This window comes from Streptomyces sp. NPDC026522 (assembly GCF_055567555.1).
On sequence record NZ_JBVHQF010000001.1, the window covers coordinates 435,501 to 491,864 of the forward strand.

Here is a 56,364-nt window from a genome sequence, read left to right on the forward strand (position 1 = left end):
ACCGTCCAGGACCTGGCGGCGGCCCTGGGCTGCACCGCCGAGATCACCGTCGATGCCGAGGAACTGCGGGAAGGGGCGTGCGGGGCGGGCGCCGCCGGGTTCCGGATCGCGACCTTCACCGCCGACGAGGGGCAGCGCGCGTGGCTGGCGCAGTCCCGCGAGTACGGCGGTACCTACCTCGTCGGGGACCGGTGGGTGGTCACCGCCGCCTCCGCCGAAGCCCTGGCGCCGCTGCGGGAGCGCCTCGGCGGGCAGGTGGAGACCGGCGACTCCCACGGCCCCGGCCACGGCGCCCCCGGCGCCATGGACCCGGGCCACATGGACCCCGGCGCCATGCAGTCCGGCCCCACGGACCCAAGCCAGGGGGAGGCCACGCCCTAGAGCCCGGCGGAGCACCGAGAGGGACACTGGAGGTGAGGCCCCGGCCGTCCGGTCCGCGGGGTACGGGTCGCGTGGTGCGGCCCGGGTGGACCGGCCGCCGGGCCGCCGGGAGAGGCCATGAACGGCTCGGTCCCCGTGGGACGCGTGGTGGGCGTACCGCTGCGCATGCACTGGAGCGTGCCGCTGCTGGCCGTCTTCCTCGCGTACGGCCTCGGCCGCCAGACCCTCCCGCTGTGGACCCCGGGCCGTTCGAACGCGGTGTACACCCTCGCCAGCGCCGTCGGTGCCCTGCTCCTGATGGCCAGCCTGCTGCTGCACGAGGCGGCGCACGCCGCGATGGCCCGCCGCAAGAAGATCTCCGTACAGGACGTGACGCTGTGGGCCCTCGGCGGAATGACCCGCATGGGCCGCCCGCAGAGCGCCTCGGCGGCCTTCGCGGTCGCCGTCAGCGGGCCTGTCACCAGCCTGGTCATCGGCGGGGCCGCCCTCGGGGCCGGCATCGGCCTCGACCGGCTCCCGGGCTGGGCCGTGCCCGGCGCGGTCCTCGGGTGGCTCGGCTGGGTGAACCTCGCCCTCGGGGTGTTCAACCTGCTGCCCGCCGCTCCGCTGGACGGCGGCCGGGTGGTGCAGGCGCTGCTGTGGTGGCGCACCGGGGACCGCGATCGCGCCGAGCGGGCGGCGTCCCGCAGCGGCCAGGTACTGGGCGTCCTGCTCATGGGTGTCGGCTGGGTCTCGTTGCTGCGTGGCTCCTCCGGTGGACTGTGGCTCGTGTTCACCGGGCTGTTCGTCATGGTCGTCGCGGGTGCGGAACGGCAGCGCGCCGTCATGGGCACGGCCCTGCAAGGCGTCCGCGTCACCGATGCGATGACCAGCCCGGTCACCACCGGCGCCGACTGGCTGACCGTGCGCCGCTTCATCGACGAGGTGGCCCTCCCGTCCCGCCACTCGGTCATACCGCTGCTCGACTTCGACGGCCGGCCCAGCGGCGTCGTCGAACTGCGCAGGCTCGCCGCGGTCCAGGCCCCGCTGCGCGACACCGTGCAGGTGCGCGACCTGGCCACCCCGCTGTCGCGGTGCGCGGTCGCCGCTCCCGACGACCTGCTGACCGAGGCCCTGGACCGGCTCGGCACGGCGACCGGCCCCCGCCTCCTCGTGGTGGACGAGGGCCGTCTGATCGGCATCGTCACGGCGAAGGACATCACCCGGCTGATGCGCCGCCACGTGCTGGGCGGCGAGAAGCCGGGCTGAGAAGGCCGGCGGACAGGCCGGCGGACGGGCGGCGGCCCCACCTTCACCCGTACGCGCGTGCCCGTCGTACGGCCTCGCGCGGACGGTGGCAGTAGACAGGAAGGGCGTGCGGCGGCCGGGCCCGGTCGCCCGCGCGCGAGCGAACCCGCCGCCGTCCGACGCCCAGGGGACCAGATGACCGCTGTCACCGAGCCGATCGCGACCGCTCCCGGGCCGCGCAGATCCGCGGGACGGGTGGTGGTGGCCTGGCTGTCGACGACGGACCACAAGACGATCGGGCACCTCTACCTGATCGCCTCGTTCGTCTTCTTCGTGTTCGGCGGGATCCTGGCTCTGGTGCTGAGGGCGGAGCTGGCCCGGCCCGGGATGCAGATCGTCACCAACGAGCAGTACAACCAGATCTTCACCCTGCACGGCACGATCATGCTGCTGTTCTTCGCGACGCCGACCTTCGCCGGGTTCGCCAACGCGGTCATGCCGCTCCAGATCGGCGCGCCGGACGTGGCGTTCCCCCGGCTGAACATGCTCTCGTTCTGGCTGTTCTTCTTCGGCGGCCTCATCGTCGTGGCCGGCCTGCTCACCCCCCAGGGCAGCGCCGACTTCGGCTGGACCGCCTACACGCCGCTCAGCGGCGTGGACCGGACCCCGTACATCGGCGGCGACATGTGGATCATGGGGCTGGCGATGTCGGGCTTCGGAACGATCCTCGGTGCCGTCAACTTCATCACCACGATCATCTGCATGCGTTCGCCCGGGATGACGATGTTCCGGATGCCGATCTTCACCTGGAACATCCTGCTGACCTCGGTCCTCGTCCTGTTCGCGTTCCCGGTGCTGGCGGCGGCGCTGCTGGTACTGGAGGCGGACCGGAAGTTCGGCGCGCACGTCTTCGACCCGGCCAACGGCGGACCCATCCTGTGGCAGCACCTGTTCTGGTTCTTCGGGCACCCGGAGGTCTACATCATCGCGCTGCCGTTCTTCGGGATCATCACCGAGATCCTCCCCGTCTTCTCGCGCAAGCCGGTGTTCGGCTACCTCGGCCTGATCGGGGCGACCATCGCGATCGCCGGGCTCTCGGTGACGGTGTGGGCGCACCACATGTTCGCCACGCAGGCCGTACTGCTGCCGTTCTTCTCCTTCATGACGTTCCTGATCGCGGTGCCGACCGGGGTGAAGTTCTTCAACTGGATCGGCACGATGTGGAAGGGCTCGATCTCCTTCGAGACACCCATGCTGTGGTCGGTCGGCTTCCTGGTGACGTTCCTGTTCGGCGGCCTGACCGGCATCATCCTCGCCTCCCCGCCGATGGACTTCCAGGTCACCGACTCGTACTTCGTCGTCGCCCACTTCCACTACGTGGTCTTCGGCACGGTGGTGTTCGCGACCTTCGCCGGCTTCTACTTCTGGTGGCCGAAGATGACCGGCACCATGCTCGACGAACGCCTCGGGAAGATCCACTTCTGGACCCTCTTCACCGGCTTCCACCTCACCTTCCTCGTCCAGCACTGGCTGGGCGCCGAAGGCATGCCGCGCCGCTACGCCGACTACCTCACCGCCGACGGCTTCACCACCCTCAACACCGTCTCGTCCATCGGGGCGTTCCTGCTCGGCGGCTCGACCCTGCCCTTCCTCTACAACGTGTGGAGGACCGCGAAGTACGCGCCGCGCGTCACCGTCGACGACCCGTGGGGCTACGGCCGCTCCCTGGAGTGGGCCACCTCCTGCCCGCCGCCGCGGCACAACTTCGTCACCCTGCCCCGCGTACGCTCCGAATCCCCGGCCTTCGACCTGCACCACTTCGAGGTGTCGGAACTGGAGCGCAGGGAGAACGAGGGCCAGCGCGACGTGGTCGACCAGGACCAGGCCCTCTCCCCGCCCCGCGACGACTCCGCCGGACCCACGGGCGCCGGATAGCGGGACGGCGGCGGCGGACGATGGACGAGACGGGTGAGGCGGAGGCCGCGGCCGGCCTGGCGCGCCTGGAGGGCTACCTGATCAGCCAGGCGGCGCTCCGCGAGGCCCACACCGAGGCGCAGGCCTTCGCCGGGCGCCTGACCTGGCTCGGCCCGGGCGAACGGCAGGAGATCGCGGGCCTCTTCGCGGAGCACCACCTGCGCCTCAAGCGGCAGATGCTGGCCGCCGTCGTGGCCCGCGGGGAGGAACTCGGGGCCGCGTACGAGCACCGCTACCGACTGCTGCGCCGCCGCCTCACGGCCGGCGTGCTGGTGGCGGTCCCGGTGGTACCGGCCCTGCTCCTCGGCCTGCTGCTGCTCCGCTAGGCGGTGCCATCTCCAGGGCGGATCACGGTGTCGTGATCCGGGGCAGGCGGTCCCAGAACGCGCAGTGGTGGGCGGAACCCGCGTCGACGGGGTGGATTCCGTCCGGTCCCGGAGCCAGTGACTGCACCGACGGTGCGAGGGGTGCCGTAGAGCCGAGCGCGGGCCAGAGCGGGGCGCCGGGGGTGTTCGGGTCGCCGGTGTGCGCGAAGCGCGTCCAGTAGCCCACCATCCGGTCGGACAGGGCGCGTTGGGCGTCGCTCAGCGGTCGCTCCGTAGGCAAGGAGGAGAACAGGAACGGCAGCTCGAAGCCGTGCGCCGCACCGTAGGGGAAGCCCGGGTTGGCGGGCAGGCCGGTGGGGACGGGGGCGTCCGGGTCGCTGAACTCGTAGCCGTAGAGCGGGAGGCCGGGGGCGTGGGCGGCGATGGCCCGGCCGGCCGCCAGCGTGGTGCACGCGAGCGACCGGTCGGTCAGCACCGCGGCCCAGGCCAGTGCCGGCGTGGGGTGGCCCGCCGTCGGGTACTGCGCCTCGACGGCCGGGGCCGCGGGCCCGAAGGCGTCCACCAGCCGAGCGCGGTAGTCGGCCTCGGTACGGATCGGGAACGCGGCGAGCGACAGACCTACGAACATCCGCATCTCATCCCGGTTGGTGCCCTGGAGGACCGGAACCCGCTGGAAGCGTCCCGACGCCAACGCCTGGTCCGGTGCCTCGGGCAGCAGCGCGTTCCCGAAGGCGGGCCGGTTGAAGGACTGCATCAACTGCGCGGTGGCCAGGCGATCCGTGCTCTGCCCGCGCAGGCACGCCAGCACCTCGTCGGCCCCGCCCGCCGTGCAGCCGAGCTGTCCGGCGACTGCCGAACCGGCCGTCCGGACCTCGTGCTGCGCGGCGAACGGCTCGTACGCCGGTGTTCCCGGTCCGAGTGCGCCGCGCGGGAAGGACATGAGGCAGGAGCCGCTCTGGAGCACGGCCCGCTGGAAGAGTCCGACGGCCGTCGGGGAGGTGAGGTGTGCGCAGACGCTGAGTGCGCCCGCGGATTCGCCGAACAGCGTGACCTTGCCCGGATCACCGCCGAAGCGCTCCGCGTTGGCCCGTACCCAGCGCAGGGCGGCCTGTTGGTCCGCGAGGCCGAACGGCACGGCGGAGCCCAGAGCGGGATGGCCGAAGTAGCCGAAGATCCCCAGCCGGTAGTTGACCGTGACGACGACCGTGTCACCCCGGACCGCCAGTTGTCCGGTGCTGTAGTCACTGCCGGCACCACCCAGGAACGCGCCGCCGTGCAGCCACACCAGTACGGGCCGCTTCCGGCCCGCCGGGTTCGCAGCCGGTGCCGGTGCCGGTGCCGGCGTCGTGACGTTGAGGTAGAGGCAGTCCTCCGACCCGACGACCGCGCCCGCGCCCGGTGCCGGCATCTGCACGCAGCGCTGAGCCGTCGTCGTCGCGTCCCGGACCCCGTGCCACGGGGCGGCCGGCGCCGGCGCGCGCCAGCGCAGCGGTCCCGTCGGCGGCGCGGCGTAGGGGATGCCGTCGAAGGTGGCGTACGAGCCGTGCGACACGCCGCGTACCAGGCCGTGGTCGGTCGGCACCACGGGACCGGCCGCGGCCGCACCGGCCGCCGGTGCGGCGGTGGCCGTGAGGAGCGCGACGGCGCTGAGCAAGGGCAGGAGCGCCGCACGGAGTCTGTCCCTTCCGCGGGGACGCGGTGCTGTCGTGGTCGGAGGCATACGTATCACCGTTCTCGGCCGGACGGGCCGGAGGGGGTCGCACGCGGCCGTCCGGGCCGGAACGAGGGCCCGAGCGGCGGCGACGGTGCGACCGGCGCGGTCAGTGATCCTTACGCTAGAACCTCCCGCGCGCTGGAGGTTCAAGGCATTGTGACGCACGACACGTGGAGCATCGGTGAGCTCGCGGCAGCGACGGGGGTCCCGGTGAAGACCCTCCGCTACTACTCCGACAGCGGTCTGCTGCCGGTGACCGGCCGCAGTACTGGTGGTCACCGGCGCTACGGTCCCGAGGCGTGGGAGCGGATCCGTCTCATCCGACGCCTACGGGCGCTGGACACTCCGATCGCGACCATCACGCGGGTGGTCACCGGCGAGTGCTCGCTGGGCGAACTGGTTTCGACCGAGCTGGAGTCGGTGCAGGAACGACTGACCGAACTGCGGTGGCGCGAAGCCACGCTCAAAGCCCTGGACGACTGCCCGAGCGAAGAACGGCTCCGGCGTCTGGAGATCCTCTCGCGCGTCCAGCGGCTCCCGCAGGCGCATCGCACCCTCACCGATCACTGGTACGGCGAGCTGTCCGCGGCCATGCCCAAGCGCCGGCTCGACATCATGGTCGCCATGCTGTCCCCCGGACCGCCGCAGGACCCCGGTCCGGATACGGCCCTGGCCTACGCCGGGCTTCATCTGCTGGTCGCCACGCCCGGCTTCACCCGCTGGACCCAGGACCACGACGAGGAGATGAGGGACGCCCCGGCCTTCTACGGGGAGATCGACGAGGCGGCCGCCCTGACGGCCGCCGCCGTGACGCGGGGGCTGCCGCCCAGTGCCGGGGACGCGGTGAACGCGTTCGTCTCCGCCCACGCACGGGCCCGGCGGGAGTCGGACACCCCCGCCTTCCGCGCGTACCTGCACGGGCTGGTGTCGAGGTCATCCGGCTACGACCCACGCCTGGAACGCTATTGGGCCCTGGTCGGCACCGCCACGGGCGGCCGGGTGCTGAACATGACGGTGGCCCACAAGTGGCTGACCGACGGACTGGCGCTCTCGATAGCCGGCGCCGAACCGCCCCCGGCCCAGGGCGAGGGGCTTTGACGACAGACCCGAGCGAGCACACCCGAGCGGCGGCGCGTCCGAGCGGCGGCGCCTCCGAGCCCTGTGCCGTGGGCCCGCCGGGTACGGCACTCGCGCCACTTGCCCTCCAGAGCCGCCACCAGCTGGGGCAGGCCACCGCCGGCCACGATGAGGGCGAGGTGGTCGTGGTAGTCCCGGCTGCTGACGACCAGGCCGTCGCGGACCCGCAGCACCTGGATGTCGGCGGCCCGGAAGGTCCGCCCGGTCACCCGGTGGTGCACGTGATAGTCCAACTCGGCGATGACCACCTCCGCGTCGTCGGTCTCCCGGACGACCACGTTCACCGGGGTCAGGGTCACGGGCGAACCCGCGGCGACCCTGGCGAACCGCTCCCCGAGCGCGGCCCGCCCTTCGATCCGCCCCGGCCCGACCGGCTCGAAGACGGTCTCCGCGACGGCGCGTCCTGGAGACTCCGGTTGTCCAGGGTGGTTCCGTCGCGATGTCGAAAGGTGGGAGAGGGATGGGTGGCGCTCAGGAGCGCCCGCTGCGGGCGGGCGCGGCCCGAAACCGGGCCAGGCTGCTGGAGACCGCCACGGAGGTGTTCACCACCCGCGGCGTAGCCGTGCCGACCGAGGAGATCGCCCGGGCCGCCGGGGTCGGCGTGGGCACCCTCTTCAGGCACTTCCCGACCAAGGAGGCGCCGCTGGCGGCCGTGATGGTCCGCAGGCTGGAGACGGCCCGGACCGCGCAGCTGGCCGCCGCGGCCGGGCCCGCCGAGGCCCTCTTCGCCTGTTTCCGCCCGGTGGTGGAACAGTCCGAGGGCGGGGACGAGTCCGCCCGGTTCCTCGCCGCGGCCGGGGTGGACGGGTACGCCTCCCCGTACGGGCCGAGTACGGAGATCAGGGACCGGTTCGCCGGGCTGCTGGCCGGTGCGCAGCGGGCGGGAGCGGTCCGCCCGGAGCTGGGCCTGCCCGAGTTCCTCGCCCTCGTGGTCGGCACCGGCAGGGCGCTGGAGCAGCTCGGAGCGGATCCGGCGCCCCGGGAGCGCGTCTTCGAGGTCGTCTTGGACGGCTTGCGGACGCGCTGAGCCGGCGGTGGTCACAATGGAGGTCTGCCCGGCCCGCGGAAGGCGGCCGGGGCCGAACCGGGGGAGCACGCATGTCACGTACGCGGTCCAAGTCGGAACTCGACGCACTGACAGCCGAGTTCTTCGGCGCCTTCGACAACCGCGACGGCCGGACCGCCGACGTCGGCCGGCTCCGCAGGCTGTTCCTCCCCGGCGGGGTGATCGTCAAGACCGGCCCGGACTTCACGGTCTACACCGTCGAGGGGTTCATCGAGCCCCGCCGGCGGCTGCTGGCCGACGGGCGCCTGGTCGGGTTCGCGGAGTGGGAGACCTCCGAACGCACCGAGATCCAGGGCGACATCGCGTCGCGCTTCGGCGGATACCGCAAGTCCGGCACCCTGGACGGCGTCCCCTTCGAGGGCTCCGGCACCAAGACCCTCCAGTTCGTCCGCACCCCCGAGGGCTGGCGCATAGCGGCCCTCTCCTGGCACGACCGCCCCTGAACCGCAGGTCAGGGCGGCCCGGCCGGGGCGTCGGCGGCAGCGGCCGGGTTCCGGGGCAGGAACACGGCGGCGGCGAGTCCGAGGAGTCCTGCGCCGGCGAGGGTGATCATCGCGGCGGCGTAGGCGCCGGTACTGAGCCCGGCGACGAGGATCGTGCCGGCGACGGCGGTGCCCAGCGAGGAGCCGAGGTTCGACACGCTGCGGGACAGCCCGGAGATCTCGCCCTGCTGCGCCTCGGGGAAGCTCGACTGGACGACGTTGACCGAGGGGGTCAGCATCACGCCCAGGCCCAGTCCGAGCAGGAGGAGCCCGGGGGCGAAGGCCCAGGCGCTCGTGAAACTGTTGACCATGGCGATGAGGACGACGACGCCGACGATCGAGACGACGAACCCCGTCGTGATGAGCGTGCGCTGGGCCCGTCGTTTCGCCAGGCGTTCGGCGGCGAGGGACGAGGCGAGCAGGCCGAGCGTGGCCGCGGTGAAGACGACGCCGGTCTCGATCGCGTTGTAGCCGCGTACGACCTGGAGGTAGGCCGCCACCGTGAACGAGGAGCCCATGAGCAGCAGCCACTGGACGTTCTGGGTGACGAGACCGAGGTTGGAGGTGCGGTTGCGGAACAGGCTGGTGGACAGCAGCGGTTCCCGGCCGGCGGCCTCGCGGGAGCGTACGTGGTGGAAGAACCACAGCAGCGTGAGCGCGCCCAGCACGAGCAGGGCGATCATCAGCCGGACGTCGTTGTCGGCGGCCAGGATGCCCATGACGACGAGGACGAGACCGACGGCCGAGAGGGCGGCTCCGACGGTGTCGAAGGAGCGCGTCGGATCCGGTGGCAGGGGGTCTTCGAGATGACGGCTCAGTACGATGATCAACACGATCACCAGGGCCTGGAACACGAAGGCGGCCCGCCAGCTGATCCACGAGGTGATGAGCCCGCCGATCAGCGGCCCCGCCGCGGCGCCGATGCCGCCGAGCGCCATGACGGCCCCGAACGCGCGGGCCCGGGAGGTGAGGTCCGTGAAGAGGAGCGTGGTGAGGATGTACACGGGCGGGATGAGCAGGGCCGTGCCGACCCCCTCCAGGATCGAGTTGCCGAGGATCAGGACGCCCAGGCCCGGGGCGACGGCGCTCAGCACGGCGCCGACACCGTAGACGGCGAGGCCGGCCAGGAAGCACCGCTTGCGGCCGTAGCGGTCGGTCAGCTTGCCGCCGGGGATCATCAACGCGGCCATGACCAGCAGGAAGACGGTGATCGCGACCTGCACGCCCTGCACGGTGGTGTCGAGGTCCTCGCTCATGTCGTTGATCATCACGTTCATGTTCGAGCCGGCGAAGCTGCAGATGAACTGGGCGAGCGCGAGCGGCGCGAGGACCCGCCGCTGAGCCGTGGACGGCCGTCCCCGGGTACCTGGGTCAGCCACCGGCCCCACCTCCGCGCGTGAGTAGATCGACCACGCTCACAGCGTGCGCCGAGCGCCGCCGCCGCGCATGTGGAGCGGGCGGACGGCCCGCAGTGGCGACGGCCCGCAGTACCGCCGGCGCACCCGTGCGCGCGGGCCCGTCCCGGGCCTCAGCCCGCGAGTGCCTTGGCCCAGCCGCGGTTGACGGTCTCTCTCGCCTTCTGCGTCTGTGCCTCCGTCGGAAACGTAGGCGTGCCCTCGACCGTCGGCAGTTTGTCCGCGGCGGCCTTGTCGAGAGTGCCGTCCTTCCTCATCGCGTCCATCAGGACCGGGCGGGCATAGGCTCCGAGCCGGATGTTCTGGCCTTCCGGGCTGAAGAGGTACTCCTCCCACAGCCGTGCCGCCGCCGGGTGCGGGGCGTCCTTGTTCACCCCGCCCGCGTAGTACTCGGCGAAGCTGCCGTCGAAGGGGATGGCGGTCCGCCAGTCGACATCCGCCCCCTCGGCCCGGAACTCGTCGGCGTATCCGAGGTTGAGGAAGTCCCAGTCGATGCTGATCGGGGTCTGTCCTTTGGTGATCGTGGCCGGTGAGGATTCGACCGGGGTGAAGTTGCCGTTCCTGCGGAGCTCGGCGAAGAAGTCGATACCGGGCTGGATGTCGTCGAAGGAACCCCCGTTCGCCAGGGCCGCCGCGTACACCCCCGCGAAGGCGGAGTTGGATCTGGTGGGGTCGCCGTCGAGCGCGACCTGGCCCTTGTACTCGGGCTTGCGCAGATCGGCGAAGGTCGAGGGGCAGGTCTTGACGCGCCTGGCGTCGCAGCCGATCGAGACGTAGCCGCCGTAGTTGTCGTACCAGCGGGCCCGCGGGTCCTTCTGGTTTCCGGGGATCTGGTCGTACGCGGCGACCTGGTACGGCGCGAGCAGGCCCTGCCGGGCCGCGGCCTGCGCGAACGAGCCCCCCACGTCGACCGCGTCGGGGGCCCGGCCTGCGCCCCTGTGCTCCTTCAGGGCGTTGATCTCGCCCTGGCTGGTGCCTTCCGGGTCCTCCACCGTGACCTTGATCCCGTACTTCTTCTCGAAGCCGTCGATCAGCTCGCCGTAGTTGGCCCAGTCGCGCGGGAGCGCGATCGCGTGGAGCGAGCCCTCCTTCTTCGCTGCCGCGGTCAGTGCCGCCATGCCGCCGGCGTCCGCGGCGGAGGTGGCCACCGCGGGTGCTCGGGGCGCGGCGGCGGGTTTGCCTCCACAGGCACCGAGGGGAGCCGCGGCGAGGGCCAGGCAGGTGGCGAGCAAGGCTGTCCGGAGACGGGGTGCGGGCACAAAGGCTCCATAACGGGCGATCGTGTACTGATCGAGGCCAGCGTACGTTCGGCGGCCTGGCCAGCACAGCCCCGAACGGTGGTGTCCGCCGTCTTCCCCGCGCCGCCGTACCGGCGGGTGCTCAGAAGCCCTCGTCGTCCCACCCGGCCAGGAGCGCCTCCGCGAGATCCATCGCGGGCGGTGCGGTCCCGTCGTGCAGGGACTGCTCGCTCCAGATGATCTTGCCGCGGGCGGTGTAGCGGGTGCCCCAGCGCTCGGCGAACTGCGCGACGAGGAACAGGCCGCGGCCGCCCTCGTCGGTAGCCTCGGCCCGGCGCAGGTGCGGAGAGGTGCTGGACCCGTCGGAGACTTCGCAGACCAGGCTGCGGTCGTACAGCAGCCTCACCCGGATGGGCGCGGAACCGTAGCGGATGGCGTTGGTCAGCAGCTCGCTGAGGATGAGTTCCGTGGTGAAGGCGATGTCCTCCAGACCCCAGTCCGCCAGTCGGCGGGCGCAGGCCTTGCGCACCGGGGACACCGCCGCAGGATCGGGGGACACGTCCCACTCGGCGATCCGGGCCGGGTCCAGCCGGCGGGTGCGGGCCACCAGCAGCGCGACGTCGTCGGCGGGTCTGGCGGGCAGCATCGCCTCGATCACCGCGGTGCAGGTCTCCTCCGGGGTGCGGGCAGGGCCGGCCAGGGCGGCGCGCAGCGCGGCCAGGGCAGAGTCCGGATCGCGGTCGCGGCCCTCGATCAGCCCGTCGGTGAAGAGTGCCAGCCGGGAGCCTTCCGGCAGGGTGACCGTCATGCTCTCCATGGGCATGCCCGCGCCCAGCCCCAGCGGCGGGGCTACGGGCACCTCGGGGAAGGACACGGTTCCGTCGGGGCGGACCAGCGCGGGGCCCGGATGCCCGGCGGTGGCGGCCGTCACCTGCCCCGAGGCGGGGTCGTAGATGGCACACAGGCAGGTGGCCCCGGTGATCCCCTGCCACTCCTGCTGGTCGGTGTCGATGTGCGCGACCAGCTCGTCCAGGTGGCTCAGGAGCTCGTCCGGCGGCAGGTCGAGGGTGGAGAAGTTGTACACGGCGGTGCGCAGGCGGCCCATGGTGGCGGCGGCGTGCAGACCGTGGCCGACGACGTCGCCGACCACCAGGGCCACCCGGGCGCCGGGCAGCGGGATGACATCGAACCAGTCACCGCCCACCCCGGCCTGGGCGGGCAGATAGCGGTGGGCGACCTCGACGGCGGACTGCTCCGGTACGCCCCGGGGCAGCAGACTGCGCTGCAGGGTGACGGCCAGGGTGTGCTCGCGGGTGTAGCGGCGGGCATTGTCGACGGACAGCGCCGCCCGGGCGGTCAGCTCCTCGGCGAAGGACACGTCCTCCTCGTCGAACGGCGGGGAACTCTGGGCCCGCCAGTAACTGGCCATGCCCAGCACCACGCCCCGCGCTTGCAGCGGCACGGAGATCAGGGAGTGGATGCCGCGCTCCAGGATCCGTACGGCGTTGGCCGGGTCCTGGGCCCGCCAGCCGTGGGTGGCGCGCAGGTCCGCCACCAGGACCGCATGGCCCCCGGCCAGTCCGGCGGCCATGGGGCTGCTGGGAACGAACCGGATCAGCCTGCCGACGGGATACAGCGGATGGTCGCCCTGCAGGCCGACAGCGGCGGTGCGGCGCATCTCGGTGCTCTCCTCGGGCGGCTCCTCGCCGTGCAGCACGCGGTCCAGCAGGTCGACCGTCACCACCTCGGCGAACCGCGGGACCGCCACCTCCGCCAGCTCCTGCGCGGTGCGCTCCACGTTCAGCGTCGTTCCGACCCGCACGCCCGCGTCGTAGAGCAGCCTCAGCCGTTCACGGGCCACTTCGGCCCGGCCGGTGAGTGCCCGCAGCTCGGTGGTGTCCCGCAGCGTGACGACGGTCCCGGCCTGCCCGTAGGGCGCGGTGGGCCGGATGTTCACCGCCAGTAGCCGATCGGCCGCCATGTGCACCTCGTCGGTCACGGGCCGGCCCGAGGCGATCAGCTCGGCGGTCGCCGCCTCCAGACCCAGGTCCGTGACGGGGCGCCCCTCCGCGTCCGCCGGCAGCTCCAGCAGCCGCCGCGCCTCGTCATTGGCCAGCAGCAGCCGGCCGCCGCTGCCGACGATCAGTACGCCCTCCCGCACCGCGTGCAGCACCGCGTCGTGGTGCTCGTACATCCTCGTCATCTCGGCCGGTCCCAGGCCGTGGGTGCGGCGCAGCAGCCGACGGCTCACCAGAGCCGTCCCGCCCGCGGACAGGGCCAGCACCACGGCCGCGCTGCCGAGGACGACCGGCAGCTGCCGGTTCACCATGTTCTGCACGTTCTGGACCGTGACCGGGGAGGAGACGACGGCGATGACGTGGCCGTCGGGGTCCTTGACGGGGACCACCGAGACCACCGACTGACCGAGGGACCCCTGGAACGTCTCGGTGAAGGACTTGCCGGCCGCCGCCTTGGAGAAGGGGCCGATCACGTGCTTCCCGACCTGCCGGGGGTCGCTGTGGGTGATGGTGAGGCCGTCGAGCGTGTACACGTTGATGCCGTCGACCTCGGAGATCTTGCGGGCCGCCTCCGCGCGCGGCTGGAGCACCGCGCTCGGATGGGCGCTGCGCAGGGCCGGGACGATTCCCGGGGATTCCGCGAAGGTGCCGGCGGCGGCGAGCGTACGGTGCCGGGCGTCCAGCATGGCGGCGCTCCGCGCCTGCACCACGAGGGCGCCCACCGCGGCGGCGACCAGGAGCACCACCACGGCCAGCTGCAACAGGAACACCTCGCCGGCCACGCTGCGCACGCTCAGCAGGGCGGACAGCCCCTGCCGGCGCGCCCTTCCGCCGGGGGGCGAGGGGTTCTCCTGAGGCGCCCGGCGGTGTGCTGAGCGGTGCCGCCGAGGGGGAGCGGAGGGGCTGGAGGTCAAGCCGAGCAGCCGGCGCCGGAAATCACCCAGGAAGTCGCCCATACTCCATTTTCTAACCTCTTCGGCGGTCGGCGCGCGGACGGGTTCTCCGTAAGGGCAGTGGCGCGGAACGGAAATCGGCGGACGTTCGTGCTGGGCGCGGTGATCGCGGCGACGGCCCTGGTGGGAGTCGGCCTGCACTGGTGCCAGCCGTGGAAGCTGTGGCAGGACCGGACGGTGATCGAGACGCTCCCGAGCGCGTCGGCGCTGCCTCCCGCGGCCACGTCGTCCCCGTCGGCCACGAGCACCACACCCCCGAGCACGCCGCCCGGCCCCGTACCCTCGGCCGGGGCAGCTTGATCAGCCACGAGCACGCCACCGCCGGCACGGTGAAGTCCTCCAGCCCCCGGACGGCTGCTCGTCGTCGCCGGGCTGCCCTGGTTCGGGCACGGCGCGCGGCTGCTGTTCGCCGTCATGACCGTGCTCTTCGTGCTCGTCTGCATCGCCGTGCTCGTACGCGGCTTCGTCTCGCCCCACACCATCGGCGAGGCCCCGGCCTCGACCGACCCGGGCCGCTCCGCCGCCCTCGCGGTCGCGATGGCCCCGGCCACCGGCGTCGCGGCCCCGTCCCCGGCCATCGCCCAGCTCGGGCAGTTGGACGACACCCACCGCCGCCGCTCCGGGCGAGGCTCCCTCGCCCTGCTCCTGGCCGCGGCCAGCTTCTCCTTCCAGGCCAACCCCGGACTCCTCAACACCCTCGCCGGATCCCCGGACCACCCGGGCGTCCTGCCGGCAGCGCTGGGCCGGACGAACCGCCACCACACCCCGTACTGGTCCGTCCTCGTCTACCTGGCCGCGGCAGCCGTGATCATCGTGGCTGCGGCAGGGGAGGAGCAGGAACTCGTCCTCTGGGGGTGTGACGAGCCGCCTGCACGCCGGGGCAATGGATCTGTATCTGGGACCCGTCGATCTCGACGGGCTGCTGAGCCACTGACCGGGCACGCAGCAGCCACTGACCGTCGATCACTGCAGGCCCGAGACCTTGAAGACCGTGAGGGCCGTCTCGCGGTCGATACGGACCGCCAGCCGGCGCAGGGCGGTCTCGCCGCACAGCAGAGTGCCGCGCTGGACCGATGTGCGGGTGTCCGTGTCGAGGCGGCGCCACATCTCGGGATTGCGGACCAGGACGGCCGGATCGATCTCGACCTGGTTTCCCTCCGTGTCGCGGAGGAACATCCGCTGGGCCACCTGGTCGGACCACCTGACCGAGACGAGGGAGTCGGTGCGGGCAGTGTGTTCCATCAGCAGTCCCCGGGCGATCAGCAGCCCGGGACCCACGGAGACCCTGGGCGGCAGCAGGATCACGAAGAGGAGGGCGGCCAGGCCGGTCCAGAGGGCGGCGCGGGTCGCGTCGAGCTTGCCGAACCCCGCGTCCATGGCGAGCAGGGTCGCGTACAGGAGGGACGCGACACCGATGGCCGAGCGCATCTCGCCGGCCCAGTGGATGTCGCGTGCGATAGGTCCCGGAGGCTCCGCGCCGGCGTGAGCACCGGTCGCGGACTGCGTGAAACGTCGTCCCATGGGGGTGACGTTAGGGCCGGTGCGGGCCTCGGCACCGGACCCTGACGCACCGCTGATGTGGTGGCTACGGCATTTTGACGGGCGCCGGTTCGAGGCCCGTACGGGTCGGTCCACGGGTGCGCGGCGGACCGCGTCGCCGGCGCCGGGTGCCGCGCCCAGGAAGACCTTGGGCCTCCCCGGCCGTACGGTCGGCTGTTCCGCGGCGGCCACCGGGCCCGCCTCGTGCGGGGTCGTCAGCTCAGAACTTCTCGGGGAAGAACAACGCCAGGACCAGGTACCCGACCAGGCTGACCGCGACGATGATGCCCACGACAGTTTCCGCACTCACCCGTACCCGACTCCTCAGCACGTCCCCGACACCACCAGCGAACATCAGCCAAGACGTGAGGGAAACGGCCCTGACGCGCTCCTGATGCGAGTCGTCCGGGACTTTGACGGTGTATTGACTGCCGTTGCGTCGATAGGGTGACGTCCCGGCCCGCGTGGTGCCGCCCACGCCCACCTCCACGGCCGCGGCCACGGTCGTGGCCGCGGTGCTGGGACGGCTCCGCCGGCCAGCTGAATCCCCGAGTGCGCACCGCACCCACTGAGCCGTCAGTGACGCCTGGCTCGCCCGGGGACCGGGGGCGTCCGGACTCCGGGCGCCAAGGCCCTGCCGGTGACGTGGTGGACGTATTCACGGGTCAGCCGGAAGCCGGCCGTCCAGGCGAGCAGTCGGCCGGGCCGGTTGTCGCGCGAGCAGCACCAGCTCGCGGTGTGTCCCCGCGCCCGGATGTCCGCCGTCAAACCGGCGACGCAGGCCAGTGTGGTGGGAGCCCCTCCCAGCGGTAGCCGGGAGGGTTCGCGGCGGCGATCGGGCACGGTGACGACCGCGATGTCCTCGTAGGTGCTGCCGAGGAAGTAGGTGCAGGCTACGGAGAGGACCCGGCCCCCGGAGAACGCGGCCCAGCCGTGGCCGGAGGCGGCGAGGCCGCCGGGTCCGCCCCAACTGGAGTGAACCCAGGCGCTCTCGGAATCCATCGCGGCCAGCGCCGGAACGTCTTGGGGAGTCAGCCGCCGCACTGTCACGCCACGCGGGGTGCGGGGGAGGGACACTGGTGCCTGAGGCTGGTGGACGTACAGCATCCGTTCCCAGGGGACGACGCGTTCGAATGCGGAGCCGAGCGACGGCCAGAACCGGGCGGGCGTCTCTACGCACCGGCCGGCGAACCGGGCCAGGGCGTCCTGGGTGAGCACGCCCGGATCGCCGCGCATCAGCACGTGGTCCGCGCAGCTGACGGCGAGGACGCGAGGGCGCTCGGGGCGGTCGGCCCACCAGCGGCCGACGCCCGTGGTCAGTACGTGCTCGGCCAGCGTCCCGGGACCTGGCGAGCCGGTGGGGAACCAACGGCTCAGGGCGGGGAGTTGTTGCGTGGGGATCTCGATCACGAACGTCTCCAGGTGGTGGGCGGGTTTCCCGGGCAGGGGGAGCGGGCGGTACAGGGCTGGCAGGAGGGCTTGCGGCCGTGGTTGGAGCCCTTCTCGCGGCGGGCCCTCTTCTTGCGTGCGCGCTTGGACATGGACGGGTGTCCCTTCACGCGGTGTGGCCGACGCGGAGGTCGGCGAGCTTGTTGAGGCGCTCGATCGTGCGGTCCTCGGTGGCGGCGGCCGCCGGGGTGACGCGTTCGTCGCGGTCGTAGTAGGCGCCGTTGACGATCTCGGTGCTGGGGTCGCAGAGGCGTACGACGTGCTGGGCGCCATCGGCGGCCGGTTCGCCCTCGTTTCCGTAGAGGGGGAGCAGAGCGGTCTCGCAGACACCGGGGTGGACGGACACGGCGGTGATACGCGGGTCGGAGGCGAAGACGGTCAGTGCCAGCTGCGACTGCGCGTAGGCGGCGAGCCGGGCGTAACGGCGCTCCCGGTTCGGGTCGCTCCACTGGATGGCGGCGGTGCGGTGGAGCGAGGAGGAGACGTTCACGACGCGCCCGCCCGGGTCGCTGGTGAGGGAGGGCTCCAAGAGGTTGGTGAGGAGGTAGTGGGCGAGGAAGTTGACCTGGAAGGCGACCTCGTTGCCGTCGACGGTCAGGGTGTGCCGCTCGGGTGCGGCGATGGCTGCGTTGTTGACGAGTACGTCGAGGCGAGGGTGGTCCCGTACGACGGCGTGGGCCAGGTTCTCGACCTCCTCCAGGCGGACGAAGTCGGCGGCGAGCGGGCGCAGCAGGGCGCTGTCGATGCCCTCGGTGGTCACCAGACGGTCGGCCGCGGCCCGGGCCTCCTCGGCGGTACGGCCGTGCAGCAGGACGACCGCGCCGCGCTGGGCGAGCCGGCGAGCGGTCTCGTAGCCGATGCCGGAGGTGGCGCCGGTGAGGAGGACGGTGCGTCCGGACAGGGATGAAGACATGGCGGATTCCTGGAAGCAGGCATGGCTGACGCGGCCGCCCTCGGCGTCGGGCAGGGGGCGAGGGCTCAGTTCATGCGGTGAAGGTGAAGGTGAGGCCGCGTACGAAGCCCCGGCCGGAGTCGGTCAGGACGCCGGCGGCTGGTACGCGGGGGGACGCGCGGCCGGTGTCAGAGGGCCGGGCGGACAGCGGGCGCCGTCGGCTGCACCGGATGCGGTGGCCGATCGTCGTAGCGCGGGCCGCTGTTCATGACTCCATACCAGCGCATCACGGATGCCGGGGCAAGATCCTGAACGGGACTTTGACGGCCTTCTGACGCAGGTCGGGCGACCGTGCGGATCCGGTCTCTTCGCGCAGCTCATCAGGGCCGCGTCAAAGATCGGCGACCGCGCGGAAGGAACACGTGAAGGAGCGTTGTCACGTCACCCGTCGCGCAACACATGACCCGTCCAGCTCCCGGTGTGGGGATACCGGAACTGGGCGGCTCGCGTGTTTCGGGCGTGAGCGCGTGCACCGGGAGATGATCCCTTCGGGCAAGTAGTTGCTACTGTGGAAAGTAGATGCCGAGTGAGCAGGTAGGAGCTCCTCGGCGACGACGGAGGGGTTTGCCATGCCTGAACAGGCCGACGCAATCGCATCGTTGCAAGGGATCGGGCGGATCGAGGCGACCGCGCGGGGGCGGAGCGGCTGGTACGCCGGCTATCTCTGGCTGTTCGCCGCGTGGCAGCTCGCTCTCGTTCCGGCGGTGCTGATGTGGCATGGGCGGACGGGGACGGTCGTCAGCACGGTGGCGAACGCCGTTGTGGTCATGGGGTTGTCCGTGTTCGCCACGCGGCAGCCCGTCGTCCCGCGCGGCTACGGCGGCCGGCACCTAAGGGTGATCGGTGCCTGGGCGGTCGGCTACGTCCTGGCGCTCGTGCTCGGCTTCACCGTCTTCCTGGACAGTGTCCCCTTCGTGCTCGTGGCCGCCGTCGCCTGCGCGCTGCCCGCCGCCGTCGCGGCCTGGCGTGAGGGGCGCGCCGTATGACGCCGGAAGCCTCAGCGGGCGCCGGTCAGGGACCTCATCCGCGACATGGACTCGTACCCCTTCTGGCGTCGGCCGTGCGACTGTCGATCGTCGCGGCCCTCGCTCCAGTGGAGAAGGCCGAGTTCGCCTATGTGCGGGACCTCGTGGAGATCACGGACTCCGCACTGTCGAAACAGGTCTCGCGCCTGGAGGAAGTGGGCTGGGTGACGGTGGAGAAGGGGCAGGTCGGGCGGCGGCCCCGGACCTGGCTGTCTCTGACCGAGGAGGGGATGACCACCTATCGGCGTCACCTCGCCGCGCTCACCGCCATCGCGGGCCCTCTGAGTTGACGCGGGGGGATGATCGCCGGCCACCCCCAGGACGGGACCGGCGATCGCCGGGCCGGTCCGCGGGCTGGTTCAGGTGACCGCCGACGTCGGGAGATCCGCCGTGACCGGCGGTGCGCCGCCCACTATGGGGAGGGTGATGACCATGGTGAGGCCGCCGCCGGGAGTGTCCTCGGCCGTCAGTGTGCCGCCGATGGCCTCGGTGAAGCCGCGGGCGACCGCGAGGCCCAGTCCCACGCCCGCCCCGCGCGGGGCGTCACCGTGGCGCTGGAACGGCTCGAAGATCCGGTCCTTGGCCGCGTCCGGGACGCCCGGCCCGCGGTCGACGACGCGCAGTTCCACGCGCTCGTGCAGGGCGCTGGCCGTGACGTTCACGGGTTGGCCGGCGGGGCTGTACCTGACTGCGTTCTCGACGATGTTGGCGACGGCCCGTTCCAGCAGGCCGTGGTCGACAGCGATCATGGGGAGGGTTTCGGGGATGTCGAGTTCGACGCTGTCCTCCGGTACGCCGCCCAGGGCCATCGGGACGACCTCGTCCAGGTCGCTGTCGCGGATGAGCGGGACGACGGTGCCGACGGAGGCGGACATGTCCAGGAGGTTGCCGATCAGTGCGGCGACGCAGTCGGTGCCCCGCTCGATCCGGCGGTGCGCTTCGGACAGCATGGCGTACGTCTTGCCGACGCCCGGCGCCGCGCCGAGGTAGATGCGGAGCTTGCCGCGTCCCATGTTCCGACTCTTCTTCTCTGCTGACGACGGGGGGCCGTGCCGTGGGTCGGGCGGGTGATCAGGGTTCGAAGCGGTAGCCCATGCCGGGCTCGGTGATCAGATACCGCGGGTGCGAGGGGTCCGCCTCCAGTTTGCGCCGGAGCTGGGCCATGTAGACGCGCAGGTAGTTGGTGTTCTCCCCGTAGGTCGGTCCCCAGACCTCCAGCAGGAGCCGGCTTTGTGTGATCAGCCGCCCCGGGTGGGTGATCAGGATTTCCAGCAGGTGCCACTCGGTCGGGGTCAGCCGTACGGTGCGCTCGCCCCGACGCACCTTCTTCGCGACCAGGTCGACGGTGAACTCGTCGGTGGTGACCACGGCGCCTTCGTCAGCCTGTGAAGCTCTTGGCGCTTCATGTCTCCGGGCGGCTGCCCGCAGCCGGGCCAGGAGCTCGTCCATGCTGAACGGTTTCGTCACGTAGTCATCGGCGCCCGCGTCCAAGGCCCGGATCTTGTCTTCCGAGGTGTGACGTGCGGACAGGACCAGGATGGGGACCTTGCTCCAGTCGCGGACACCCTTGATGACGTCGATGCCGTCCATGTCGGGCAGTCCGAGGTCCAGCACTATGACATCCGGCTCGCGGGCGGCTGCGAGCCGCAGGGCCGATCCGCCGTCTGAAGCCTCTTCGACCTCGAATTCGCGTGCCTGGAGATTGATCTTCAGCGCGCGGACGAGCTGAGGGTCGTCCTCCACCACCAGCACCCGGGTCATCGGTGTGCAGCCTTTCCGTTCGTGAGGGGCACGGCGGGAAGCCGGCGGGGCGCGGTGGGCACCCCCGCCCAGCAGTGGCTGGGGGGAGTTCCGTGCCCCGCCGGCGCGCAGTCCGTGCGGATGCGGACCTCAGCTCTTGGACAGCGCCTTCAGCGCGATGTTGAGCTCCAGGACGTTGACGCGGGGTTCGCCCAGGAAGCCGAGCGCGCGGCCCTCGGTGTGGTCCTCGACCAGCTTCTCGACCTGCTTGACGTCGAGCTCGTTCCGCTCGGCGACCCGGTGTGCCTGGAGCTTGGCGTACTCCGGGGAGATGTCCGGGTCGAGGCCGGAGCCGGAGGAGGTGACGGCGTCGGCCGGTACGTCCTCGGGCTTGACCTGGTAGCCGGCGGTGGAGTTGTCCGCGACGACCGCGTCCTTGGCGGCGGCCACCTGGGCGCAGAGGGTGCCCTCCTGCGCGTCCTTGGTGCACTTGCCGCCCACCGCGCCGTTGTCGGCGGACCGGTTGGTGGCGCCGGAAAGGATCAGCGAGTACTGGGTGTTGACGCTGTTGCTGCCCAGACCGTTGGACGGGCGCGGCTGGAACCACTTCAGGTCCGGCCGGGCCGCCTCCTCGGTGTGGCCGGGGTCCTTCTTCGGCAGGTTGTAGGTCTGCCCGATGAGGGAGGAGCCGACGACCTGGCCGCTCTCGTCGTTGATCTCGGATCCGTTGGCCTTGTCGTTGAACAGGGCCTGGGCGATGCCGGTGACGGCCAGCGGGTAGATGACCCCGCAGATCACGGTCAGGACGAGCAGGGCGCGCAGGCCCGCACCGATCAGGCGCGCTGTGGTGCCTACAGAGTTGGTCATTGTCGTCTCAGCCGATTCCGGGGATGAGGGAGATGAGCATGTCGATGATCTTGATGCCGATGAACGGGGCGATCAGGCCGCCCACGCCGTAGAGGCAGAGGTTGCGGCGGAGCATCTTGTCGGCGCTGGTCGGCTTGTACTGCACGCCCTTGAGGGCGAGCGGGACGAGCGCGATGATGATCAGGGCGTTGAAGATGACCGCGGCGAGGATCGCGGACTCGGGCGAGGTCAGGCCCATGATGTTGAGCTTGTCCAGGCCCGGGTAGACCACCGCGAACATGGCCGGGATGATCGCGAAGTACTTCGCGACGTCATTGGCGATGGAGAACGTGGTCAGCGCGCCGCGGGTAATCAGCAACTGCTTGCCGATCTCGACGATTTCGATCAGCTTGGTGGGGTTGGAGTCGAGGTCCACCATGTTCCCGGCCTCCTTGGCGGCCGAGGTCCCGGTGTTCATCGCCACGCCGACGTCCGCCTGGGCGAGGGCCGGGGCGTCGTTCGTGCCGTCGCCCGTCATCGCGACGAGCTTGCCGCCCGCCTGCTCCCGCTTGATGAGCGCCATCTTGTCCTCGGGGGTGGCCTCGGCGAGGAAATCGTCGACACCTGCCTCCTCCGCGATGGCCTTGGCGGTCAGCGGGTTGTCGCCCGTGATCATGACCGTTTTGATGCCCATGCGGCGCAGCTCGTCGAACCGCTCCCGCATGCCCTCCTTGACGACGTCCTTGAGGTGGATGACGCCCAGGACCCGGGCGCCCTGCTCGTCCTGGACGGCGACGAGGAGCGGGGTGCCGCCCGCTTCCGAGATCTCGTTGGCGAGGGTGTCGGCGTCGTCGGCGACCCGGCCGCCCTGCTCCGTCACCCACGCGATGACCGAACCGGCAGCACCCTTGCGGGTCTTCTTGCCGTCCACGTCCACGCCCGACATGCGGGTCTGGGCGGTGAAGGCGATCCACTCGGCGTGGGCGAGCTCGCCCTGGTGGCGCTCGCGCAGTCCGTACTTCTCCTTCGCCAGGACCACGATCGAACGGCCCTCGGGAGTCTCGTCGGCCAGCGACGAAAGCTGCGCGGCGTCGGCCAGTTCGGCTTCCGTCGTCCCCTTGACCGGGACGAACTCGGAGGCCTGCCGGTTGCCGAGGGTGATGGTGCCGGTCTTGTCCAGGAGGAGGGTCGAGACGTCACCGGCGGCCTCGACCGCGCGCCCGCTCATCGCGAGTACGTTGCGCTGCACGAGCCGGTCCATGCCGGCGATGCCGATGGCGGAGAGCAGGGCGCCGATGGTGGTGGGGATCAGGCAGACCAGCAGCGCCGTGAGCACGATCATCGACTGCTCGGCGCCCGCGTAGATCGCGAACGGCTGCAGGGTGACGACCGCGAGCAGGAAGACGATCGTGAGGGAGGCGAGCAGGATGTTCAGCGCGATCTCGTTCGGCGTCTTCTGCCGGGCCGCGCCCTCGACCAGGGCGATCATGCGGTCGATGAACGTCTCGCCCGGCTTCGTCGTGATCTTGATGACGATCCGGTCGGACAGCACCTTCGTGCCGCCGGTGACCGCGGACCGGTCGCCGCCGGACTCGCGGATGACGGGCGCGGACTCGCCGGTGATCGCGGACTCGTCGACGGAGGCGACGCCTTCGACCACGTCACCGTCACCGGGGACGGTGTCGCCGGCCTCGCAGACGACCAGGTCGCCGATCTTGAGGTCGGTGCCCGGGACCTGCTCCTCGCCCGTGCCGTCCTTGGTCAGACGGCGGGCGACGGAGTCGGTCTTGGCCTTGCGCAGGGTATCGGCCTGCGCCTTGCCGCGGCCCTCGGCGACGGCCTCGGCGAGGTTGGCGAAGACCGTGGTCAGCCACAGCCAGGCGGTGACGGCCCAGCCGAACCAGTCCGTCGGGTCCTTCAGCGCGAGGACGGTCGTGACCACCGAGCCGATCAGGACGACGAACATGACCGGCGACTTGATCATGACGCGCGGGTCGAGCTTGCGCACGGCGTCCGGGAAGGACTTCAGCAGCTGCTTCGGGTCGAAGAGGCCCCCGCCCACGCGCCCGGCGGGCGGCTTGTGGCCGGTTGGCAGGTCGTCGTGCGGAGCACGGGTCACAGTGGCGGTGCTCATGATGCGAGCCCTTCGGCGAGCGGACCCAGCGCCAGGGCCGGGAAGTAGGTCAGACCGGTGACGATGAGGATCGTGCCGACGAGCAGGCCCGTGTAGAGGGGCTTGTCGGTACGGAGGGTGCCCGTCGTCTCGGGGACGGGCTTCTGCTCGGCGAGCGAGCCGGCCAGCGCCAGGACGAACACCATGGGCAGGAAACGGCCCAGCAGCATGGCGATGCCGATGGTGCTGTTGAACCACTGGGTGTCGGCGTTCAGGCCCGCGAAGGCCGAGCCGTTGTTGTTGGCGCCCGAGGTGTAGGCGTACAGCACCTCGGAGAACCCGTGCGCCCCGGAGTTCAGCATGGAGTGCGGCGGTGTGGGCAGGGCCATCGCGGCGGCGGTGAAGCAGAGCACCAGCGCCGGGGTGACGAGGATGTAGCAGGCCGCGAACTTGATCTCGCGGGTGCCGATCTTCTTGCCGAGGTATTCAGGGGTGCGGCCGACCATCAGGCCGGCGATGAACACCGCGATGACCGCCATGACCAGCACGCCGTACAGGCCGGGTCCCACACCGCCGGGGGCGATCTCGCCGAGCTGCATGCCCAGCAGCTGGATGCCGCCGCCGAGACCTGTGAAGGAGGAGTGGAAGGAGTTGACCGCACCCGTCGAGGTCAGCGTGGTGGAGACCGAGAAGATCGCGGAGGCGCCGATCCCGAAGCGGGTCTCCTTGCCCTCCATCGCCCCGCCGGCGATGTCGAAGGCCGGGCCGTGGTGGGCGAACTCCGTCCACATCATCAGCGCGGTGAAGCCGAGCCAGATGGTGGCCGTCGTCGCGAGGATCGCGTAGCCCTGGCGCAGGCTGCCGACCATGCGGCCGAAGGTGCGGGTCAGCGCGAACGGGATGACCAGGATCAGGAAGATCTCGAAGAGGTTCGAGAAGGGGGTGGGGTTCTCGAACGGGTGCGCGGAGTTGGCGTTGAAGTAACCGCCGCCGTTCGTTCCGAGCTCCTTGATGACCTCCTGCGAGGCCACCGCCCCGCCGTTCCACTGCTGAGATCCGCCCAGGAACTGGCCGACCTCGTGGATCCCGGCGAAGTTCTGGATCGCGCCGCAGGCGACCAGGATGATCGCGCCGATCACCGAGATCGGCAGCAGGATGCGGAAGACACCGCGGACCAGGTCGGACCAGAAGTTGCCGAGTTCACCGGTGCGCGAGCGGGCGAAGCCGCGTACGAGGGCCACCGCGACGGCCATGCCGACCGCGGCGGAGACGAAGTTCTGGACCGCGAGGCCGCCGGTCTGTACGACGTGGCCCATGGCCTGCTCGCCGTAGTAAGACTGCCAGTTGGTGTTCGACACGAAGGACGCGGCGGTGTTGAAGGCCTGGTCGGGGTCGATCGCGGAGAAGCCGAGCGAGCCGGGCAGGATGCCCTGGGCCCGCTGGAGGGCGTAGAGGAAGAGGACGCTCACTGCGGAGAAGGCGAGGACGGCGCGCAGGTAGGCGGGCCAGCGCATCTCGGCCGACGGATTGGCGCCGATCGTCTTGTAGATCCACTTCTCCGGCTTGTAGTGCTTCTCGGAGGAGTACGCGCGGGCCATGTAGTCGCCCAGCGGGCGGTAGGCCAGCGCGAGCGCGGCGATCAGTGCGAGGAGCTGGAGCACACCAGCGAGAACGGGACTCATCGGTGGCTAGAACCTCTCCGGGTACACAAGGGCGAGGACGAGGTATCCGAGCAGGGAGACGGCCACCACGAGGCCGACGATGTTTTCGGCGTTCACAGCTTGGTCACCCCCCGGGCGATGAGAGCCACCAGCGCGAACACCGCGACCGTGGTGACGACGAAGGCCAGATCGGCCACCGTGAGCTCCTGGATGAAGAGGGAAGGAAACGAATCGGCCAGATGGCCGATGACGAGATAACCGTGTCTTCATCCCGGCGTTAAGACACCTTGACGGGGCACATACGGGCGCAGGGGAACTCTTAACGCCACGCTGACGCGCGGGGCCACGAATAGGGGGTCAGCCCTGCTGGGGCAGGCCGGCCGTGTCCAGGGCGGCGCCGGCTTCCGCGGCCAGCGCTACGGCCACCAGACGGGCCTCTTCGGGGGGCAGGGGGCGGTTCGGGAGCGGGTCGAGGAGGAAGCGGCCGTAGTAGTGGCCGCCGCCGACGACGCGCAGTTCGCTCTCCCCGTCCGGCCAGTCGGCGTACTCGGTGATGCGGCTGCCGCTGCGCAGCCACAGGCTGCCGTCGTGCTCCAGGCGCGGCAGGTGCCCGATCAGGGTCCCGTACTCGAAGCGGCAGCTGCGCAGGCCCAGCAGGCTGACCAGTTCGCGGCGCACGTACTCGACCACCGCCTCCGGCGAGTCGCCCTCCTCGACCAGCCGGGCGGTTCCCTGGAGGCTGGAAAGGTGCGCGGCGTCGGTGACCACGACGGTACGGAGCCGCTGCACGCGTACGGCCAGCTGCGAGACGATCAGCCCGACGACGAGCAGGAGGACGGCCGTCTGGACCTCGTCACCGTCGGCGATGGTGAACTGCCGGTAGGGCCTGGTCAGGAAGAAATCGAACCAGGCGGTCGCCGAGAGTGCGGCCAGCGCACCGGCCGCACGCGTGCCGAGGGCGGCGACCGCGACCACGGCGACGACCATGATCAGGGCCTCGTTCGTTGCCGAAAGATCCGTACGGAACGGCACGAGCCCGAGCGCGACGAGGAAGGGGACCACGAGGGCCGCGAGCAGGACCGCACGGTCATGGAACCGGTACCCGGACATGTGAGGCCTCCTGTCCGGACGCGACGATGAATCAGAACCTCTCGGGCTTGACCAGTGCTGCCACGAGATAGGTGAGCAGAGCGACGGCGACGATGAGCCCGACCACGTTCTCCGCGTCCATCAGCGTGTACTCCTTGCGATTCCGTCGGGCATGAGTCGCCCACATCAAGCCTGCCCCCGGTCGAAGCGGATGCCCCGCGCCCTGGCGCGGTCTTGACGCACCTCATACGACATGCCGGCCCGGCGTCAGGAGTTCGTGAAGAGTGCCGCGGCGGGCGTATGGATCACGCCAAGAGTGCTGGTCATTCGGCCGTGCCGTCCCGACGCTGTCCTCACTTTGTCCAAGCGGAGGAACAGCGAAGATGGCCATAGACACGGGAAAGACGACCGCGGCAGGACAGGTGCCGGGAGCGGAGGAGCCTCCTGATACCGGCGTACGGACGCCTCCCGAGGCACCGGACCGGCACCGGCTGACCGCCCTCCAGGGCCTGGCCGCGCTGTCGCTCGACGCGATGGCCTCCGTCGCCTACGGGCCCGAGTCGATCGTGCTCGTGCTGGCGGCGGCCGGTGCCTACGGCCTCGGGTTCACCCTTCCCGTCACCCTGGCGATCGCGACGCTCCTGGCCGTGCTGGTGGCCTCGTACCGGCAGGTCATCGCCGCGTTCCCGGACGGCGGCGGGTCGTACGCCGTCGCCGGGAAACACCTCGGCCGACGCACCGGCCTGGTGGCCGCGGCCTCGCTGATCCTCGACTACGTGCTGAACGTGGCCGTCTCCGTGACCGCCGGTGTCGCCGCCCTGACCTCGGCCTTCCCGGAGCTGTACGGGGAGCGGGTGTGGATCTGCCTCGGGGTGCTGGTCCTGGTCACGGCGGTGAACCTGCGCGGGGTCGTGGACTCCGCCAAGGCGTTCCTCGTACCGACCGCCGTGTTCGTGGGGTCGATCCTCGCCATGGTCGTGGTCGGTCTGTTCCGGGACGGCCCGGTGAGCACCGCCTCGGCCGCCGGCCACGCCTCCGCGCTCGGAGAAGGCACCACCACCGTCGGCGCCCTGTTGCTGCTGAAGGCCTTCGCGGCCGGCTGCTCCGCGCTGACCGGCGTCGAAGCCGTCGCCAATGCCGTCCCGTCCTTCCGCGCCCCGGCGGCCCGCCGGGCCCAGCGCACCGAAGTGGCCCTCGGCGCCCTGCTCGGCGTGATGCTGATCGGCCTGTCGGTGCTGATCGGCCGCTTCCACCTCCAGCCCGTGGCGGGCGTCACCGTCCTCGCCCAGCTCGCGGACGCCTCGTTCGGCCACAACGCCGCCTTCTACGTGGTCCAGTTCGCCACCATGGTGCTGCTGGCGCTCGCCGCGAACACCTCCTTCGGCGGGCTGCCCGGCCTGATGAGCCTGCTGGCCCGCGACCACCACCTGCCGCACGTGTTCGCCCTCAAGGCGGACCGTCAGGTGCACCGGCACGGCGTGGTGTGGCTGGCGCTCGTGTCGGCCGTTCTGCTGGTGTTCTCCGGCGGCGACACCAACACCCTCGTCCCGCTCTTCGCGGTCGGCGTCTTCGTCGGCTTCACGATCTGCCAGGTCGGCATGGTCCGGCACTGGTCCGGCGAGCGTCCCAAGGGCTGGCCGGCCAAGGCCGCCCTCAACGGCTTCGGCGCGCTGCTCACCGGAGTTTCGGCGATCGTCGTGACCGCCACCAAGTTCACCGAGGGCGCCTGGCTGATCGTGCTCGCCCTGCCGCTGATCGTCCTCGCGTTCGAGCAGGTCCACCGCGCGTACGCCCAGATCGGCGAACGCCTGGAACTGGGCCGTATCCCTCAAGCACCCCAGCGCTCCCGCTCCCTGGTCGTCGTGCCCGTCTCAGGGCTGTCCCGCCTGACCTGCCAGGCGCTCACCGCCGCCCGCTCACTCGGCGACGAGGTCCTCGCCGTGACCGTCATCCACTCCGGGTCGGAGGACCGGCAGGAAGCCGAATCCCTCCGCCGGGACTGGGAGTTGTGGAAGCCGGGCATCGCGCTGATCGAGGTCCCCGCCGCTATCCGTTCGCTCGGCCGCCCGGTGTCGGCGTACGTGCGCGAGCTGACGCAGGCACACCCCGACGCCCAGGTCACCGTCCTCATCCCGGAAACCGAACCCGCCCACCTGTGGCAGCGGATGCTGCAGAACCAGCGCGGTTCCCTCGTCGCCCACGCAGTCCGCCGCGACACCGACGCCGTCATCTGCCGACTGCGCTTCCGCATCACCTCCGACGAGCGTTGACGTCCCGTTGACGGTGGCTTGACGCGTCTCGCGCGCCGCCGTCAAGAAGGTGCCAATTCGCCCGGACGCACGGAGGATTCCGCCGGAACGGGCAGTAGTTTCCTGCCTGTTGCGCCGCCGGGGATCTCGACTGCTCACATGACGGCCGAGGGGGTCCATGCGAGACGGTCCCCGGCGGCGACACCCGTCACCCGCACCCGGTCCTTGCCCGCCCTTGCCGGCAGGGGGGTGCTGCAACGCCCTGATCATCGTCGCCCTCATCCCGCTCGCCCTGCGCGGTGTCCGCTACCAGCCCGCCTCCGCGCACGACCTGCTCCGCCGCAACCTCGGCGTCTACGACCTCGGTGGCCTGATCCTGCCCTTCGCCGGCATCAAGCTCATCGACCTCCTGGTGTCCACCGTCCCCGGCCTCGGCTGACGTCGGGCAACGGCCCGTCGGAGGAGAGACCACGGCCGCGTCAGGGCGGCCGGCGTCGCTCCGCACTCCGCTGGTTCCCCTGCGGGGGCGGCCTCCGTCCGGGCCGCCCCCGCTCCTCGTTCCGTGACCACGGTGCCTGCCTGCCTGCCTGCGTGCCCGCCTGCCTGCCTGCGTGCCCGCCTGCCCGCTTGCCGCGGTCAGGCTGCTGTCACTGACGGGCGAAGACGTTCAGTACGTCGTAGGCGGCTCCCACGCGTTAAGGACGCGTCAGGATTGGGTCATCTGCGGGCATAAGCGATCAGTCTGCGTACGCTTGCTCAGCCGTCGGTGTCGATGGCTGATTCTTTTCCGTACGACAGGAGCTCCACGATGGCCACCCCTGCCCGCACGTCGCGCCTGCGCGCGTGGCTGCTGGAAGGCTTGACCGCCGAGAACAGTTCGCCCGCCGCCAAGGAGGCGGCGGCCCAGCCCCACGGCCGGCCGTGGTGGCGGGTGATGTGCCTGACGGGTCTCGACTACTTCTCCACCCTCGGCTACCAGCCCGGCATCGCCGCCCTGGCGGCCGGCCTGCTCTCACCGCTGGCGACCATCGTCCTCGTGCTCCTCACCCTCTTCGGCGCGCTGCCCGTCTACCGGCGGGTCGCCGAGGAGAGTCCCCACGGCGAGGGCTCCATCGCGATGCTGGAGCGGCTGCTGACGTTCTGGAAGGGGAAGCTGTTCGTCCTGACCCTGCTCGGCTTCGCGGCGACCGACTTCCTGATCACCATCACCCTCTCGGCCGCCGACGCGACCGCGCACTTGGTGGAGAACCCGCACCTCACGAGCACCCTCCACGGTCACGAGATGCTGATCACCCTGATCATGATCGCGCTCCTCGGCGCGGTGTTCCTCAAGGGGTTCAGCGAGGCCATCGGCGTCGCCGTCGTCCTGGTCGCCACCTACCTCGGCCTGAACGTCGTCGTGGTGGCCGTCGGGCTGTGGCAGGTGATCACCGAACCGCACGTCATCACCGACTGGACGACCGCGCTGACCACCGAGCACGGCAATCCGTTCATGATGATCGCCATCGCGCTCATCGTGTTCCCGAAGCTCGCGCTCGGCCTGTCCGGCTTCGAAACGGGCGTGGCGGTCATGCCGCACGTCAAGGGCGACACCGAGGACACGGTCGAGAAGCCCGCGGGCCGGATCCGGGGCGCCAAGAAGCTGCTGACGACCGCGGCCATCATCATGAGCGTCTTCCTGATCTGCTCCAGCTTCATCACGACGCTGCTGATCCCCGCCGACCAGTTCCAGCCAGGCGGCGAGGCCAACGGCCGCGCGCTGGCCTACCTCGCCCACCAGTACCTCGGCTCCGCGTTCGGCACGGTCTACGACGTCTCCACGATCCTGATCCTGTGGTTCGCCGGTTCCTCCGCCATGGCGGGCCTGCTCAACCTGATGCCGCGCTACCTGCCCCGCTACGGCATGGCCCCGCAGTGGGCCCGGGCCCTGCGACCGATGGTGATCGTGTTCACCCTGGTCGCCTTCCTGGTGACGTGGATCTTCGACGCGGACGTGGACGCGCAGGGCGGCGCCTACGCCACCGGTGTCCTCGTCCTGATCACCTCGGCCGCTGTCGCCGTGACCATCGCCGCCCGTCGGGCGGGGGAGCGCGGCTGGACGATCGGCTTCGGCGTCATCTCCGCGGTCTTCGTCTACACCACGGCAGTCAACGTCGCCGAACGCCCCGACGGCGTGAAGATCGGCGCCTGCTTCATCGGCGGCATCATGGCGCTCTCGCTCCTCTCCCGCCTCGCCCGCGTCTTCGAGCTGCGCGTCACGGACGTCGAGCTCGACCACATGGCCCAGCGGTTCATCCGCGACACCGCCAACCGCACGATCCGGTTCATCGCCAACGAGCCCGGCAACCGCGACCGGTCCGAGTACCGCGAGAAGGTCGACCAGATCCGCGCGGACAACGACATCCCGCCCGGCGACGACGTCATGTTCGTCGAGGTCACCGTCCTGGACGCGTCCGAGTTCGAATCCGGCATGCGGGTGCGCGGCGAGGTGCTCCACGACCGCTACCGCGTCCTGACCCTGGAGAGCTCCAGCATCCCCAACGCCCTCGCCGCGCTCCTCCTGCACGTCCGCGACGAGACGGGGCAGCGCCCGCACATCTACTTCGAGTGGACCGAGGGCAACCCGATGGCCAACTTCCTCCGCTTCTTCCTCTTCGGTCAGGGCGAGGTCGCCCCCGTCACCCGCGAGGTCATCCGCGAGGCCGAACCCGACCGCACCCGCCGGCCGCACGTCCACGCCGGCTGACACCAGCCCGTGCCTCTCCCCGGCACGCCGGGCGCCGAGGAAGCCCCGCTCGCCACTGCGCACGATGTGCTGGAAAGCCTTCGAGTCGAAGGCGTGCCGATGTACAGTGAACGACGCCCTTGACCAGCAGAAAGCCGGCAGGGAGCCGTCTTCCGGGAGTTCAGAATGCTGCGCACCATGTTCAAGTCCAAGATCCATCGGGCCACCGTCACCCAGGCCGACCTGCATTACGTCGGGTCCGTGACCATCGATGCCGATCTGCTGGACGCCGCCGATCTGCTGCCGGGGGAGCTCGTCCACATCGTGGACATCACCAACGGGGCGCGGCTGGAGACGTACGTCATCGAAGGGGAGCGGGGGTCCGGGGTCATCGGGATCAACGGCGCCGCCGCGCACCTCGTGCACCCGGGCGACCTGGTCATCCTGATCAGCTACGCGCAGGTCGAGGACGCCGAGGCCCGGTCGCTGGAGCCCCGCGTCGTACACGTCGACGCGGACAACCGGATCATCGAGCTCGGGGCGGACCCCTCCGCCCCGGTTCCCGGAACGGACCAGGAGCGCAGCCCCCACGCGGTGGCTGTCTGAGGAGAGCGGGGGAGCATGGCCGAGAACCAGGCGATCGAGTTCGAGGACGACCGGAAGGGCGGGCGGCTGCTGGCCGTCGAGGGCGGGGCGGTGATCGGCTTCATCGCCTACTTCGTGCTGGCCCGGGACCCCCGCGCGCTGGTGGCCGTCCACACCATCGTCGAGCCGGGCCACGAGGGCCGCGGCATCGGCGGGCAGCTGGTGCGGACCTTCTACGGGATCGCCGCGGCCGAAGGGGTTCCCGTGGTCCCGCTGTGCCCCTACGCGGCGAGCTGGGCGGCCAAGCACCCCGATCTGGCGCCGGCGGCCCCCGCCGAGCTGGTCGAGGCGGCGAAGGCGCAGCTGAGCGCCGACTCCGACCTCTGGTGACCGGCCGCTCCCTGACCCTGCTGCACACCTCCCCGGTGCACGTCCCGGTCTTCGACGCGCTGCGGGACCGGGACCACCCCGGCGCCGTGCTGCGGCACCTCGTGGTCCCGGAGCTGCTGGAGCGGGCCCGTGCGTACGGGCCCGCCTCGGTGGCTCCGGACGTACGGGACGCGCTCGCCGGGACCGCGGGGCCGGTACTGGTCACCTGCTCCACGATCGGGGCCGTCGCCGAGTCCCTCGGGCCGGCCATCGGCCGGCCCGTGCTCCGGGTGGACCGGCCGATGGCGGCCGAAGCCGTCCGCACCGGGCCCCGGATCGTCGTACTCGCCGCCGTCGCGTCCACCCTCGCCCCGACGGTGGAGCTGCTGGAGCAGGAGGCCGCCGGGCGGCCCGTGGCCATCCGTACCCGGCTGGTCGCGGGGGCGTGGGAGCACTTCGAAGCGGGGGACCCCGCCGGGTACCTCGCCCGGGTGGCCCGCGAGGCGGACACCGTCGCCGACGCGGACGTCGTCGTCCTCGCCCAGGCCTCGATGGCCGGCGCGGCGGATCTGCTGACGACGGCGGTCCCCGTCCTGAGCAGCCCCGCCACCGGACTGGCCGCCGCGCTGCGCCCGCAGGACGCCCCCGAGCGCACCCGTTAGGACGCCGGCGGGCGTAGCCGCCCGGTTCCGGGGAAGGTGGGGCTTATGGTGCTCGACCTCGTGGTGCTCGACGAAGACCAGACGCAGCCACCCGCCCCGGAGCCCGACCCGGTGCCCGCGCCCCCGCCCGGGCCCGGACCGTTCCCGGAGCCCGACCCCGTGCCGCGGCCCGTGCCGCCGGTTCCGGGGCCCGTCCCGGAGCCCGATCCGGTGCCGCCGCCCCCCGGGCCGGCCCCGATCCCGCAGCCGGGGCCGCTGGGTCGCGGGTAAAGCGTCAATTCCCCCTCGAAGACGGCCGGTTGTCGCTATTGTCAGCCTCCACCGGCGCCGTTAACTTGTGCGGTTCCGGCACGTCTTCAAGGGGGGCTCCCATGGGTGTACGGGGCCGGCACCGCCGGTACCAGCCGAGCAGCATCAACCGTGCCTCGCTCGCCGTCACCGCCGGTGGCGCGGGCATCGCGCTCCCGCTGATCGGCGCCGGGGCCGCCCACGCGGCCTCCGAGGACACCTGGAACAAGGTCGCCGCCTGCGAGTCGACCAACAACTGGCACATCAACACCGGCAACGGCTACTACGGCGGCCTCCAGTTCAGTCAGAGCACCTGGCGCGCCTTCGGCGGCACCGCCTTCGCGGCCCGCGCCGACCTGGCCAGCAAGGACCAGCAGATCGCGGTGGCCGAGAAGGTGCTGAAGGGGCAGGGACCCCACGCCTGGCCCGCCTGCGGCCCGCAGGCCGGGCTCAGCCGCAGCGGCCCGGCCCCCGGCCCGGCGCCCGCCGTGATCCCGCGCCAGCAGAGCGCGCCCGCGGCCGTCCGGGCCCAGGCCCCGAGCGCGCCCCGGCCCACCGGCACCTCGGTCCTGCCGAACCCGTACGTCGTCGCCCCCGGTGACTCGCTCTCGGCGATCGCCACCGGCCAGCACGTCGAGGGCGGCTGGCAGGCCCTGTACGAGACCAACCGGGCCACCATCGGCGGCAACCCGGACCTGATCTTCCCCGGGCAGCGGCTGACCCTGCGCGTCACCACCGCCCCCGTCGCGCCGCCCGCCCAGAACCCGGAGAAGCCGCCGCGCGTCGCCGAGCCGGTGACACCGGTACAGCCCGCCGCCCCCAAGCCCGAGCAGACCCAGCCGCAGACCAGGCCCGAGCAGACCAAGCCCGAGCAGACCAAGCCGGCCGAGTCGGCGTCAGCGAAGGAGAAGACGGCGACGGGGGGCTTCACCGCTCCCGTCGACGCCGCCATGGGCACGGCCTACCACGTCGCCGGTTCCTCCTGGTCCAGCGGCTACCACACCGGGGTCGACTTCCCGGTGCCGACCGGCACCAGCATCAAGGCCGTCGGCCCCGGCACGGTCCTCTCGGCCGGCTGGGCCGGGGCGTACGGGTACCAGGTCGTCATCCGGCACGCCGACGGCCGGTACTCCCAGTACGCCCACCTCTCCGCCCTCGGCGTCAGAGCCGGGCAGCAGGTCTCCGGCGGCCAGCGCATCGGCCGCTCCGGCTCCACCGGCAACACCACCGGACCGCACCTCCACTTCGAGATGCGCACCGGGCCCGGGTACGGCACCGACATCGACCCCCTCAAGTACCTCCGCGGGCGCGGCGTCGACATCTGACCCCCGTACGTGCGGCGGCACGGCCGTGAGCAGGACCAGGCCGGCCGCCGCCACCACGGCGCTCACCAGCGCCGCCGCCGTGCCCGCGTACCCGTACCGGAAGCCCTCGTCGAACAGGGTGAGCCCGACCACCGCGGCCACCACCGGGTTGACCACCGTCAGCGTGGCGAGCGGCGCCGCGAGCCCGGCCCCCCGGTAGGCCGCCTGCGACAGCAGCAGCCCGCCGCACGCCAGGACCGCGATGGCCAGCAGGTCGGGCCACCGGGCGGCCGGCGCGTGCACGGAGAAGCCGTCGGCCGCCGACTTCGTGAACACCGAGGCCATGCCGAAGGCCGTCCCCGCGGCCGCGGCCAGCAGCACCCCGCGCAGCACGGCCCGGTGCATCCGGTGCGCCGCCACGACCAGCGCCGCCACCACGGCGCCCGTCACGATCAGCAGCAGGCCCCGCTCACCGCCCGCGAGGGTCCGCCCCGCGTCGCGGTCACCGCCGGTCAGCGCCAGCAGTCCGGCCAGCCCGACGGTGGCCAGCACCGCCCCGCGCCAGGCCGCCGCACCGGCCCGGCGGTGTACGAACACGGCCGCCATCGGGAGCGCGAAGACGATGGTCAGCGCCCCGAGCGGCTGCACCAGGCTCAGCGGCCCGTAGGCGAGCGCGACCACGTGCAGCGCGGCCCCGAGGCCGTTCAGGGCCACTGCCACCCACCAGACGGGCCGGTGCAGCGCAGCGTAGGGGCGGTCCGGCGATCCCTCCGCGACGCGCTCCTGGACGATCGCGGCCGCCGCGTACGCGACCGCCGAGGCCAGGCAGAGCAGGACCGACAGTGCCAGTGCACTCATGCTGTGCACAATGCGCCACCCGGTCGGCCTATTCCTGCCCCTCTCCGATCCCTGTCCCACCCCTGTCCCGCCCCCGCCGACCCAGGCCGGCTCCCTTCCCGGCGAGCCGTTTCCGGCCATCCCCAGGGTGACGGTTCCTCGCGCTCCGTGAGGGGGCCGGGCACGGGTTTGGTGCCGGGCGCGTGGCCTCCGTACAGTTGCGGTTTTGAGGACTTCCGCAGCAGGCGGATGCGGACGAGTGAGCAAGGAACGGCAGCGGCCATGACGGTGACCGAAGACAACCACGTAACCGGGGACGACACCCCGGCGTACGGCCCGGGCATCGATCCCGACCGGCTGGCCCTCTGCCTCAGCGTCCTGGACGAGCTGGACAAGCTCGACGTGGACCACCCGGACGCCGTCACCGTACGCCGCGCCACCGCGGGCCTCTACCGCACGGTCAAGCAGCGCCGCCGGCAGGAGCGCCGCGCCGCCAAGACCGCCAACGACAAGGCCGTCACCGAGGCGACCGCTACCGGTTCCGCCGAACGCATCGACGACGAGACCCAGGGCAACGCGCTGACCGCCGCCACCAAGGGCCCGATCGCCGGAATACTCCAGCGCCCGCGCTCCTGCTACATCTGCAAGACGCGCTACGTCGAGGTCGACGCGTTCTACCACCAGCTGTGCCAGGACTGCGCCGCCTTCAACCGCGCGCGCCGCGACGCGCGCACCGACCTGAGCGGCCGCCGCGCCCTGCTCACCGGCGGCCGCGCCAAGATCGGCATGTACATCGCGCTGCGGCTGCTGCGCGACGGCGCCCACACCACCATCACCACCCGCTTCCCCAACGACGCGATCCGCCGCTTCAAGGCGATGCCGGACAGCTCCGAGTGGCTGCACCGGCTGAAGATCGTCGGCATCGACCTGCGGGACCCGGCACAGGTCGTCGCGCTCGCCGACTCGGTCGCCGCCGAGGGCCCGCTCGACATCCTGATCAACAACGCCGCCCAGACGGTGCGTCGTTCGCCGGGCGCCTACCGCGAGCTGGTCGCCGCCGAGAGCGCCCCGCTCCCGGCCGGTGAGCTGCCCTCCGCCGAGGTGATCGGCACCTTCGGCAGCGGCACCGTCGACCGGGTCGCGGCCCTGCCCACGGGCAAGGGCGAGAAGCTCACCGCCCAGGACGTCACCGAGCTCGCGCTGGTCTCCGGTTCCGCGTCGCTGGAACGGATCGCGGCCGGTACCGCCATCGACGCGGGCGGCCTGGTCCCGGACCTGCACGACACGAACAGCTGGATCCAGACGGTCTCGGAGGTCGACCCGATCGAGCTCCTCGAAGTGCAGCTGTGCAACTCCACCGCGCCGTTCATCCTGATCAGCAAGCTGCGTCCGGCGATGGCCGCGGCCGGGGCCGACCGCCGCTACGTCGTCAACGTCTCCGCGATGGAAGGCGTGTTCAGCCGCGGCTACAAGGGCGCCGGACACCCGCACACCAACATGGCGAAGGCCGCCTTGAACATGCTGACGCGCACCAGCGCCCAGGAGATGTTCCAGAAGGACCAGATCCTGATGACCGCCGTGGACACCGGCTGGATCACCGACGAGCGTCCGCACCCGGACAAGGTCCGGCTCGCCGAGGAGGGCTTCCACGCCCCGCTCGACCTGGTGGACGGCGCGGCCCGGGTCTACGACCCGATCGTCCGCGGCGAGGCCGGCGAGGACCTGTACGGCGTCTTCCTCAAGGACTACGCGCCCGCCAACTGGTAGGCCGCTCCTCCGGACCGCGCGCCCCGGCCCTCCCTCGCGGAGGCCGGGGCGCCGCCGTATCAGCCGGTCGGCCGGGCCGCCGGACGCGCGAACTCCCCGGCCGCCACCAGTTCCAGGACCGGCCGCCAGTCCTCCACCACGCCCGCGTCCAGCCCGACCACCTTGCCCGCGTCGTCGGCCCGGCGCAGGATCACCGCGGCCGCGGCGTCCGGGTCCGCCTCGAAGGCCCGGACTTCCGCCCGGTCCATCAGGCCGCCCTGCTCGCGCAGGGTCAGCGCGCTCTGCGGGGACAGGGCCCGCCCGGGTTCGGTGGTGGCCAGGTAGCGCTTCGCCGGCACGTGCAGCCGGACCAGCCGTGCCACCCGGTCACCGAGCAGCGGCCGGACGGCCTGCGCCGCGTGGTCGGCGTGTTCCGCGTCGTCCCCAGGGACCAGCAGGTGGCCCAGGTCGTGCACCAGACCAGCCACCTGGAGTTCCTTGTCGGAGGGGTGCGACCGGCGCAGCAGCGCAGCCGTCTGCAATCCGTGGTCGTGCAGGTCCACCGGGTCGCCGCTGCGGTCCGGGGTGTCCCACGCCCCGCGGCAGGCGTGCAGCAGTTCGATCAGTCCCTCGACACTGTCCACTTCCGGCACCTCGGACCTCGTCACCGCCACCGCTCCTTCGTTCGCGACCGCACGTACGTACGTACGCCCGAGCAGAGCATCCGCCGACGACGCGCCGTGCCACGACTTCCTGAACTCGGGGAGAAGGCAAGAGGACAGGAGTGAATTTTGCCTTTCCATCGAGCGGGGCCCCGCTCATATGTGTACTCTTGAGCGCATGAAAGGGCCCCACCACGGCCCTCCCTCGCTCCATCACGGCGCCACCGCGTCCGGTATCCCTTTATTCCTGCCCGGCGCGGCGTTCGCCCGCCGGGTTACGCGACACAAAGGAGTGCGCGGTGACAGAACTGACGAAGTCCGACCAGGTCCTGCTGGAACGGTCGGGGTGGCAGGGCAAGACCCGCTCCGCCGAGCTCGGCAGCCTCGAAGTGTGGGCCCGGTCCGCGCCGATCCGGCTGGCGGGCTACGAGGACGACCTGGCGGAGCCGCACATCCTGCCCGGCATCGACTGACGGCCCCGGCTGAACGGCCCGGTGACACCGCGCCCCCGCGCCGACTCGGCGGCGGGGGCGCCGTACGTCCCCGCGAAGTTCCCGCACCGGGTACGCCCTGGGCGTCATCGCTGAGGGCGATCAAGGGTTCCGGGCCCGGGCCGCGGCGGGCAGGCTGGCCGGCATGAGACTGCTGATGCTGGGCGGCACCGAATTCGTCGGACGCGCCGTCACCGAAGAGGCCGTGGACCTGGGCTGGGACGTCACCGTCTGGCACCGGGGGCACCACGCGCCCCCGCCGGGCACCTCCGTCCTGCACGGCGACCGCACCGCCCCCGACGGGCTGGCCGCGCTCGCCGAGGGGGAGTGGGACCTCGTCGTCGACACCTGGAGCGGGGCCCCCGCCGCCGTGCGCGACAGCGCCCGGCTGCTCGCGGGACGGGCGGGCCGGTACGTCTACATCTCCAGCCGCTCGGTGTACGCCTACCCGGCCCCCGCCGGCCTGGCCGAAGACGCCCCGCTCGTGACGGGCTCGCCCGACGCGGAGGCCACCGCCTACGCCGAGGACAAGCGGGGCGGTGAGCTCGCCGCCCTCGACGCCTTCGGCGAGCGCGCCCTGCTCGTGCGCGCCGGGCTGATCCTCGGCCCGTACGAGAACGTCGGCCGGCTGCCCTGGTGGCTGAACCGCGCCGCGCGGGGCGGCCCGATGGTCGCCCCGGGCCCGCGTGACCACCCGCTCCAGTACATCGACGTCCGCGACCTCGCGCGCTGGACGCTGGGGGCCGCCCTGGCCGGGCACGGCGGCGCGTACGACCTGGTCTGCCCGCCCGGGCACGCCACGACGGCCGGTCTCCTGGAGGCCTGCGCGGCCGTCACCGGAGGCTCGGCGGAGCTCCGCTGGACCGATCCGGCCGTCATCGAGGCGGCGGGCATAGAGCCGTGGACGGAACTGCCCGCCTGGCTGCCGCCGGGCGAACTCCACGACTTCATGTGCCGCGTGGACGTCACCAAGGCCCTGGCCGCGGGCCTGACGTGCCGGCCGGTCGAGGAGACCGTCGCCGACACCTGGACCTGGCTCCGGTCCCTCGGCGGGATCGCTCCGCACCGCCCCGACCGGCCGTTGAAGGGCGTCTCAGCGGAGCGGGAGGCGGCGCTACTCGGGCTCTGACCAGGCCGCTTCGGCGAGCCGCGTGGGCGGCAGGTACTCGCGCAGCAGGGTGCGGTGCCACCAGGCGCCGGTCTCGCGGAGTTCGCGCCAGGTGGTGAACCGGTAGCGGTAGAGCCTCGCCCGTACGTACACCGGCGGCGCGTCCGGGAAGGGGTTGTGGCGCAGCAGCCGCAGCGTGTCCCGGTCGTTGGCCAGCAGCCGCTCGACGAACGGCCCGAACCAGTCCCGCGCGTAGCCCGGGGAGAGCGCCGCGAACCACATCAGCCAGTCCAGCCGCAGGTGGTAGGGGGCGTACTGGCGCGGGACGCGCCGCGGATCGCCGGGCTTGCCCTTGAAGCCGTACTCGCGCCAGTCGCCGTCCGCCCGGGGCGCCTGCTCGGCGGTGCCCTCCACCACCACCTCGTCGCGGATCCGGCCGACCGTGCCGAAGGCCCCGTACGTGTTGACCAGGTGCAGGGAATCGAAGGAGCGGTTCATCACCTGGCGCCGGGAGAGCATGTTGGCCACCGGATGCCGGCTGAGGACGAGCACCAGCGCGGTCACCGCGCACACCAGGACCGCGTACCAGAGCGGCGCCGGGCGCGAGGCGGCGGCCGGGGGCGGGCCGGTGAGCCCGGTGAAGTCGACGGCGGACAGCGCCGGCGCGATCGTGATCCAGTTCAGCCAGGCGAAGTTCCCCGACAGCACCAGCCACAGCTGCGTCGCGACGATGATCCCGGCGGCGTACGAGGCCACCGGCTGCGGGGTGAACAGCAGGACCGGCACGACCAGTTGGGTCACGTGGTTCGCGGCGCACTCCACCCGGTGCAGCGGCTTCGGCAGATGGTGGAAGAACCAGCTCAGCGGCCCCGGCATCGGCTGCGTCTCGTGGTGGTAGTAGAGGCAGGTCAGCTTGCGCCAACAGGCGTCGCCCCGCAGCTTGATCAGCCCGGCGCCGAACTCCACCCGGAACACGATCCACCGCAGCAGCCACAGCACCAGCACCGGCGGCCCGGTCCGCGCGTTGCCGAGGAAGACGGCGAGGAACCCCACCTCCAGCAGCAGCGACTCCCAGCCGAAGGAGTACCAGGTCTGCCCCACGTTCACGATCGACAGGTAGAGCAGCCACAGCACGGCCCACATCGCCATCGCCGCTCCCAGCGGCACGGCGTCCCCCGCGCCCGCCAGGAGCGCGGCGGCCAGCGCCGCGCCAGCCCAGGCGCAGCCGGCGAAGAGCGGGTCCGAGTAGCGCCAGTGGAACAGGCTCGGGGCGCGCCGGAAGGGGACGTGGCGTACGTAGCGCGGGACGGGGAGCATGCCGTGCGCCCCGATCAGGGCGCGGAACTGGAGGGCGGCGGCGGTGAAGGCGCAGAGGTAGACACCGGCCAGGGCCCGCTGGAAGACCAGCCGGCCCAACCAGTAGCCGGGCGCCGTGAACCAGTCCATCCCCTCCAGTATCAGGCGCCGGGGGCCCCGGCTGCCAGCTTGCGCACGGTGCGGCCGAGCAGCCGGGCGTAGCCCAGCTGGAGTACGGGGACCACCGGCCCGGCGAGGCGGGTGTACCAGCGGGCGGGGCGGCTGAAGGCGGTCACCTCGAACCACACCGTGCCGTCGGGGTCCATCAGCACCATGAAGGACTCCTCGCCGGATTCGGGGTGGCCCACCAGGGTTCCGTAGGCGAAGCCGACGCGGGCGGTCTCGTACGCGGTGCGCAGGATCAGGCAGGGCGCGTCGATGCGCAGGGGGCCGAAGCCGATCCCGACCGTCACCCGCGCGCCGGGGCGCACCGCGCCCGCCTCCGCCCGGATCCGCAGGCCCGAGGTGCGGTGGGCGTGGAAGGTGGTCACCGACGTGCCCGCGGCTTCGAAGACGGCCTGTCCGTGGCCGATGCGGGTCCGGTGGTGGAGGTGGTGGTACCCGTCGGGCAGCGGGCGGTGCTCCGTCGCGCCCCGTTCCGGGTAGCTGAGGGTGTCGCGGCCGGTGCTGCCGGTGCTGAGGAGTCGGGTCATCGGGTCATCTCCTGTCGGTCCATGGTGAGCCGGCGCCAGGCCAGCAGCGAGCAGAGGGCGAAGCCGAGCGCGTTCCCGAGGCCGTGGGTGGCGGCCATCCAGGTCAGGGTGGGGTGGGTGATTCCGGTGGCCTCGCCGGTCGCCCACCACAGGGCGAGCAGCATCGTGGCCACCAGGACCCCCGCCGAGGTGGCGAGGAGCGTACGGGTGGTGCGGTCGCGGACGCCGGTCCGGATCCCGCGCCAGGTGGTCAGCGCCACCGCCCACATGCCGGCCGTCAGCACCACCGCCCCCACCAGCTCGGCCCGGTCGTCGATGAAGTAGCCGAGCAGGACGAGCAGGGTGCCGGTGGGCACGCTGTACGCGGCCCAGCGGGCCAGGGCCGCGCCGGGCCCGGGATCCGCCCCGGGCGGCCGGCCGGCTCCGGCCGCGCGGCACACCAGGCCGCCGACCAGGGCGGCGGTGAACCCGGCGAAGTGGAAGTGCGGCACGGTCAGCGCGAGGACGTCGAGGTCGAAGCCGAAGAGCCGGTACCCGGCGCGCTCCGCGACCAGGGCGCCGCCGGCGACGGCGGGTGAGACGAGCGCGGTGAGCACGGCTGCCTCGGCGGGCGCGGGTCTTCCCGTGCGCCGGAGGGTGCGCAGCAGCCGGGCCGGGGCCCTGACCGCGAGGGCCAGGGTGGCGGCCGCGTAGAGCGCCGCGAGCACCGTGGCGGGTGCGCCGCCCGGCAGCCACAGGCACACCGCCCCCGGTGCGGCGAGCAGGGGCCAGAGCCGGGCGGTGCGGCGGAACCCGGCCGGGTCGATCAGGCGCAGGCCGGCGGGGACGACGTAGAGCATGCCCAGCGTGACGATCAGGTTCACGAGTACCGTCACGGCCACTCCCGGGGGTCGGTGCGCCAAACGTTCTTGAACGCGTTCAAGTCGCGATCGTGACCCTACGCGGTTCTTTGAACATGTTCAAGGAGTGCGGGCGGCGCTCCGGTTGCGGTACGGACGCGGATGCGGCAGACAAGAGTGAGCAACCGGGGCGAAAAGGGAGAATCTCGTGAGCGACGAGCACGCACCGACATTCCGTCAGGCGCCGCGCCGTCATGCCCCGGGCCGGGCAACGCTCTTTACGGCCGTCGGCCTGCTCGGGCTGCTCACCACCGGCTGCGGCGGCTCCGAGGAGCCCGTGAGCGCCCCCGGCCCGCAGACCCAGGAGGTCCACCTCCAGCCGGTCGGCTCGGCGGGACCGGACCCCTTCACCACCTCCACCGCCACCGGGGAATCGGCCCCCGCCCAGCCCCCGCTGCCCAACCCGAGCGGCCAGGGGATCCGCACCGTCAACGCCGCGACCCCCGGCCTGTACGGGGGCATCCAGCGGCTCGGCAGCTGCGACGTGGAACACCAGTCGAGCCTCATCACCGCCGACAACGCCAAGGCGGGGGCCTTCGCCGAGGCCTCCGGCGTCGCCCAGGACAAGATCGGCGACTTCCTGCGCGAACTGACCCCGGTCGTGCTGCGCGCCGACACCCGGGTCACCGGCCACGGCTTCCGGGACGGCCGGGCCGACGCCTTCCAGTCCGTGCTCCAGGCCGGGACGGCCGTGCTCGTCGACGGCCACGGCATGCCGCGCGTCCGCTGCGGCTCCGGCCATCCCCTCTCCGCGCCGCGCGCCCCCAAGGGGAACCCGTTGATCAAGGGCGAGCCCTGGAACGGCTACCAGGCCAACCAGGTCATCGTCATCGAGCCGACCGTCCAGCAACTGGAACACCTGGTGCTGGTGAACCTCGCCGACAACACCTGGCTGGAGCGCAAGACCGGCGACGACGGCGCCCAGGACCGGACGCCCCAGGGAATGCCGCCCTACGACCCGGCCGAGAGCATCCCGAGCGGTCCGCCCACCCCGGAAGGACCCGCTGTCCCCGACGGCCCGGCCGCGCCGTCCGAGCCGGGTGGACCGGCCGGGCGGACCAGGCCGGTCCACCCGGCCGAGCCGCTGCCCAAGCAGCCGCCCGCGCCACCCTCCGACGCCCCGCCCCAGCTCCCGCCGGACCTGCCGAACGGCCCCGCCCAGGACCTCCCGCAAGACGTCCCCCCGAACGCGCCGCCGGACGGCACCTTCGGCCTCCCGCCGGACCAGTACCCCACCGCTCCGCCGCCCGGCGAGCCCGGACTGCCGACCGGGCCCGACGGGGTGCCGCCGGAGCGGTCGGACCCGTACGGATACGACTCCCCGGCGCCCTACGACCCGTACCCGCTGCCCGACGCCCCGCCCCTCGACCCCCTCCCCTCCATGGAGAGCGCCTGACCCGCCGGTGTGTCATGGTGGACCGGTGCCGACCGCCGTATCGCTCCCGGACGACTGGCCCGCGCACCCGGACCGGTCGCTCGCGCTGAACCGGATGGGCAGTTTTGACTGGGACCTGCTCACCGGTCTCATGCACATGGACCTGGCGGCCCTCGAGGTCTTCGACACCAGCGCCGCCGAATACGACGGCCGCCCCGAGTCCCTCGGCCCCCGGGTGCCGCCCGCCGAGGCGACCCGGCTGGACGCGCTCGTCTCCAATGCCCTCAAGAGCGGCATGGACAGCTACGGCGCCTACTTCCGCATCCGCTGCCAGGACGGCGAGCTCCGCTGGACCCACACCCAGGGCCGCGTCATGCGCGACGCCGACGGCCACCCGTACCGGATCATCGGCATCGTCCGCGACGCGACCGAGGAGCTCGGCCACTCGGCGGAACGCCTCGACCTGGACGAGGAACGCCGTCGCCAGACCTCGGTGGTCGAAAGCACCACCGCCGCCCTCGCGCACGCCCGGACCGTCCAGGACGTCATCGACGCGCTCGGCGACGCGCACGGTCTGGAGCGGCTCGGCTCGATGGGCATGGTGATGGGACTGGTCGAAGCGGGCCGGATCCACCTGGTGGCCGAAGGACCGGAAGGCAGTTTCGTCCCCGGCACCCGCTACACCCGCATCGACGAGCAGTACCCGATGAGCGAGGTCGTCCGCTCGCTCCAGCCCCGCTTCCTCGAATCCGCGAAGGAGTTCGCCGAGGACTACCCCGGGCTCTGGGCGAAGATCTCCACGATGGACATCTCGGCGGCCGCCTACCTGCCCCTGATCGCGCAGGCCCGCCCGATCGGCGCCATCGGACTGCTCTACCAGGACAAGGACGGCTTCACCCAGGAGGAGCGGAACCTGCTGGTCGCCCTCGGCAGCAGCATCGCGCAGAGCCTGCAACGGGCCATGCTGCTGGAGCAGGAACACGACCTCGCCGAAGGTCTCCAGCAGGCGATGCTGCCCCGCCGGATCCCGTCCGTGCACGGCGCGGACATCGCGGTCCGCTACCGGTCCGCACGCATGGGCCAGGACATCGGCGGCGACTGGTACGACGTCATCCCGCTGCCCGGCGGCCGGGTCGGGGCGGTCATCGGCGACGTCCAGGGCCACGACACCCACGCCGCCGCCGTCATGGGCCAGCTGCGCATCGTGCTGCGCGCGTACGCCACCGAGGGCCACTCGCCCGCCACCGTCATGGCGCGGGCGTCGGTGTTCCTGCACGAGCTGGACACCGACCGCTTCGCGACCTGCACCTACGTCGAGGCCGACCTCGCGACCGGCGTGCTCCAACTGGTGCGGGCCGGGCACCTCGACCCGCTCCTGCGCACCCGCGAGGGGGACTGCCGCCGGATCGACGCGGAGGGCGGGATGCCGCTCGGGCTCTCGGCGGAGTTCGGACCACTGGAGTACCCGGTCACGACGATGGAACTGGAACCCGGGGAAACGCTACTGCTCTGCACGGACGGCCTGGTCGAGCAGCCGGGCCGGGACCTCGACGACGGGATCGGCGAGCTGACCGAGCTGATCCACGGGGGCCCGGGGGACCTCCAGGAACTGGCGGACCAGCTGTGCGGGGTCATCGACGAGCGCGGCGGCGACGACGACATGGCGCTGCTGTTGCTGCGCCGCCAGGTGCCCGACGCGCCGCAGGGCGGCGGCCGGCTCCAGCAGCACGTGGCCCCGGGAGACCCGGAAGCCCTGGTCGCGGCCCGGCACATGATCGGCGCGGCGGTGCGCGCGTGGGGTGCGCGGGAGCGGGCCGACGAGATCGAGCTGGTCGCGGACGAGTTGATCGTCAACGCCCTCATGCACACGGACGGCCCCGCCATCGTGACGCTCCGGGTCCTGCCCGGGCCCCGGCTCCGGGTGGAAGTCGAGGACCGCTCCAGCGCCCTGCCGCGGCGCCGAGAGGCGGGTGAGGCGGGGGTCTCGGGGCGCGGCCTGATGCTGGTGGACCGCCTGGCGGACGTCTGGGGCGTGGACCCCCGGGGCAGCGGCAAGTGCGTGTGGTGCGAGTTCGCCCTGACGTAGGCCGGGCCCGACCCCGGGACCGGACCGCCCGGGCCGTACCTCGCACCCGAGCGCCGTCGCGGGCTGCGGGCCTCCTGGCGGTGGCCGGCGTCCCGCGCACCCGGGCCACCGCCCCACCCCGGCCCCCGGGCATGCTCCGGCCGGGGCGGCGCCCCCGCCTTCCCCGGCGTACTGCAGAGCTCGGGCCGCCCCGCCGCTTTGCGATCCCCGGCCGGTCGCCCGGGGAGGTGGCCGGCTCGGCCGGCCGGGGGCCGGTCCCGGGGTACGGCTCGCGTTCCGCCAGTGGTGGCGGCACGCTGGGAGCATGCCGGAGCTGCCCGAAGTCGAGGCCCTGAGGGAGTTCCTCGACGAGCACCTGACCGGGCGGGTGGTCGAGCGCGTCCTCCCGCTCGCCGTCAGCGTGCTCAAGACGTACGAGCCCCCGCTCACCGCCCTCGAAGGGCAGCCCGCGGGGTCCACCACCCGGTACGGGAAGTTCCTCGCCCTGCGGATCGGCGAGCTCCACCTCGTCACCCACCTGGCCCGGGCCGGCTGGCTGCGCTGGCAGGACGCCCTGCCCGCCCAGCCGCCGCGCCCCGGCAAGGGGCCGCTCGCGCTGCGCGTGGTACTGGAGGGTGGCGGGGGCTTCGACCTCACCGAGGCGGGCACCCAGAAGCGGCTCGCGGTCTACGTGGTCCGCGACCCCCAGGAGGTCCCCGGCATCGCCCGGCTCGGGCCCGACCCGCTCGCCGACGGCTTCGACCGGGACGCCTTCGCCGCCCTGCTGGCGGGGGAGCGGCGGCAGATCAAGGGGGTGCTGCGCGATCAGAGCGTCATCGCCGGCATCGGGAACGCCTACAGCGACGAGATCCTGCACGCCGCGAAGGTCTCGCCGTTCAAGCTGGCCGCCTCCTTCGACGAGGAACAGGTGACGCACCTCCACCACGCCGTCCAGGACACCCTGCGCGCGGCCGTCGAGCGCGCGCACGGGGTGGCGGCGGGGCGGCTGAAGGCCGAGAAGAAGAGCGGGCTGCGGGTCCACGGCCGCCCGGGGGAGCCGTGTCCGGTGTGCGGGGACACCATCCGCTCGGTGTCCTTCGCCGACTCCTCGCTGGAGTACTGCCCCACCTGCCAGACGGGCGGCAAACCCCTCGCGGACCGCCGCCTCTCGCGCCTCCTCAAGTAGGCCCGGCCCGGGCCGCGAGCTCCGACCGGGCCGCGTCCCAGACCTCCTCGAACCGCTCTGCCGTCAGCGGCTCCGGCACGTGGGCCGCCCACTGCGAGACCGGCCTCTCGGCGGTGCATCCGTACCGCCCGTCGTCGTCCGTGTCCCGGGCGGCGGCAACGGGCCGCAGCTCCGGGCCCTGGAGTTCGACCTGCCTGACCACCCACCCGTCGGCGTCGACCTCGAAGTAGAACCAGGTGTCCTCCTCGTCCCAGTAACAGCGGAACCAGGGGCCGCACTCCTCGGCGAGCCCGTGCCCGCGGTCGTCCGGCGGGGTGCCTCGAGGCTTCGTGCTCATGGGAGCCACCCTAAGAGGCGCTGTTGCGCCGAGCCGCGGTCTCCGTGGCGGCGGCGGCCGGGGCTCCGCAAAGCCGGGGGCGGTGCGTAGACTCCGGCTCCATGGCCGAGGAGCAGCAGGCCGCGTTGCGGCGGGAGGTCGTCACCGGGGTGGCCCGGGGGGTGCGGCGCAGGGCGCCCGCGCATACCCCGGCGCGATCGGAGATCTCCGAGCAGACCAGCGTCGGTGCCACCTACGTACGGGCCCTGATGCGCAGCCAGCTCCGCGCCGCGCTCTGGGCGCTGGGCGCGCTCGCGCTGCTGGTCGGCGGGCTGCCGCTGGTGTTCCTGGCGCCGCGGGTCGCGTCCGGCCCGCTGGTCTGGGCGGCGCTGGGCCTGCTCGTGTACCCGGTGATGTGGCTCGTCGCCCGCTGCTACGTGACCCGGGCCGAGCGCAACGAGGCCGATTTCACCGGGCTGGTCACCGACCCCGCGGAGGCGCCCGGATCCCGGACCGCGGGCGCCTGAGGGCCGCGGCCTCAGAACAGGTGCATCGCCAAGTGCCCTAGTGGCAGCCCCAGTTGCCAGGCGGGCGTCCAGACGCGGGCGTTCTCGTCCAGCGCCGCCGGGGGACCCGGATGCCCGGGCCGGGCCGGGTCGAGGTTCGTCGCGAACAGCTCCGTGCGGTCCAGCCAGCGCCAGGCCCCCCGGGCCAGTTCGAGGTCCGGGTCCTCGTCCCGGCCGTCCTCCCTGGCTTCTTCGCCGAGCTGGAGGAACCGGGTCTCCACCCAGTCGCGCCAGGGGTGTCCGTAGGCCGTGAGCGACAGCCACTCGTCGAGCTGTGAGACCACCCGGATCCCGGAGAGCTCGCCGGCCGCGTCCGAGAGGTAGATGGTCAGCGCGAGCGTGTCCCGGCCGGCCCGGAACTCCAGCGTGCCGGCGGGGATCAGCCGGCCCGTGCGCAGCAGCTCGTCGGCGATGTACTCCGCGTAGAGCCACGCCATGGGCACCGCCAGCCCACCGCCGCCACCGTCACTGGTGCCGTTCGTACCCTCGGGCCGCACCGTTCCACCTTCTCCCGCGTGCCGAGCTTCCCGCCGTCAGGCCCGAGCCTTCACCGCGGGCCTCGCGGAGCGGAGGATGTTTACTCAACTTGAACGGACTGGTACCGATTTTGCTGCGGTTCGTGTCCGGTCCGTACCCCTTAAAGGCGTTCTTCGGATCGGATGTCGGTGCACCGCCCCGGTCCGCCCCCGGTCCGCCTTGACGGTACCTCAGGCGCCGAGCCCGTACCCCTGGAGGCCCTTGCGCAGGGCGCGCAGCGCGTAGTACGTACGGGACTTGACCGTTCCAGCCGGAATGCCCAGTTCCGCGGCCGCCTCGGCCACCGACCGGTCCCGGAAGTAGACCTGCATCAGCACCTCGCGGTGCTCCTGCCCCAGACTGCCCACGGCCCGCCTGACGTCGATCGCCGTCACCGACCCGGCCACCGCGTCCTCCGGCGCGGGCGCCTGCTCCAGCCCGTCCGGCTCCACCTCCTGGGGCCGTGACAGGCGGGCCCGGCGGGCGTCGATCGCGAGCCGCCGGGCGACGGTGAACAGCCAGGGCCGCATCGAGTCGTGCCCGCTGGCCAGCACCTCCGGGTGCTGCCAGACCCGTACCAGGGTCTCCTGGACCAGGTCCTCGGCCCGCTGGGCGTCCCCCGCCGTCAGGCCGACCAGAAAACCGAACAGCGCTCGCCCGTGGTCGCGCTGGAGTTCGGCCAGCGCCTCGGGATCCGTGCGCAGGAGGGTGGGGGAGGGCGGCACGAGTGGCTCCTTCCGCTGTTCGCCGGGTCTGCCGGGGACCGTCCCGGCGCCCGCGTGGGGTCCGACGGATCCACCCTGACCTGCGCGGGGCGGCCCCGGGAACCGTCCGGCGCCGCCGTTGCGCCCAAGCCCCCCGCTCCTCCGGTGGGCGGCCGCGCCGGGCGGTGAACGGTCGAACGGCGCGGCGAACGGCCATCGGGGTGAACCGGCCCGGCGGCCCGACGCCGTTCCTTGACTTGCGGAGTCGTCTTCTGTGTATTCAGCTCATCGGATCGTCGTACAAATCATCCGCGGCCTGGGTACCCCGCCGGCCCGGGTGTCCTCCGAGTGAGAGCCGGTACAGATGACCCAGCGCACCCGCCAGGCCCTCGCCCTCCTCTCGGCCCTCCTGCTGTCCGCCACGGCCGCCGCCTGCTCCGCCACCGGGAAGTCCGCCCCCGCGCGCATGGCGGGCAGTCACGGCCCCGGGTCCGCCACCGGCGGGTCCGCCGCCGCGGGCGGCGCCAAGGGCTTCACGCTGGTCGCGAGCGGCGACGTACTGCCGCACACCTCGATCATCCGGCAGGGCGCCACCGATGCCGAGGGCGACGGCTACGACTTCCGGCCGATGTTCGCCGGCGTCAGACCGGTCGTCTCGGCCGCGGACCTCGCCCTGTGCCACATGGAGACCATCTACGGCGAGGACGGCGGCCCCTTCACCGGCTACCCGGCCTTCAAGTCGCCGCCGGAGATCGCCGACGGGCTCAAGGCGGCCGGTTACGACGGCTGCTCCACCGCCTCCAACCACACCCTGGACGACGGTGCCGACGGCGTGCAGCGCACGCTCGACAAGTTCGACAAGGCCGGACTGAAGCACGCCGGTTCGGCCCGGACGGCGGCCGAGGCGGCCACGGCCACCGTGTACCGGGCCGGCTCCGCGAAGGTGGCGCACCTCGCCTACACCTACGACACGAACGGCTACCCGATGCCCGAGGGGCAGCCCTGGGCCGTCAACCTGATGAAGCAGGAGAAGATCATCGCGGATGCGCGGGCCGCCCGGAAGGCGGGCGCCGACGTGGTCCTGGTCAGCGTGCACTGGGGCACCGAGTGGCAGACCGAACCGGACGAGACCCAGCTGTCGCTGGGCAAGGCCCTGACCGCGTCGCAGAGCGCGGGGCGGCCCGACATCGATCTGATCCTCGGCACACATGCCCACATTCCGCAGCCGTACGAGAAGGTCAACGGGACCTGGATCATCTACGGCATGGGCGACCAGGTGGCGGGCGAGATGTTCAACTACAGCGGCGCCCGGGACCCGCGCGGCAACTACGGTTCCATCGGCCGCTTCACCTTCGCCCCGCCGGCCGCCGCGGGCGGGCGCTGGCAGGTCACCAAGGCCGAGTTCATCCCCCAGATGACCGACGAGTCCCCCTGGCGCGTCGTCAACCTGCCCGAAGCCCTCGCCAAGCAGCCCGGCCAGGACGACTGGGAAACCGCCCGGGACGCCATCAGCGAAGCCGTTCTCAGCCGCGGCGCCGCGAAGGACGGCCTCACGATGGGCAAGTAGCGCCCCGTCCCGGCAACGGACTCCGTCCCGGCAACGGACCTCGTCCCGGCAACGGACTCCGTCCCGGCAACGGACCTCGTCCCGGCAACGGACCCCGGCCCGTTACGGCACCACCGTGACGGGCCAGCGGCCCGCCTTGACCAGTCTGACCGCCACCGAGCCGACGATCCGGTGCCCGGCCTGCTCCGACGTCCCTACCACCACCGCGTCCGCCTTGAGCTCCTCCGCCGCACGCACCAGACCGGCATAGGGATCCCCGCGGAAGGTGTGGAACTGCCAGCGCACCTCGAAGATGCCCCTCAGGCGCTCGGCGGCAGCCCGGATCTCCGCGACGAGGCCCTCCGCGATCTCACCGGTCGTGTCCGACACCGGCGCCCCCAACGAGGCCCCGGCCGCCATCACCGGCTGCACGTACACCAGCGCCAGCAGCGCGTTCTGCCGCCTGGCCAGCCCCGCCGCGTACGCCGCGGCCCGCAGCGAGGAGTCCGAACCGTCGATCCCGGCCAGGATCACCTTCGGACCGTCCGTACCGCGTTCGAATCCCGTACCCACGTGCTCCGTCACGCCCCGAGATTAGCCCGTCGGCGCGCGGACCGGCCCGGCCCTCCCTACAGTGCGAACCATGAGTGCCACCGCGGAGCAGACCCGCGGGACCCGCAGCCGCTTCCTGAACCGGGTCCCCGACGCGTTCGGGGCGTTCTTCGGAACGCTCGGACTGCTGTGCGCCCTCCTGTCGCTCTCCCCGGCGCTGCGCCGCCTGCTGCGCCACATCGTTCGCTTCCTGGACGACTTCGTCATCCCCGTCAGCGCGAACCTCGCCTACGCCGTCTTCCTCTTCCTGCTCGCCGCCGCCCTCGGCGCCCGCAAGAAGGTCGCCTGGTGGATCGTCGTCACCTATCTGGCCTTGCTGATCCTGGTCGACGTCCTGTTCATCGCCGACGAGGAGTACTGGATCGGCGGCGTCTCCCTGGCCATCGCGGCCGCCGCCCTCGCCCTCCTGATCGCCGGCCGCCGCGAGTTCTACGCCGCCTCCCGGCCCGGCGCCTTCTGGCGGGCCCTGCTCGTCCTCGGCGTGGGCCTGCTCCTCGCAGTCCTCGCCGGGTGGGGCCTGGTCGCCCTGTTCCCCGGGACCCTGCCCAAGGACCAGTGGCTCGACTGGGCCGCCAAGGAGGTCTTCGGCGGCCTCTTCTCCGACCGCCGCTTCGACGGCCGTCCGCCCCGCCCGCTGTCCTTCGTACTCGGCCTCTTCGGCGCGATCGCCCTGCTGAACGCCGCCGCGACCCTCTTCCGGTCCCAGCGGCTGACCGCCGCCCTGCACGGGGACGAAGAACCCCGCATCCGCGCCCTCCTCGGCGCCTACGGGCGCAGCGACTCCCTCGGCTACTTCGCGACCCGGCGGGACAAGGCCGTCGTGTTCGCCCCCAACGGCAAGGCCGCCGTCACCTACCGCGTCGAGGCCGGCGTCTGCCTGGCCAGCGGCGACCCGGTCGGCGACCCCGCCGCCTGGACCCCGGCCATCAACGCCTGGCTGACCATGGCCCGCCGCTACGGCTGGCAGCCCGCCGTCATGGGTGCCTCCGAAGACGGCGCGACCGCGTACGCCCGCTCCGGACTCGGCGCGCTCCAGCTCGGCGACGAGGCGATCCTGCACGTCGCCCACTTCGACCTCGACGGCCGCGACATGCGCGTCACCCGGCAGGCCGTCAACCGGGTCCGGCGCACCGGCGCCACCACGGTCATCCGCCGCCACTCCGCCCTCTCCGAGGAGGAGATGCACACCGTCGTCGAGCGGGCCGACACCTGGCGCGACACCGAGACCGAACGCGGCTTCTCCATGGCCCTGGACCGGCTCGGCGACCCCGCCGACGGCGACTGCCTCCTGGTCGAGGCCTTCGACGCCGAACGCCGGCTGATCGCCCTGCTGTCCTTCGTCCCCTGGGGCAAGGACGGCATCTCGCTCGACCTGATGCGCCGCGACCGCACCGCCCCCAACGGCGTCATGGAGTTCATGGTCGCCCAGCTCTGCGCCGCCGCCCCCGGGCTGGGCGTACGCCGGATCTCCCTCAACTTCGCCGTCTTCCGCTCCGCCTTCGAGGAGGGCGGCCGGATCGGCGCCGGGCCCGTCCTTCGGGTGTGGCGCAGGCTGCTGCTGTTCTTCTCCCGCTGGTGGCAGCTGGAGGCGCTGTACCGCTCGAACGTCAAGTACGGCCCCGAGTGGTACCCGCGGTTCCTCTGCTACCAGGACGCCGGCTCCCTGGCCCGGGTCAGCCTCGCCTCCGGCATCGCCGAGGGCTTCGTCTCCGTACCGAGCATGCGCAAGCTGTGGGGCAACGCCCACCCCAAGGGCCTCACCGCGCCCGCCACCACCGAGGGCCTGCCCTCCATCGACTCCCTCGGCCTCGACCTGGTGGGCGAGGCCGGCGAACGCGCCGCGGCCGAGCGACTGCCCGAGCAGGTCCGGGTGCGGCACGCCAAACTGGACCGGATCCGGGCGGCCGGCACCGACCCCTACCCGGTCGGCATCCCCCAGCGCACCCACACCGTCGCCCGCCTCAAGGAGCTCCACCCCGGCTACCCGCCCGGCACCCGCACCGGGGAACAGGTCACCCTCGCGGGCCGGGTGATGGTCGTACGGGACCTCGGCGGCGTCGTGTTCGCCGTACTGCGGGACTGGACCGGCGACACCCAGCTGATGCTCACCCGCGACGAGGCGGGCCCCGCCGTACTGGAGTCCTTCACCTCGCAGGTCGACTTCGGCGACCACGTCGTGGCCACGGGCGAGGTCGGCGCCAGCAAGACCGGCCGGCTGTCCGTCGTCGTCCACTCCTGGCAGCTCACCGGCAAGTGCCTGCGCCCCCTGCCCGACAAGCGCAAGGGCCTCGCCGACCCCGAGGCGCGGGTCCGGCGCCGCTACCTCGACCTGGTCGCCAGCCCCGGCGCGCGCGACGTCGTACGGGCCCGCTCCAGCGCCGTGCAGGCCCTGCGCCAGGGGCTGCTGGACCGCGGCTACCTGGAGGTCGAGACCCCGATGCTCCAGCAGATCCACGGCGGGGCCAACGCCCGTCCCTTCCGCACCCACATCAACGCCTACGACCTCGACCTGTACCTGCGCATCGCCCCCGAGCTGTACCTGAAACGGCTGTGCGTCGGCGGCATGGAGAAGGTCTTCGAGATGGGCCGCACCTTCCGCAACGAAGGCGTCTCCTACAAGCACAACCCCGAGTTCACCATGCTGGAGGCCTACCAGGCGTTCGCGGACTACGACGTCATGCTCGACCTGACGCGCGAGCTGATCCAGGGGGCGGCCACCGCCGCCTTCGGCTCGCCCGTCGCCCACAAGGCCGACGCCGACGGCAAGCTCGTCGTCCACGACATCTCCGGGAACTGGCCGGTCAAGACGGTGTACGGGGCCATCGGCGACGCCCTGGGCGAGGAGGTCGGCGCCGACACCGACGAGCGGACGCTGCGCCGGCTGTGCGATCGGGCCGGGGTCCCCCACGCGCCCGACGACACCCGCGGCGACGTGGTCCTGGAGATGTACGAACGGCTGGTGGAGGAGAAGACCGGGCTGCCCACCTTCTACAAGGACTTCCCGACCGACGTCTCCCCGCTGACCCGTCAGCACCGCGAGGACCCCCGGCTGGCGGAACGCTGGGACCTGGTCGCCTTCGGCACCGAGCTGGGCACCGCCTACTCCGAGCTCACCGACCCCGTCGAGCAGCGGCGCCGGCTGACCGAGCAGTCGCTGCTGGCGGCGGGCGGCGACCCCGAGGCGATGGAGCTCGACAACGACTTCCTGGACGCGCTGGAGTACGCGATGCCGCCGACCGGGGGGCTCGGCATCGGCGTGGACCGGCTCGTCATGTTCCTCACGGGTCTGACGATCCGCGAGACGCTTCCGTTCCCGCTCGTCCGCCGCGGCTGACCGGACCCCCCCCGCAGGCCGTACGGCGCTCCGGCTGGTCCGGGCGGGTGACCGGCGGCGGGCGCCTTCGCGCCTCCCGGGGTCTGCGCGGCAGTGGTTGATACCAGTTGAGAATGAAAAATGACGAGCCGACAGTAGGGCGACGCGTGCTCCTGCGCACCGCCGTCTTCCTCGGAGTCGCGGCGGCCGCCTCGCTGATCACCGGCGGCGAAAGCGACACCCCGGCCTCCGGCGGCGCCGGGACCGGCCCGGCGCCCGGACCCGGCGGCGCGGGCGCGGGCGGCCGGGGGGCGCCCGGAGCGCCCGCCCTGCGCGCCAAGGGACTCCCGCCCGACAGCTACCGGCTGACCCCGATGACGGCCGGGGCCCCGGCCCGGCCGCCCGCGGTGAAGCCCGCCGTGCGCACCCGGCCCATCCTGGAACTGCCCGCCGAAGCCAGCCGGTCCGGCCAGATGGTCCTCACCTTCGACGACGGCCCCGACCCCCGCTACACCCCCGGGATCCTCGACACGCTCTCCCGGCACGGCGTCCGCGCGGTGTTCTTCGTCTGCGGGGAGATGGCCACCGACAACCGCGACCTGCTGCGCCGGATGGCTGCCGAGGGCCACGTCATCGGCAACCACACCTGGACCCACCCGCTCATCCCCACCCTCACCCGTCCCGACCTGGCCGCCGAGATCGGGCGCACCAGCGACGTCGTGGAACAGACGGTCGGCGCAGCGCCCCAGTGGTTCCGGGCACCCTACGGGGCCTGGAACCGGGCCGCCTTCGAGATCGGCGCCGAACTGGGGATGGAACCCCTCGCCTGGACCGTGGACACCCTCGACTGGACGGAACCGGGCACCTCCACGATCGTCTCCCGCGTGCTGGGCGGCGCCGCGCCCGGGGTGATCGTGCTCTCCCACGACGCCGGCGGCGACCGCTCCCAGAGCGTCGAGGCGCTCGGTACGTACCTGCCCCGGCTGCTCGCCAGGGGCTACCGGATGACGCTCCCCGCCCTCCCCGCGGCGCGGCCGCACTGAGGCCGCGCCGCGGCGGCGCCCCCGGAGGCCTCAGCGGGCCTCCACCATCCTGGCGAACACGACCACGTTGCCGTCGTAGCCCCGGCCCTTCGAGTAGCCGCCGCCGCAGGTGATCACGCGGAGTTCCGGGTGCCCGGTGTCCCCGTACACCCGGGCTCCGGGGAAGGTCTCCTTGGAGAACACCTCCACCCCGTACACCTCGAACACCGCCGTGCGCCCGTCGTACCGCTCCACCTCGATGTGCTGGCCCTTGTTGAGGGAGCCCAGGCCGTAGAAGACCGCCGGGCCCTGCGCGTTGTCCACGTGGCCCACGATCACCGCCGAACCCTGCTGGCCCGGGGAGATGCCGTTGAGGTACCAGCCGGCCAGGTTCGGGTCCTGCGGGGGCGGCGCGTCGATGAAACCCTGCGCGTCCAGCCCGACCGTCATCACCGGCGCGTCCACCTTGATCGCGGGGATCCGGATGCGCTGCACCGACGAGTGCTCCAGCACCTCCAGGTCCGGCGGCGGCGCGGGCGGCGCCACGGCCGCCTGATCGGGGCGCACCGCGACGGCCGCGGCGGCGGCGGGCTGCGGCGGCCCGTCGTTCAGGTTCACGCCGTTGCGCATCATGGCGAGGCCGGTGAGCAGGACCAGTGCGAGTGGTCCCCACGGAGAGCGCCTCCTCCGCCGCTGCTCGCCCTCGTCCTCGGTCATGGCTCTCCCTTCCCGACGCGGGGGTCCCGACCCGCGTTCCAGTCCCTCCCCGGTACGCCCTTCTTCACGCACGCTAAGGGTGCGCGGCCGGGACGGCGATCGGGGACGGGCGAACGGGTGGTGGGGCCGGAAGGGGTGCGCCCATCC

General features: G+C 72.3%; 50 protein-coding genes and 4 pseudogenes (1 of these 54 cut by a window edge). 26 read left to right on the forward strand and 28 right to left on the reverse strand.

Annotation, left to right across the window (positions count from 1 at the left end; translation table 11 throughout):
* From ACZ4M3_RS01950 to ACZ4M3_RS01965, 4 genes are all read left to right on the forward strand, one after another.
* A protein-coding gene (locus tag ACZ4M3_RS01950; protein ID WP_467729256.1) for a hypothetical protein crosses the window boundary here: on the forward strand, positions 1-381 show its 3' portion. Its footprint begins 141 nt before the window's first position; only the last 381 of its 522 coding nucleotides appear in the window; the start codon falls outside the window, past its left edge; its stop codon occupies positions 379-381.
* A 117-nt stretch (positions 382-498) separates the two neighbouring features.
* Positions 499-1,629, forward strand: coding sequence for a site-2 protease family protein (locus ACZ4M3_RS01955; RefSeq protein ID WP_467729258.1), 1,131 nt, complete (start codon positions 499-501; stop codon positions 1,627-1,629).
* Between the two features lie 174 nt (positions 1,630-1,803).
* The gene (ctaD, locus tag ACZ4M3_RS01960; protein WP_467729260.1) at positions 1,804-3,543 is read left to right on the forward strand and encodes an aa3-type cytochrome oxidase subunit I; all 1,740 of its coding nucleotides are present in this window, start codon (positions 1,804-1,806) and stop codon (positions 3,541-3,543) included.
* A gap of 20 nt (positions 3,544-3,563) precedes the next feature.
* Complete coding sequence (locus ACZ4M3_RS01965) at positions 3,564-3,908, forward strand: hypothetical protein (RefSeq protein WP_467729261.1); 345 nt, start codon at positions 3,564-3,566, stop codon at positions 3,906-3,908.
* 22 nt (positions 3,909-3,930) lie between these two features.
* Here the strand turns inward: ACZ4M3_RS01965 and ACZ4M3_RS01970 are convergent, their stop codons facing one another.
* Positions 3,931-5,562: a carboxylesterase/lipase family protein gene (locus ACZ4M3_RS01970; RefSeq protein ID WP_467729262.1), complete on the reverse strand. Its 1,632-nt coding sequence runs from the start codon at positions 5,560-5,562 to the stop codon at positions 3,931-3,933.
* Between the two features lie 216 nt (positions 5,563-5,778).
* Here ACZ4M3_RS01970 and ACZ4M3_RS01975 point away from each other — a divergent pair, with 216 nt between their 5' ends.
* The gene (locus ACZ4M3_RS01975) at positions 5,779-6,720 is read left to right on the forward strand and encodes a helix-turn-helix domain-containing protein (protein WP_467729264.1); all 942 of its coding nucleotides are present in this window, start codon (positions 5,779-5,781) and stop codon (positions 6,718-6,720) included.
* A 191-nt stretch (positions 6,721-6,911) separates the two neighbouring features.
* On the opposite strand, the pseudogene ACZ4M3_RS01980 reads toward ACZ4M3_RS01975, so the two are convergent.
* Positions 6,912-7,130: pseudogene (locus tag ACZ4M3_RS01980) on the reverse strand (nuclear transport factor 2 family protein); the annotation flags it as partial.
* Positions 7,131-7,219: 89 nt separating this feature from the next.
* On the opposite strand from ACZ4M3_RS01980, the gene ACZ4M3_RS01985 reads away from it, so the two are divergent.
* Together ACZ4M3_RS01985 and ACZ4M3_RS01990 are read left to right on the forward strand one after the other, a co-directional pair.
* Positions 7,220-7,786: a TetR/AcrR family transcriptional regulator gene (locus ACZ4M3_RS01985; protein ID WP_467729265.1), complete on the forward strand. Its 567-nt coding sequence runs from the start codon at positions 7,220-7,222 to the stop codon at positions 7,784-7,786.
* Positions 7,787-7,857: 71 nt separating this feature from the next.
* The gene (locus ACZ4M3_RS01990; protein WP_467729266.1) at positions 7,858-8,268 is read left to right on the forward strand and encodes a nuclear transport factor 2 family protein; all 411 of its coding nucleotides are present in this window, start codon (positions 7,858-7,860) and stop codon (positions 8,266-8,268) included.
* An 8-nt stretch (positions 8,269-8,276) separates the two neighbouring features.
* Here the strand turns inward: ACZ4M3_RS01990 and ACZ4M3_RS01995 are convergent, their stop codons facing one another.
* The 8 genes from ACZ4M3_RS01995 to ACZ4M3_RS02030 all read right to left on the reverse strand — a co-directional run bounded on the left by ACZ4M3_RS01995 (position 8,277) and on the right by ACZ4M3_RS02030 (position 17,832).
* Positions 8,277-9,686: an MFS transporter gene (locus tag ACZ4M3_RS01995; RefSeq protein WP_467729268.1), complete on the reverse strand. Its 1,410-nt coding sequence runs from the start codon at positions 9,684-9,686 to the stop codon at positions 8,277-8,279.
* A gap of 149 nt (positions 9,687-9,835) precedes the next feature.
* Positions 9,836-10,981 (reverse strand): ABC transporter substrate-binding protein, encoded by a 1,146-nt coding sequence (locus tag ACZ4M3_RS02000; protein ID WP_467729269.1) that lies wholly within the window; start codon positions 10,979-10,981, stop codon positions 9,836-9,838.
* Positions 10,982-11,102: 121 nt separating this feature from the next.
* The gene (locus ACZ4M3_RS02005; RefSeq protein WP_467729271.1) at positions 11,103-13,769 is read right to left on the reverse strand and encodes a SpoIIE family protein phosphatase; all 2,667 of its coding nucleotides are present in this window, start codon (positions 13,767-13,769) and stop codon (positions 11,103-11,105) included.
* Between the two features lie 1,125 nt (positions 13,770-14,894).
* The gene (locus tag ACZ4M3_RS02010; RefSeq protein WP_467729273.1) at positions 14,895-15,359 is read right to left on the reverse strand and encodes a hypothetical protein; all 465 of its coding nucleotides are present in this window, start codon (positions 15,357-15,359) and stop codon (positions 14,895-14,897) included.
* Between the two features lie 331 nt (positions 15,360-15,690).
* A complete protein-coding gene (gene kdpF, locus ACZ4M3_RS02015) occupies positions 15,691-15,780 on the reverse strand; it encodes a K(+)-transporting ATPase subunit F (RefSeq protein ID WP_467729275.1) in 90 nt (29 codons plus the stop codon).
* 266 nt (positions 15,781-16,046) lie between these two features.
* Entirely contained in the window at positions 16,047-16,880 is an 834-nt protein-coding gene (locus ACZ4M3_RS02020) for a GNAT family N-acetyltransferase (RefSeq protein WP_467729277.1), read from the reverse strand.
* Positions 16,877-17,011, reverse strand: a complete 135-nt coding sequence (locus ACZ4M3_RS02025) for a 50S ribosomal protein bL37 (protein ID WP_467729278.1) — start codon at positions 17,009-17,011, stop codon at positions 16,877-16,879. Before ACZ4M3_RS02025 ends, ACZ4M3_RS02020 begins: the two co-directional genes overlap by 4 nt.
* Before the next feature lie 14 nt (positions 17,012-17,025).
* Positions 17,026-17,832, reverse strand: a complete 807-nt coding sequence (locus ACZ4M3_RS02030) for an SDR family NAD(P)-dependent oxidoreductase (protein ID WP_467729279.1) — start codon at positions 17,830-17,832, stop codon at positions 17,026-17,028.
* 608 nt (positions 17,833-18,440) lie between these two features.
* Between ACZ4M3_RS02030 and ACZ4M3_RS02035 the strand changes: the two genes are divergently transcribed.
* Together ACZ4M3_RS02035 and ACZ4M3_RS02040 are read left to right on the forward strand one after the other, a co-directional pair.
* Positions 18,441-18,857, forward strand: a complete 417-nt coding sequence (locus ACZ4M3_RS02035; protein WP_467729280.1) for a hypothetical protein — start codon at positions 18,441-18,443, stop codon at positions 18,855-18,857.
* Between the two features lie 74 nt (positions 18,858-18,931).
* Entirely contained in the window at positions 18,932-19,186 is a 255-nt protein-coding gene (locus tag ACZ4M3_RS02040; protein WP_467729282.1) for a winged helix-turn-helix domain-containing protein, read from the forward strand.
* Positions 19,187-19,255: 69 nt separating this feature from the next.
* Here the strand turns inward: ACZ4M3_RS02040 and ACZ4M3_RS02045 are convergent.
* The 8 genes and pseudogenes from ACZ4M3_RS02045 to kdpF (ACZ4M3_RS02080) all read right to left on the reverse strand — a co-directional run.
* Positions 19,256-19,903: pseudogene (locus ACZ4M3_RS02045) on the reverse strand (sensor histidine kinase); the annotation flags it as partial.
* 64 nt (positions 19,904-19,967) lie between these two features.
* Positions 19,968-20,657, reverse strand: coding sequence for a response regulator (locus ACZ4M3_RS02050; RefSeq protein WP_467729284.1), 690 nt, complete (start codon positions 20,655-20,657; stop codon positions 19,968-19,970).
* Between the two features lie 129 nt (positions 20,658-20,786).
* The gene (locus ACZ4M3_RS02055) at positions 20,787-21,503 is read right to left on the reverse strand and encodes a potassium-transporting ATPase subunit C (protein ID WP_467729286.1); all 717 of its coding nucleotides are present in this window, start codon (positions 21,501-21,503) and stop codon (positions 20,787-20,789) included.
* Between the two features lie 7 nt (positions 21,504-21,510).
* Positions 21,511-23,616, reverse strand: coding sequence for a potassium-transporting ATPase subunit KdpB (kdpB, locus tag ACZ4M3_RS02060; protein WP_467729288.1), 2,106 nt, complete (start codon positions 23,614-23,616; stop codon positions 21,511-21,513).
* Entirely contained in the window at positions 23,613-25,277 is a 1,665-nt protein-coding gene (kdpA, locus tag ACZ4M3_RS02065) for a potassium-transporting ATPase subunit KdpA (RefSeq protein ID WP_467729290.1), read from the reverse strand. The genes kdpB and kdpA overlap by 4 nt, the downstream gene beginning before the upstream one ends.
* 6 nt (positions 25,278-25,283) lie before the next feature.
* The gene (kdpF, locus tag ACZ4M3_RS02070; RefSeq protein ID WP_037789535.1) at positions 25,284-25,373 is read right to left on the reverse strand and encodes a K(+)-transporting ATPase subunit F; all 90 of its coding nucleotides are present in this window, start codon (positions 25,371-25,373) and stop codon (positions 25,284-25,286) included.
* 240 nt (positions 25,374-25,613) lie between these two features.
* Positions 25,614-26,366 carry a DUF4118 domain-containing protein gene (locus ACZ4M3_RS02075; protein WP_467729292.1) on the reverse strand — a complete coding sequence of 251 codons (753 nt, stop codon included), beginning with the start codon at positions 26,364-26,366 and terminating at the stop codon, positions 25,614-25,616.
* Between the two features lie 31 nt (positions 26,367-26,397).
* Positions 26,398-26,487 (reverse strand): K(+)-transporting ATPase subunit F, encoded by a 90-nt coding sequence (gene kdpF, locus ACZ4M3_RS02080; RefSeq protein ID WP_467729294.1) that lies wholly within the window; start codon positions 26,485-26,487, stop codon positions 26,398-26,400.
* 241 nt (positions 26,488-26,728) lie between these two features.
* On the opposite strand from kdpF (ACZ4M3_RS02080), the gene ACZ4M3_RS02085 reads away from it, so the two are divergent.
* From ACZ4M3_RS02085 to ACZ4M3_RS02115, 7 genes and pseudogenes are all read left to right on the forward strand, one after another.
* Positions 26,729-28,615: an APC family permease gene (locus ACZ4M3_RS02085; protein WP_467729296.1), complete on the forward strand. Its 1,887-nt coding sequence runs from the start codon at positions 26,729-26,731 to the stop codon at positions 28,613-28,615.
* A 235-nt stretch (positions 28,616-28,850) separates the two neighbouring features.
* Positions 28,851-29,033 (forward strand): annotated as a pseudogene (locus tag ACZ4M3_RS02090) (hypothetical protein); the annotation flags it as partial.
* Between the two features lie 369 nt (positions 29,034-29,402).
* Positions 29,403-31,340 (forward strand): APC family permease, encoded by a 1,938-nt coding sequence (locus ACZ4M3_RS02095; protein WP_467729298.1) that lies wholly within the window; start codon positions 29,403-29,405, stop codon positions 31,338-31,340.
* A gap of 165 nt (positions 31,341-31,505) precedes the next feature.
* Complete coding sequence (gene panD, locus ACZ4M3_RS02100; RefSeq protein WP_467729300.1) at positions 31,506-31,925, forward strand: aspartate 1-decarboxylase; 420 nt, start codon at positions 31,506-31,508, stop codon at positions 31,923-31,925.
* A 15-nt stretch (positions 31,926-31,940) separates the two neighbouring features.
* On the forward strand, positions 31,941-32,294 hold the full coding sequence (locus tag ACZ4M3_RS02105) for a GNAT family N-acetyltransferase (RefSeq protein WP_467729301.1): 354 nt from the start codon (positions 31,941-31,943) through the stop codon (positions 32,292-32,294).
* Entirely contained in the window at positions 32,288-32,935 is a 648-nt protein-coding gene (locus ACZ4M3_RS02110) for an aspartate/glutamate racemase family protein (protein ID WP_467730104.1), read from the forward strand. The genes ACZ4M3_RS02105 and ACZ4M3_RS02110 overlap by 7 nt, the downstream gene beginning before the upstream one ends.
* Positions 32,936-33,306: 371 nt before the next feature.
* On the forward strand, positions 33,307-34,548 hold the full coding sequence (locus tag ACZ4M3_RS02115) for a transglycosylase family protein (RefSeq protein ID WP_467729302.1): 1,242 nt from the start codon (positions 33,307-33,309) through the stop codon (positions 34,546-34,548).
* A 102-nt stretch (positions 34,549-34,650) separates the two neighbouring features.
* Here ACZ4M3_RS02115 and ACZ4M3_RS02120 read toward each other — a convergent pair.
* A pseudogene (locus ACZ4M3_RS02120) lies at positions 34,651-35,505 on the reverse strand (DMT family transporter); the annotation flags it as partial.
* A gap of 141 nt (positions 35,506-35,646) precedes the next feature.
* Here ACZ4M3_RS02120 and ACZ4M3_RS02125 point away from each other — a divergent pair.
* Positions 35,647-37,131, forward strand: a complete 1,485-nt coding sequence (locus ACZ4M3_RS02125; RefSeq protein ID WP_467729303.1) for an SDR family NAD(P)-dependent oxidoreductase — start codon at positions 35,647-35,649, stop codon at positions 37,129-37,131.
* A 59-nt stretch (positions 37,132-37,190) separates the two neighbouring features.
* Here the strand turns inward: ACZ4M3_RS02125 and ACZ4M3_RS02130 are convergent, their stop codons facing one another.
* Positions 37,191-37,778, reverse strand: a complete 588-nt coding sequence (locus ACZ4M3_RS02130; RefSeq protein WP_467729304.1) for an inositol oxygenase family protein — start codon at positions 37,776-37,778, stop codon at positions 37,191-37,193.
* 293 nt (positions 37,779-38,071) lie between these two features.
* Between ACZ4M3_RS02130 and ACZ4M3_RS02135 the strand changes: the two genes are divergently transcribed.
* Both ACZ4M3_RS02135 and ACZ4M3_RS02140 read left to right on the forward strand, forming a co-directional pair.
* Positions 38,072-38,245, forward strand: a complete 174-nt coding sequence (locus ACZ4M3_RS02135) for a hypothetical protein (protein ID WP_453356214.1) — start codon at positions 38,072-38,074, stop codon at positions 38,243-38,245.
* Between the two features lie 163 nt (positions 38,246-38,408).
* The gene (locus tag ACZ4M3_RS02140) at positions 38,409-39,392 is read left to right on the forward strand and encodes an NAD-dependent epimerase/dehydratase family protein (RefSeq protein ID WP_467729306.1); all 984 of its coding nucleotides are present in this window, start codon (positions 38,409-38,411) and stop codon (positions 39,390-39,392) included.
* Here ACZ4M3_RS02140 and ACZ4M3_RS02145 read toward each other — a convergent pair.
* Genes ACZ4M3_RS02145 through ACZ4M3_RS02155 form a run of 3 tightly spaced genes read right to left on the reverse strand, consistent with a single transcriptional unit; the run spans position 39,378 to position 42,255 of the window.
* On the reverse strand, positions 39,378-40,817 hold the full coding sequence (locus ACZ4M3_RS02145; RefSeq protein ID WP_467729308.1) for a lipase maturation factor family protein: 1,440 nt from the start codon (positions 40,815-40,817) through the stop codon (positions 39,378-39,380). The genes ACZ4M3_RS02140 and ACZ4M3_RS02145 overlap by 15 nt on opposite strands.
* Before the next feature lie 11 nt (positions 40,818-40,828).
* A complete protein-coding gene (locus ACZ4M3_RS02150; protein ID WP_467729309.1) occupies positions 40,829-41,380 on the reverse strand; it encodes a DUF1990 family protein in 552 nt (183 codons plus the stop codon).
* Complete coding sequence (locus ACZ4M3_RS02155; RefSeq protein ID WP_467729311.1) at positions 41,377-42,255, reverse strand: YndJ family protein; 879 nt, start codon at positions 42,253-42,255, stop codon at positions 41,377-41,379. The genes ACZ4M3_RS02150 and ACZ4M3_RS02155 overlap by 4 nt, the downstream gene beginning before the upstream one ends.
* A gap of 172 nt (positions 42,256-42,427) precedes the next feature.
* Here ACZ4M3_RS02155 and ACZ4M3_RS02160 point away from each other — a divergent pair, with 172 nt between their 5' ends.
* The 3 genes from ACZ4M3_RS02160 (at position 42,428) to ACZ4M3_RS02170 (ending at position 46,905) form a co-directional block, all read left to right on the forward strand.
* Positions 42,428-43,675, forward strand: a complete 1,248-nt coding sequence (locus ACZ4M3_RS02160) for a DUF6777 domain-containing protein (RefSeq protein WP_467729312.1) — start codon at positions 42,428-42,430, stop codon at positions 43,673-43,675.
* 7 nt (positions 43,676-43,682) lie between these two features.
* Positions 43,683-45,740 carry a SpoIIE family protein phosphatase gene (locus ACZ4M3_RS02165; RefSeq protein WP_467729314.1) on the forward strand — a complete coding sequence of 686 codons (2,058 nt, stop codon included), beginning with the start codon at positions 43,683-43,685 and terminating at the stop codon, positions 45,738-45,740.
* Between the two features lie 304 nt (positions 45,741-46,044).
* The gene (locus ACZ4M3_RS02170; RefSeq protein ID WP_467729316.1) at positions 46,045-46,905 is read left to right on the forward strand and encodes an Fpg/Nei family DNA glycosylase; all 861 of its coding nucleotides are present in this window, start codon (positions 46,045-46,047) and stop codon (positions 46,903-46,905) included.
* On the opposite strand, the gene ACZ4M3_RS02175 is transcribed toward ACZ4M3_RS02170, so the two are convergent.
* The gene (locus ACZ4M3_RS02175) at positions 46,898-47,242 is read right to left on the reverse strand and encodes a hypothetical protein (RefSeq protein WP_467729318.1); all 345 of its coding nucleotides are present in this window, start codon (positions 47,240-47,242) and stop codon (positions 46,898-46,900) included. The two genes, ACZ4M3_RS02170 and ACZ4M3_RS02175, sit on opposite strands and share 8 nt — an antisense overlap.
* Positions 47,243-47,343: 101 nt before the next feature.
* Between ACZ4M3_RS02175 and ACZ4M3_RS02180 the strand changes: the two genes are divergently transcribed.
* Positions 47,344-47,748, forward strand: coding sequence for a hypothetical protein (locus tag ACZ4M3_RS02180; RefSeq protein WP_467729319.1), 405 nt, complete (start codon positions 47,344-47,346; stop codon positions 47,746-47,748).
* 11 nt (positions 47,749-47,759) lie between these two features.
* Here the strand turns inward: ACZ4M3_RS02180 and ACZ4M3_RS02185 are convergent, their stop codons facing one another.
* Positions 47,760-48,284 carry a hypothetical protein gene (locus ACZ4M3_RS02185; RefSeq protein WP_467729321.1) on the reverse strand — a complete coding sequence of 175 codons (525 nt, stop codon included), beginning with the start codon at positions 48,282-48,284 and terminating at the stop codon, positions 47,760-47,762.
* Positions 48,285-48,494: 210 nt separating this feature from the next.
* A complete protein-coding gene (locus ACZ4M3_RS02190) occupies positions 48,495-49,028 on the reverse strand; it encodes a sigma-70 family RNA polymerase sigma factor (protein WP_467729323.1) in 534 nt (177 codons plus the stop codon).
* 343 nt (positions 49,029-49,371) lie between these two features.
* On the opposite strand from ACZ4M3_RS02190, the gene ACZ4M3_RS02195 reads away from it, so the two are divergent.
* The gene (locus ACZ4M3_RS02195) at positions 49,372-50,574 is read left to right on the forward strand and encodes a CapA family protein (protein ID WP_467729325.1); all 1,203 of its coding nucleotides are present in this window, start codon (positions 49,372-49,374) and stop codon (positions 50,572-50,574) included.
* A 102-nt stretch (positions 50,575-50,676) separates the two neighbouring features.
* On the opposite strand, the gene ACZ4M3_RS02200 is transcribed toward ACZ4M3_RS02195, so the two are convergent.
* Positions 50,677-51,138, reverse strand: coding sequence for a universal stress protein (locus tag ACZ4M3_RS02200; RefSeq protein ID WP_453353109.1), 462 nt, complete (start codon positions 51,136-51,138; stop codon positions 50,677-50,679).
* A gap of 58 nt (positions 51,139-51,196) precedes the next feature.
* Between ACZ4M3_RS02200 and lysX the strand changes: the two genes are divergently transcribed.
* Together lysX and ACZ4M3_RS02210 are read left to right on the forward strand one after the other, a co-directional pair.
* Positions 51,197-54,499, forward strand: coding sequence for a bifunctional lysylphosphatidylglycerol synthetase/lysine--tRNA ligase LysX (gene lysX, locus ACZ4M3_RS02205; RefSeq protein ID WP_467729327.1), 3,303 nt, complete (start codon positions 51,197-51,199; stop codon positions 54,497-54,499).
* A gap of 113 nt (positions 54,500-54,612) precedes the next feature.
* The gene (locus ACZ4M3_RS02210) at positions 54,613-55,521 is read left to right on the forward strand and encodes a polysaccharide deacetylase family protein (RefSeq protein ID WP_467729329.1); all 909 of its coding nucleotides are present in this window, start codon (positions 54,613-54,615) and stop codon (positions 55,519-55,521) included.
* Positions 55,522-55,551: 30 nt separating this feature from the next.
* Here ACZ4M3_RS02210 and ACZ4M3_RS02215 read toward each other — a convergent pair whose 3' ends face one another.
* Positions 55,552-56,217, reverse strand: a complete 666-nt coding sequence (locus ACZ4M3_RS02215) for a class F sortase (protein ID WP_329200062.1) — start codon at positions 56,215-56,217, stop codon at positions 55,552-55,554.
* Positions 56,218-56,364: the final 147 nt, after the last annotated feature.

Bases quoted from the DNA above. Each gene is read 5' to 3' on its own strand.
- ACZ4M3_RS02025 (WP_467729278.1), bottom strand. From the start codon at position 17,011: ATGTCCAAGCGCGCACGCAAGAAGAGGGCCCGCCGCGAGAAGGGCTCC.
- ACZ4M3_RS02105 (WP_467729301.1), top strand. From the start codon at position 31,941: ATGGCCGAGAACCAGGCGATCGAGTTCGAGGACGACCGGAAGGGCGGG.
- ACZ4M3_RS02215 (WP_329200062.1), bottom strand. From the start codon at position 56,217: ATGACCGAGGACGAGGGCGAGCAGCGGCGGAGGAGGCGCTCTCCGTGG.
- ACZ4M3_RS02170 (WP_467729316.1), top strand. From the start codon at position 46,045: ATGCCGGAGCTGCCCGAAGTCGAGGCCCTGAGGGAGTTCCTCGACGAG.
- ACZ4M3_RS02150 (WP_467729309.1), bottom strand. From the start codon at position 41,380: ATGACCCGACTCCTCAGCACCGGCAGCACCGGCCGCGACACCCTCAGC.
- ACZ4M3_RS01965 (WP_467729261.1), top strand. From the start codon at position 3,564: ATGGACGAGACGGGTGAGGCGGAGGCCGCGGCCGGCCTGGCGCGCCTG.
- ACZ4M3_RS02095 (WP_467729298.1), top strand. From the start codon at position 29,403: ATGGCCACCCCTGCCCGCACGTCGCGCCTGCGCGCGTGGCTGCTGGAA.
- ACZ4M3_RS02175 (WP_467729318.1), bottom strand. From the start codon at position 47,242: ATGAGCACGAAGCCTCGAGGCACCCCGCCGGACGACCGCGGGCACGGG.
- ACZ4M3_RS01955 (WP_467729258.1), top strand. From the start codon at position 499: ATGAACGGCTCGGTCCCCGTGGGACGCGTGGTGGGCGTACCGCTGCGC.
- ACZ4M3_RS01990 (WP_467729266.1), top strand. From the start codon at position 7,858: ATGTCACGTACGCGGTCCAAGTCGGAACTCGACGCACTGACAGCCGAG.
- ACZ4M3_RS02010 (WP_467729273.1), bottom strand. From the start codon at position 15,359: ATGCGCTCGGCCATCGGTGTCGCGTCCCTCCTGTACGCGACCCTGCTC.
- ACZ4M3_RS02085 (WP_467729296.1), top strand. From the start codon at position 26,729: ATGGCCATAGACACGGGAAAGACGACCGCGGCAGGACAGGTGCCGGGA.
- ACZ4M3_RS02125 (WP_467729303.1), top strand. From the start codon at position 35,647: ATGACGGTGACCGAAGACAACCACGTAACCGGGGACGACACCCCGGCG.
- ACZ4M3_RS02140 (WP_467729306.1), top strand. From the start codon at position 38,409: ATGAGACTGCTGATGCTGGGCGGCACCGAATTCGTCGGACGCGCCGTC.
- ACZ4M3_RS02075 (WP_467729292.1), bottom strand. From the start codon at position 26,366: ATGTCCGGGTACCGGTTCCATGACCGTGCGGTCCTGCTCGCGGCCCTC.
- kdpF (WP_467729294.1), bottom strand. From the start codon at position 26,487: ATGGACGCGGAGAACGTGGTCGGGCTCATCGTCGCCGTCGCTCTGCTC.
- ACZ4M3_RS02050 (WP_467729284.1), bottom strand. From the start codon at position 20,657: ATGACCCGGGTGCTGGTGGTGGAGGACGACCCTCAGCTCGTCCGCGCG.
- panD (WP_467729300.1), top strand. From the start codon at position 31,506: ATGCTGCGCACCATGTTCAAGTCCAAGATCCATCGGGCCACCGTCACC.
- lysX (WP_467729327.1), top strand. From the start codon at position 51,197: ATGAGTGCCACCGCGGAGCAGACCCGCGGGACCCGCAGCCGCTTCCTG.
- ACZ4M3_RS02030 (WP_467729279.1), bottom strand. From the start codon at position 17,832: ATGTCTTCATCCCTGTCCGGACGCACCGTCCTCCTCACCGGCGCCACC.
- kdpB (WP_467729288.1), bottom strand. From the start codon at position 23,616: ATGAGCACCGCCACTGTGACCCGTGCTCCGCACGACGACCTGCCAACC.
- ACZ4M3_RS02055 (WP_467729286.1), bottom strand. From the start codon at position 21,503: ATGACCAACTCTGTAGGCACCACAGCGCGCCTGATCGGTGCGGGCCTG.
- ACZ4M3_RS02035 (WP_467729280.1), top strand. From the start codon at position 18,441: ATGCCTGAACAGGCCGACGCAATCGCATCGTTGCAAGGGATCGGGCGG.
- ACZ4M3_RS02115 (WP_467729302.1), top strand. From the start codon at position 33,307: ATGGGTGTACGGGGCCGGCACCGCCGGTACCAGCCGAGCAGCATCAAC.
- ACZ4M3_RS01985 (WP_467729265.1), top strand. From the start codon at position 7,220: ATGGGTGGCGCTCAGGAGCGCCCGCTGCGGGCGGGCGCGGCCCGAAAC.
- ACZ4M3_RS02195 (WP_467729325.1), top strand. From the start codon at position 49,372: ATGACCCAGCGCACCCGCCAGGCCCTCGCCCTCCTCTCGGCCCTCCTG.
- kdpA (WP_467729290.1), bottom strand. From the start codon at position 25,277: ATGAGTCCCGTTCTCGCTGGTGTGCTCCAGCTCCTCGCACTGATCGCC.
- ACZ4M3_RS02145 (WP_467729308.1), bottom strand. From the start codon at position 40,817: ATGGACTGGTTCACGGCGCCCGGCTACTGGTTGGGCCGGCTGGTCTTC.
- ACZ4M3_RS02180 (WP_467729319.1), top strand. From the start codon at position 47,344: ATGGCCGAGGAGCAGCAGGCCGCGTTGCGGCGGGAGGTCGTCACCGGG.
- ctaD (WP_467729260.1), top strand. From the start codon at position 1,804: ATGACCGCTGTCACCGAGCCGATCGCGACCGCTCCCGGGCCGCGCAGA.
- ACZ4M3_RS02210 (WP_467729329.1), top strand. From the start codon at position 54,613: ATGAAAAATGACGAGCCGACAGTAGGGCGACGCGTGCTCCTGCGCACC.